Genomic DNA, 57106 nt, shown 5'->3' with positions numbered 1-57106 from the left:
CCGAAGCCGAGCAGCAGCGACATCGCGCCGGGCGCTTGCACGATCCACAGGAAGGTCGGATAGGTCAGCGCGAGCGTAACCAGCTGGGGCCAGATCATCACCGGCTTGCGGCCGAAGCGGTCGGCGAGCCAGCCGCCCAGCAAGGCGCCCGCGATACCCAGCCCATTGCTCACCAGCGACACCGCAAACGCCAGCGTTGGCGCCACATGCAGCGTGTTCTTGGCATAGGTCGTCATGTATTGCGTGACATAGGTCGCAATCGTGCCGCTCGCCAGGATCATCAGGGCGAGTGCGATCACGCGGATGTAGCGGCGCGCCAGTTTTAGATGACCGGAGCTTTGGTTCGTGTCGGCGCCGCGTTCCTCTCGGGTAATCGTCTCCGGCAGGGTCCGGCGCATCCAGAGGCCGAACGGCAGACAGAGCGCCCCGATCAGGAAGGCGATGCGCCAGCCATAGGCGTCGAGCGCCTCGGGCGCCATCGTCTTGCTGAGGATGACGCCGACCAGGGCGCCGGCGGTCGCCGCGATCTGCTGGCTCGCCGGCTGCCATGACACCACCAGCGCCCGCCGCTCCGGCGCGGCGATCTCCATCAGGTAGGCCGTGGTCGGCCCGACTTCGCCGCCCAGCGCAAATCCCTGCGCCATGCGCGCCACGATCACGATAACAGGCGCGGCAACGCCGATCGCGTTATAGGACGGCGTGAGCGAGAGCGCGAGAATCGCAACGCCCATAAGTGCGAAGCTCAACAGCATGGCCGGCCGCCGGCCGACCCGGTCGGAATAGATCCCGAGCACGATGCCGCCAATGGGACGCGTGACAAAACCGGCGCCGAAAGTCGCGAGCGACAGCATCAGGCTGCCGTATTCGCTGTGCGCGGGGAAGAAAGTGTGTCCGATTTCGATCGCGAAAAAGCTGTAGGTGATGAAGTCATAGAACTCCAGCATATTGCCGATGGTGGCGGCAAATGCGGCGCGCTTCACGCTGAACCCTTCGGTGGCTTCAATATCGAGCGACAATTGATGCTGTCCGGGACTCGTTTCGTTGCAACACGATATCTTGCGCCTGCAGTGTTTCACAAGGTATGGGCAGCATTCGCCCTACGCGCTCAGCCCTGCCGCTCGCCGGTGACGCGCCAGATCACGTCGCCGACATCGTCCGCGACCAAAAGAGAGCCGTCGGGACCGAGCGTGACGCCGACCGGCCGTCCATAGGACTCCCGCTCGTCGGGCGCGAGGAAGCCCGACAGAATATCGCGCGGCGGCCCGGAAGGCCGGCCGTTCGCGAATGGCACGAACACGACCTTGTAGCCGCTTAGCGTGCTGCGATTCCAGGAGCCGTGCTGTCCGATCGCCATGCCGTCGGGAAAACCCGGCAGCGTGCCGGCCGGCAGCCAGCACAGGCCGAGCGAAGCGGTATGGCCGCCGAGCGCGTAATCCGGCTTGATCGCCTTTGCGACCATGCTCGCATCCTGCGGCACCCGGTCGTCCACCGTCTGTCCCCAGTAGCAATAGGGCCAGCCGTAGAAGCCGCCGTCGCGGACCGAGGTCAGATAATCCGGAGGGGTCTCGTCGCCGATTCCGTCACGCTCGTTGACCACGGTCCAGAGCACGCCGGTCGATGGCTCCCATGCCATGCCCACCGCGTTGCGCAGGCCGCCGGCAAAGATGCGGCTGTTGCCGCTTGGGAGATCGAACTCGTAGATCGCGGCCCGGCCTTCTTCCACCGCCATGCCGTTCTCGGCGATATTGCTGGACGAGCCGACCCCGGCATAGAGTTTTCGGCCATCGGGGCTCGGCAGCAGGCTCCGCGTCCAATGCCCGGCGGGCTTGAAGGAAACGAGTTTTCGCCCCGGCGCCGTGATGCGATCGGCGCCCGCGACATACGGGAAGGCCACCACGCCGTCGGTGTTGCCGACATAGAACGTGTCGCCCACCAGCGCCATGCCAAACGGCTGGTTCAGTCCCTCCATGAAGATCTCGCGCGTCTCCGCGATGCCGTCGCCATCGCGGTCGCGCAGCAGCGTGATGCGATTGGCGCTGACGCCAAGCGCGCGGGCGCGGCGCATCGTCGCCTGCATCGCGTAGCTGAACACGCTCCTGACGGGACCAGCGACCTGATTCGACTCGGCAATCAGGACGTCGCCGTTGGGCAGCACGTTGATCCAGCGCGGATGTTTCAAGCCGGTCGCGAACGCATTGACCTTGAGCCCGGGCGCCGCCACTGGGAACTGTCCGTCGCTCCAGCCCCTGGCCGTCGGCATCTTCAGCGTCGGCAGGCTGCCCTGCGGCTTCGCTTCAGGCACCACCGGCGCGCTGCCCCAGGCCGGCTCGGGCGTTGCGCCCTGCAACCGGCGCCAACGCAGCGCCACGCCGCCGATCAGTGCGACGATTCGTGCAAAGATGCTGGAAAAGCTCATGTCATTCCCTCATTTGATCGCGCGCACACTATCCGACGCGAAGGCGCGCTGAAACCCCACCAGGGAATGCGCACTTCAGGGCTTTTGCATACCGAGCGTTGCCAGGAATTGGTCTGCTGCTGGCCGCCACCGGTCGGGATAGAGCCGCAGCAGATGGCCGTCGCCGGGAATGCCGTGGATAAGCTCGAGGCGCGCGCTGCCGCCGGCCTGCGTGAAGGCCTGATAATATTCGCGGATCAGGGCTTCGTCGTAGAGCCGGTCGTTGTCGGCATACAGCCAGAGTTGCGGCACCTTGTCGGCCGCGCCGCGGCCGGCATTGGCGTAATACGGTGTGGTCACCGGTCCGTAGGGGTACCAGCCGCCGGAAAAATTCACCACGCCCATCACCTCCCCCGGCTTGAGGCCGGCATAATGCATGGCGAGAAATCCGCCGCGTGACTGGCCGGCGAGCAGCACCGGCCCCGGCCGCACGCCGGGCAGCTTCCGGCCATAGGCAATCGCCGACTCAAGATCCTCGACGGCTTGGGCGACGCCCGCCGAGACATCGACGAGGCCGCCGTCGTGATCGCGTCCAAAATCTTCCTCTCCGTTGATACCCTCGGACCTGCCGCGTCCGCGGCGCATCAGCGCCAGCACGGCAAATCCGTTGTCGCGAAGCCAATGCGCCTCGATCGCGAACGGCCAGCTCCTGAGCTGATTTCGCCCGGCGTCGGATCCGTGGTTGATGATCGCGATCGGCGCCGGCCCGGGACCGACGGGCGGATAGAACGTCGCCTCGAGCATGATCGGCCGTGCACCGTCGGGTGCCCGAACCGTGAGATGCGGTATCGACACACGCTCGCCGGGCCACGGCCATTCGATCGGTCGATCGCCCGCGGCAAGCCGCGCCGCATCGGTGCGGGCGAGAGTCCCGGCGATGACGCTCCCCCATTTGAAGGTCGAGATATGAAACAGCCGGTCCCGACCATCGAACGCGAATTGCAGGGTGCGAAACGACGGCATTTTCAGCGCTTCACCGGTGATGGTCAGCACGCCGTCGGCGATCGTCGCCTCGCTCCGCCACCATTCGCGATACATGCCGTAGAACGCCGAGTCCCCGTGGGCGAAAATCACGTCCGCGTGCCCGTCGGGCCTGACGCGTTCGACCACGAGGATATGCCTGATGTCCTCGGCCCAGGTTCCGACCCAGGCGCCGTGAAAGCGGGCCATTTCAGGCGGCACGTCGGGCGCCGGCGCCTCCATTTCGAACTTGTCCGGGAGCGGGACGATGGACTCCGGATCGACCGTCAGCGGCTGGGCCTGAGCGTCATGCATCAAAATCAGCAACAGCGTCGAGAATATAACCAGGAGTCTAAGCATGTTGCCCTGTCCACCTTGCGCGGCCTGTTACCGCGGCGCGAATTTGTAGCGGAAGGTGCAGCTCGGCGCGCCCTTCATGATGGTCTGGTCGCGCTCGAGAGTGACTTCACCCTCGCCGACGGCGGCGATGTCGAAATCGGCCTCGCAGATCAAAAGCGCGCCGAGATCGGGTTCGCCGAGGGCGCGGAAGAACTCGGCGAAGCGGCAGCGCGTCACGTCGAGGTTCAGCGCCTCCTTGTCCTGGCGCAGGATCTCGAACTCGACCTCCTTGCCCGAAACCTCGCCGAACACGCTCTGGATCGTCGCCCATTTGCGCCGCGGGCTGCCGTCGATGCCATCACCGATCGCGCCGAATAAATTTTTCGACCAGTCGCGCAAGGCCTGCTTGACGATGGCATCGGCCTTTTCCTTCCCGAGTTCGGCCCGCAGCGCGGCAAGCACCGGCAGCAGGACTTGCGCCTGGATCCGCGTCTTATCCAGCAGCGATATCCCGGAATCCACGAGGTAGTCGTCGAGTACGGTGGTCATTGGCTCTTCCCCCATGCGGACATGGTCGCTCTATACCCGTTCGATTCCAGCCCTGGCGATCAGGTCGCGGTCGCGCGGCAGTTCGAGTTCGATCCGTCGACGCAAGCCGTCCGGTCCGTTGCCGATCACCTCGAAGCCGAGCGAGCGCAGCTGTTCATGGAACGCCGGCTGGCGCAGCGTCTCCAGCAACACCGTGGCGAGCCGCTCGACGATGTCTTGCGGCGTCCCGGCCGGGGCAAGCATGGCGTGAAACGTGTCGGAGACGAAATCCTTGTAGCCGAGTTCGATCATCGTCGGCACCTCCGGCAGGTCGAACCAGCGCTGCGAACCCGTGACCGCCAGCGCCCGGACATCGTGGTTCAGGATCAGCGGATGCGCGCCCGGCAGCGAGGCGCAGGCGAGCGGCACCGTGCCGGACAGCACGGCCTGCACTGCCGGTCCGGCGCCGCCAAAGGGCACGTGCGTGATCTTGATGCCGTCGATCGATTTCAGCCATTCAGCGGCGAGATGCGGGGTGGTGCCGATCCCGGCGCTGGCATAGCTCAGCGAGCCCGGCTTCTCCAGGGCGCGCGCCTTCAGCTCCGCCATCGAGGTGATCCCGGAGGCGTTGGTGGCGATGAACACGTTCGGCGAGGTCACGAGTTCGGCGATCGGGGCGAAGTCCTTCACGGGATCGTAGGGTACCTGCTTGTAGAACCCGGGATTCACGACGAAGGCGCTCGACGTCAGCAGCAGCGTGTAACCATCCGGCGTGGCGCGGGCGACCGCCGAAGTGCCGATATTGCTGCCGGCCCCGGGCCGGTTCTCGACATAGAAGAATCCGCCGAGCGCGTCGGCGAGCTTGACGCTCAACAGCCGCGCCAGCGTATCGCTCGGCCCGCCCGCCGCAAACGGTGCGACGATGCGGACCTGCCGCTCCGGATAGGTGGCAGCGCGAGCCTGCTGCGCCAGCACGGCGGTGCCGAGCGTGAGCGCGCTGCTACGCAGCATCGCGCGCCGCGTCAAAAATTCTTGTCCCGCCATCGTGCATCTCCTCGTACTGCCGGCTGCCGCCGGTCTGATTTATCCCGCCCGCAGCGGCAGCGTGACGGCTTGGCCGATCCGCATCGAATGCTCGATCGCCAGCGTCGCCTCCAGCGTGGCGCGGGCGTCCTGCGGCGTCGCCAGCGTGCAGGGGCGGCCCATCGCGAGATGATCGAGCCAGGCCCGGGTTTCATTGGCGATCGGGCCCCAGAATTCGCCGAGTGCCCAGTCGCCGGGTGTTCCGCTCTGCAGGAACACCATGTTGACGGTGTGATCAGGCAGATAGACATGCGGCACGCCGGTCTCGCTGTACATGATCTGGTCGGTGTGATCGTCGTCCAGGATCATGACGCCGCCCATGCCGAGCACCTCGACCCGCGCCGCATGCCCCAGCGCCGGATATTTTTCGGGCAGCGCGTAGCTGACGCCGAGATTGACCACCGCGCCGTCGTCATAGGTCAAGACCGTATAGCTGACGTCGGGGACCTCGTGGCCGGCGGCCTTCAACACGCCGGTCTGTCCGCGGGCGTAGATCTCCACGATCTTGCGGCCCTCGAACAGCCAGTTCATCAGGTCGACATAATAAGTCAGCGCATCCACCACCGGCGTGGCGTGCGGGTTGCGCGACAGCATGGCGAGCGCCTGCGAGCGCGAATTGAACACCCGCGCAGCGCCTCCGGTCAGCCGGCCGAGCCGTCCCTTGACGACCTGCTCCTTGGCGATCTGGTAGCGCTCCTTGTAGCGCCGGCTGTAGCCGACCCGGACATTGCCGCCGAATCTTGCCACTGCGTCGAGCACCTGGTCGGCTTCCCGCACGGTCAGCGCGATCGGCTTTTCCACCAGCACCGGCTTGCCGCGCTGGATCGCCGCCAGCATGGCGGCCATGTGTTCGCCTTCGCTGGTGGAGACGATCACCGCGGTGACGTCGGGGTCCTCGATCACGGCGAGATTGTCCGCGCCATGGCTGCGGCCGCCGACCAGCGCCGCCAGTTGGTCGGCGTTGCCGGGATCGAGATCGGAGACCGCAATCGCCGCGACCGCCGGATGTCCTTGTGCCAGCCGCGCGCGCAAGCCGCCGATCCGCCCGGAGCCGATGATCCCAAGCCCGATTTTATTTCCCAGCATGGACGATCCCGCGCCTCACTTCACCAGCACCGGCATCGGCGCCGGTTCGTCGTTCGGGATAGCGATCCGTCCGCCGATCACGACGGCCGAGACCATGACATAAAAGCCGGTGACCGCGATCAGGTCGATGGTCTGCTGTTCGCCGAGGATCTGTTTGGCCCGGCCGAAAGTGTCGTCCGGCAATTGCCGCCGGTTGAGCAATTCCGTCACCACATCATAGACCACCGCCTCGTCCGGTTGCATCGAGCCGGGACGCTTGCCGTCGCGGATGTCGCCGATGAGGGCGTCCGACAGGCCCGCCTTGCGCGCCAAGGGCTCGTGCGCCCACCATTCGTACTGCGCGTCCCAGATCCGCGCTTCCAGCAGGATCGCCATTTCGTTGAGCCGGTGCGGCAGCGACGTCTTCTGGCGCAGATACTCGGTCATCAGGAGATAGCGCTTCAGAAGTTCGGGACTCTTGATCAGCATGCCGTAGGGGCCGCCTAGTCCTGCGCTCGACTGCTTCAGCACTTCCGCGGCGACCGCCTGTTGCTCTGGGCTCAGCTGCTCCATCGCAGGCTTCGGAAAGCGCGGTTCATCCTGCGCGCGCGCCGGCGCGAGCCCGGCCAGCAGGATCGCGCTGCCGAGAGCGATCGCCGCGCGAAATCGTCGTGCCATTGGCTTCTCCCATTTGTGGTGAAAATATCATCGTCGCCCACCCTTGCGATTCGCTTCGCGACCTTGCCCTGCGGGTTCCTGATCAGGTCGGAAATGATGTTGGTGTCCAGCAAGTAGCGCGTCAAAACAGGCTCTCCGGCGCCGATACTGGGTCGTCGATTTCGGGAAATTCCTCGTCCAGCGGCTTCATGGTCCTGAGCAAGGCGACAAGCCCGCGCTTGCGTACCGGCTCGATCACCAGGCGCTCGCCGTCCCGGTGCATGGTCGCCTCATTGCCCGGCAGTTCGAATTCCACGGGAATGCGGACCGCCTGGTTGCGGCCATTGCGGAATAGTCTGACATTTCGTTTCTCGGGCATGATCGGCTCCAAGGCATATGTCAAAAACATGTGCCAGGCTCCGCGAGATGACAAGGGCTCGCCGGAAACTCTCCTGATCAACCGCCCTCACGCTCCGCGTCGCCGTCGGCAGCCTCTTCGGACTGTCCGCCCGCCGCCGCCGATACGCCGCGCAGCCGGATCACCATGGCGGTAACGTCGACGTCGACCTTGAGCAGGTCGAGATCGCGGGTCATCTCCCGCAACTCCTGGCCCTTGCGCGCCAGTTCTTCCGAGACATCGATGGCCATCTTGCGCTCGGTCACCCCGCCGGTGCTGCCGACGAACATTTTCGCGCGCAGCCATTCCAGCCGCGCCCGCTGCGTGTCCCGCGCGAACTTCTGCTCGACGAACCGGCGGCGGACGTCGACATACGCCGCCAGCAATTGCGCGTCGGACATCTCGTACAAGGCGTCGGCTGAAAGGTTCATGGCAGCGGGCCGAGGCGTATCGAGTTCACCGAACTCGCCGGGAGTGCAGCCCTGCAAGCTCGTTCAGGGCCTTTCCCCAGAATATTGACCGGGCGCCGCTCTACCAAGCGGAATCTCGACCTGTATTCTAGGAGAATCGCGAAGAGGGCGGGAATAGAAGAATACCTCGCGCAAAAAAAAAGCATGCGGCGAGATCGCGAAGGTCTGTCTCAACGTCATTGCGAGCGCAGCGAAGCAATCCATCTCTCCGCTTGCTGGACTATGGATTGCTTCGCTTCGCTCGCAATGACGATCGAGATCATCCACGTCCACTCCGCCTCGGGTTGAACAGGCAGGCGCAACCGTGCGAAGCTGGCCGCCATTCCCATCGAGCCCCAGCCATGTCCGTATCCTCCGTCTCGCCCTCGCAAATCCGCGCCGCACTGCTGCTGCGCGAGGAAATCGCGCTGCTCGATGTCAGGCACGAGGCTGCCTTCGCGACCGGCCATCCGCTGTTTTCCGCCAACATGGCGGCGGATCGGATTGCGCTCGAAGCCGAAACGAGATTGCCCCGCAAGGATGTGCCGATCGTCGTCTGCGACGCCGGCGAAGGCCTCGTTTTACAAGCCGCGGACCGTCTCGCCGCGCTGGGCTACAGCAACGTTGGCCAGCTCGATGGCGGGCTGCAGGCCTGGCAGCGCGCGGGCTACGAGCTCTTCCAGGACGTCAATTCCTACGCCAAGGCGTTCGGCGAACTGGTGGAGTCGCGCCGGCACACGCCCTCGCTGGCCGCGGACGAAGTCGCCGCCCTGATCGCGAACAAGGCCGATATCGCAGTCCTCGATGTCCGCCGCTTCGACGAATATGCGACCATGAACATCCCGGGCTCGGTCAGCGTGCCCGGCGCGGAGCTGGTGCTGCGCGCAGGCCACCTTGCGCCCGATCCCGCAACCACCATCATCGTCAATTGCGCCGGCCGCACCCGCTCGATCATCGGCACCCAGTCGCTGATCAATGCCGGCATCGCCAACAAGGTGGTGGCGCTGCGCAACGGCACGATCGGCTGGACGCTGGCGGGAAAGAATCTCGAGGCCTGTCCGAGGGAGCGAAAGAAAAAGCCCGCGAGGTCGCCTATCGCGCCGGCGTCAGGCACCTCGGCGAGGTGGAAGCGGCGGCGCTCGAAGCCGATACGCACCGCACGCTCTATCGCTTCGACGTCCGCGACGCCGAAGAATATGCGGCCGGTCATCTCAGCGGTTTCCGCCACTATCCGGGCGGCCAGCTGGTGCAGGAGATCGACATCGCAGCACCCGTGCGCGGCGCGCGCATTCTTCTCACCGACGCGAGAAGCGTCCGCGCCGACATGACCGCCTCCTGGCTCGCGCAGATGGGCTGGGAAACTTACGTGCTCGACGGCGGCTATGACCGCGCGCTCGAGCTAGGACCGCCGCAAGTTCTGCCAAGGCCCGATCCGTCGCACCGTTACCGGCGTCCCTATGAGGGCACCAATGTCGACACCGCCGCGATGCAGGCCTATCTCGATTGGGAATACGGCCTGGTCGACCAGCTCCGCCGCGACGCGACGCACGGATTTTATGTGATTTGATGGCGGCGGATATATCAGTCAGCGAGGTCGATCAAATTGTCCTCGCACCATTCGCGCAAGGCCCGCTCGGTGGCCTTGGCTTCGAATTCGTACCAGCGATCGAGAACCCTCCTCCGCGTTATCAGCGCGCGGAAATTTCTGTAGGCGCCGCTCCTGCTGAACATGTCCCTGACGTCATCGAAATCGTCCGGCAAGAACTCGTCCGCAAAATCCAGCGCCAGCGGCTTGCCGAGGCCGAGCTCCCGCTTGCCCGGAATATCGATGTATTTCTCCTTGTCGTCGACGTCCTCTGGCAGTTCGTCGTTGAACTCCTCGAGATCGGAATGTTCGGCATGCTGATAGATCTTGCCCGTCCGCCTGCACAGGATGGCCCGGTTGTAGCCGCCGCCGCCGAGGTCAACGAAGTCGAAGCTTTCACGGATGTCCTTAAATTTGATGGGCATCGTTCACTCCTCGCCGCCGCCCATCCGCGCCAGCGTCTCGGTGCCGTAATTCTCACCGATCGACATCGCGCAGATGCGCGAGATGTGCGTGTAGGGCAGGCCGGTCTCCGCGGCCCATTCGTTGAACTGTGCCTGCACTTTGGCGAGGTCGCGCTTGGAGGTGACTGTCTCCGCCACGTCGAGGCCGGCATCGCGCAGGCAGGCGACCATGTCCTTCGAGGTGACAAAACCGTCCCAGCCGAGGAAGCGCAACAACATCTGGCCGGTATTGCCCCCGAGCCGGCTGCCGCGCCTGGCCAGCAATTCGAGCAATCCGATCTCGTCGGACGACGGCCATTTGGCCAACAGCTTGCCGAAACTGCCGTGCTCTCTGGCGATTTCCCTGACGAAGGCGGCATTGGCGCGTACCGACATGATCTTGGCGCCGTTGCGGACGATGCGGGTGTCCTTGATCAGTTCGTCCCAGAATTCGTCCGGCTGCAGCGACAGCCGGGCGGGATCGAATTTGAGAAACGCCTTCTCGAATCCATCCCATTTCGCCTCGATCACGCTCCAGGCGAAACCGGCCGAAAACGCCCGCCGGGTCATCTCCGCCAGCACGCGATCGTCGCGCAGTTTTGCGAGCGCCTTCGGGTCGGGCTTCGGTGGCAGCAGTTTTGTCAGCGCCTTCGCTCCGCCCTTGCGCTTCTCGGCCCGGGCCCGGATGGTCTTGAACGGGACGGTCATGCACAAATCCTGTGGGACAAAACTTGCGACCAGCATAGCTTCGTCGTGGACGAAAAGCCATCCGGCGCTGTCTTGTGAACGGTCATCCAATGAATCGTGAAATGCCCCCGCCGCGTCTGTGTCCAAAATTGATGTCGTTCGACGTCTTCGGCACGCTGATCAGCGTTCGCGACAGTTCCTACGGTGCCTTCGAACGCATCCTGGCAGACGTCGGTGCGCTGCATCTCGACGTCAAAGCGTTCTGGGAGCATTGGGAGGAGCGGAACATCGCCCATTACTGGGAGCCGTACCGGTCGTATCGCGCGATCTGCGAACTCTCGCTGGCCGAGACCTTCGACCATTTCGGGATTGCCGGCGACAGCCGGCTGATCGATCGTTACTTCGAGGCTTTTTCGCGATTCTTCCTGTACGATGATGTCGTCCGCACGCTGGATCATCTCGCCCGTGACCACCGGCTGGCGGTGGTGTCCAATATCGACGACGATCTGCTGGCGCTGACGCCCTTGCGGCGAGATTTCGACCTGGTATGCACGGCGCAGCGCGCCAGCGGCTACAAGCCCGACGGCACGCTGTTTCGTTACCTGATCGAACATGCGGGTTGCGCCAAGGATGAGATCCTTCATTCCGGGCAATCGCAGTTCACCGATCTTGTCGGCGGCAAGCCGCTGGCACTGACGATCGCCTGGATCAACCGCCGGGGGGTCAGCCTCGACGCATCCGTTCCGCGCCCGGATTTTGTCTTTCCGGACGTTCACTCGCTGATCGGCCTTGTCGAGGGTTAGGGCCGTCATGTGTTGTTGCGGTGGTGCGCTCCCCTCCTCCCACGCGCTCTTCGCGCGTGGCGGGGAGGGGTCGGGGGTGGGGGGTGGTGCAGCAAATTCGCGCACTCGTTCTGCACTGAATTTGCTGCACCACCCCCCACCCCCAACCCCTCCCCACCACTTCGCTGCGCGAAGCGGGGGGAGGGGAGAAAGAAGAATCGTCGCGGTGGGACCGGTGATCACGCTTGGGATGTCTCTGCTCGCTACCGGTCAAATGGCCGGTGCTAACCCGGCCGTCCGGCCGATAGTCTCGTCCCGATGAAAAGCTCAGTTTCGTGCCTATCTTGAAACGATAGGAGTTATCAGTGACCGATCAACCAGACCCTTTAGTCCAATTCTCGAATGCACTCGCCGCGCGCGCGGAAGCCGCGAAAGGCTCAGTCGTCGCGATACGCCTCAAGCACGGCCGGCATCTCACGGGCTGGCTGTGGCGATCCGATATCGTGGTCGCCTCCGAGCAATCGCTGCCGCGCGGCGATGAGTTCGAACTCGTCGCGCCCGGTGGCTCGGTCGTGACCGCAAAGCTCGCCGGTCGCGACCCCTCGACCAACATCGCGATCCTGAGGCTGGCGGCGCCACTGGCCGCGCCGTCGATCGTGGCGGGAGACGCGAAGACCGGCGCGATCGCGCTGGCCATCGGGGCGGACGGCGAGGGTGACGTCAGCGCGCGGCTCGGGCTCGTCAATCTCGCCGGTCCCGAATGGCATTCGAGCCGCGGCGGCCTGATCGACCGGCGCATCGCGCTCGACCTCGGACTTGCGCGGCGCGAGGAGGGCGGACCGGTGTTTGACGCAGCCGGCGGCGCTCTTGGCATGTCGACCTTCGGGCCGCGCGGCCGGGTCATTGTCATACCCACGGCGACCATCGAACGCGTCGTGCCGCAGCTCGAAAGGGACGGCCAGATCGCGCGCGGCTGGCTCGGTGTCGCGCTGCAGCCGGTCGCCGTGCCCGACGCGCTGCGCGAGGCCGCCGGCCAGTCCTCCGGGCTGATGGTGATGTCGGCCGCCGAAGGCGGACCGGCGGCGCAGGCGGGGATCGTCGCCGGCGACATCCTGCTCAGCGTCGACGGCACTTCGACGCATCGGTTGCGAAAGATCGCCAGGCTGTTCGGTGCCGAGAGCATCGGGCGCAAGGCGGAGGTTCGCCTGATCCGGAGCGGCGCCGTCATGACCGTGGAGACCACGATCGCGGAGCGGCGCGCGGCATGAGCGAGGTCGCGGCCAGCCTTTCACCAGCGACGCGGCTGCGGGTTGCCGTTCACGCGGCCGATCCGCGGCGCCGCCATGCGTTGAGCCGGGTGATCGCCGAGGCCGGGCATCTCGTCGTAGGCCTCGAGGACGGAGCCGACCTGGTGCTGGCGGACGGCGGCGCACCTTCAGGCGAAACCCGGCCCGTTGTCGCGCTCGGCGGCGCCGATGACGATGTAGCGGCCGTGCTGTCGCGACAGGCGGATGCAGGCCAGATCGATGTGGCGATTCGCGCGGTCGCCGCCGGCCTGATCGTGCGCTGGCCCGGCGCGGGCGAAGCAGGTTTTGCCGCGCTGCGCGAAACCGACGGTCACGCTCTGCTGACGCCGCGCGAGCTCGATGTGCTGGCGGCGCTGGCCGAGGGCATGACCAACAAGGCGATCGCGCGCCGGCTGAACATCTCGCTGCACACGGTGAAATTCCACGTCGAGTCCCTGTTCCGCAAGCTCGGCGCGCGGACCCGGACGGAAGCCGTCGCAAAAGCCGGTGAACGCCGCCGCCGCGAGACGATCGATCTATGACCTGTCGGTATCAGCCCGCCTTGCGCCTGACATGGCTATGCAATTGCGAGGACAGCAGGCGCCGCCACTCGTTGAACTCGGCGCCGGCGATATCGCGCGGCCGCGGCAGGTCGATGACATATTCATTGTCGATGCGGCCGGGCCCCGGCGACATCACCACGACGCGGTCGGCGAGGAAGATCGCCTCGTCGATGGCGTGGGTGACGAACAGCACGGTGAGGCCGGTGCGCGACCAGATCTCGACCAATTCGTCCTGCAGCCGCTCGCGCGTCATCGCGTCCAGCGCGCCGAACGGTTCGTCCATCAGCACGATCTCGGCATCGTTGGCGAGCACGCGGGCAATGGCGACGCGCTGCTTCATGCCGCCGGAAAGCTGGTGCGGATAGACGTCGGCGAAACGCGGCAGGCCGACGAGGTCGATGAAATGATCGACGGTTTCGCGTGTCTCGGCCTTGCTGCGTCCCCGCGATTTCGGTCCGAAGCCGATATTGTCGCGGACGTTGAGCCAGGGGAACAGCCCGTAATCCTGAAACACCATGCCGCGGCTCGGGCCCGGCCCGGAGATCGGCACGCCCCACATCAAATTGTCGCCGTGGGTCGCCGCCTCGAACCCTGCCGCCAGCCGCAGCAGCGTGGATTTGCCGCAACCGGACGCGCCGATCAGGCAGATGAATTCGCCCTTCTTCACGCGGAGATTGGCGCCGCGCAGCGCCTCGATCGAGCGGCCGTTCTGCGCATAGATCTTGCCGATATTCCTCATTTCCAGGATCGGAATGGTTGCTTCAGCCATGCGATGGACTCCAGGCCAGAAGCCGCCGCCCGATCAGCATCACGAGCTGGTCGGACAGAAAGCCGATGGTGCCGATGACGATCATCCCGGAGATCACGATCTCGGTGCGCGACAGCTGGCGCGCTTCCATGATGATGGCCCCAAGGCCGGTCTGTACGCCGGTCATTTCGCCGACCACGATCACGACCCAGGCGAAGCCGAGACCGAGCCGCATGCCGGTGAAGATCGAGGGCAGCGACGCCGGCAGCACGACCCGGAAAAACTGCGCCGAGCCGCTGCAGCCGAGCATCGAGGCCGCCTCGAACAATCGCGGCTCGACCGAGCGCACCCCGAACACGGTGTTGACCAGGATGGGATAGAACGCGCCGAGAAACACCAGGAAGAACGCCGAGCGCGGTCCGAGCCCGAAGATGATCATCGCCAGCGGCAGCCACGCGGTGACCGGCACGGGCCTGAGAATTTGAAGTGTCGGGTCGACGATTTGGCGGACCAGCGGCACGCGCCCGATCAGCGTGCCGAGCGGCAGCGCAACCGCGAGCGCCAGCGCGAAGCCGCCATAGACGCGGCTCATGGAGGCCAGGAGATGAATGTGCAGGGTCTTGCTGTAGGCATCGTCATTGATGCCGCCAAAGGCGAGGTCGCGCAGCTCGAGCCAGACGTCGTAGGGCGGCGGGATCAGGCTCGCCGGTCGCCCCACCGTGGCGAAATGCCAGATCGCCAGCAATGCGGCGGGAAACGTCACCGCCAGCAGCAACGGCCGCAGCCGGGGCCGCCAGGCCTTCGCCCATGATGTCTTGCCCGCGGAGGCGGTCTCGTCGCCAGTGTCGGTCGCGAGCGTGGTCACGGTCAGGTCGGTTTCACCGCATCGACGAAGCTGGTGTCGATGAAGGTTGCGAAATCGGGCAGGCGCTTGATCTGCTTCAGCGCCAGCATGTGGTCGGCATAGATTTTGGATTGCTCGATCTCCTTGGGGCCGAGCCGCCACGTCAGCTCGACATTGGGGACCGACGCCTCGATCGCTTCCTTCTTCTGTCCGAGCTTCTGGGAAGCCATCGCGACCATGGCGTCCTTGTTGGACGAGGCATAGTCGGTGGCCCGCCGGTGAATGCCGATCATGGTCCGGACCAGGTCCGGCTTTTCGGCGATCACGTCGCGGTGGGTGCCGAACACCATGTTGAGCGATCCCATCGCCGTCGAATAGGGATATTCGACCAGCGTGCCGACGCCGCTCGACAGCGACACGCCGGGTCCGGGTTCGGCGCCGACATAGGCGTCGATGTCGCCGCGCGACAGCGCGATATGCATCTCGCTGAAGGAAACACGCACGGGCTCGACGTCCTTGATCGTCATGCCTTCCATCCGCAGCCGCTCCAGGAAGAAGACTTCCTGCGTGGTGCCCGGAAACACGGCAACCCGCTTGCCCCTGAGGTCCTTGATCGTGGCGATGCCGGAATCCTTCCTGGCGATGATGGCCATGCCGCGATTGCAGGTCGTGGCGATCACCACGACCGGTTCGCCGGCTGCGGCGCCGAGCACGGCGGCGGCGATTCCGAAAGTGCCGAAATCGACCGACCTGGTCACTACCGCGTTCTTGCACTCGGTCGGCGTTTCGAACGGCAGCACCTCGATCTTGTAGCCCGCCGGCACAAACTGATCGTAGAAATAGGGCGCGATGGAATGGATCAGTTTCAGCGTACCGGCGCGGATGATGACCGGCTCGGTTTCGGCACGCACGATCGCAGGGCTTGCGATAAGCCCGGCTCCGAGGCCGGCCACGAATTCACGACGTCGGATCATGGATGTCATCGAACGCATCTCCTGTTTGTTCCGGAAGATGCAACAAACATGCCGATTCAAGGGGTTTGGGAGGCAGGACCGCCTTCACCGTTGCGTGTTGCGGATGTCGCCGCCATGACCCATCGCGTGCCGTCTCGCAGATTGGCATCGCCGCACCGGAAATCAGAGTCGCAAATCCGAATCGAACAGCAGCTTGCGGCCGGTGGACGGAATCCAGATTTCCTGGAAATAGGCCACCTCGTCTTCCGCCGTATGGGCGGTTGCCTCGAGCAGGAGTTGCGGACGCCAACCGAGGTCCTTTTTCGGCGACGCATCGGTCCGGGCGATGGTTTGCACCAGCCGCGAGATCGGCATTCCCAATTCGCGCAGCAGGATGGCCTTGAAATTCGCGGTCTCGACGTTCTTGCGGCCGAGCTTGAGGATCTGCCGCGCGATCGCCGTGGGCGTGAAGAACCGGCTGAAAACGTCGAACTCGTCACCGATGGAGATGATGCGGTCGATCCGCGTCACCTTGACGCCGGCCCCGAACAAGTCGGTCCAGCGTTTCTCCGCGCGCACCTGATGATGGCCGATCAGGCGAGGATAGACCGGAAGCACCGATCCGTCGTCGCCGAGAAAGCGGCAATGCCAGGGTTCGGCCATTTGCCGTTGCAGCGGCGCGATGAAGCTGCCGCGGCCGCGCGAACGAACCACCACGCCGTCCTGCACGAGTTGACCGTAGGCTTTCTGAATCGTTCCGAGGCTGTAGGGTAGCAGTTTGGAAAGCTCGGCCTCGGTCGGCAGACGCATGCCGGGCGTCCACTCTCCGCTGGTAATGGCACCGAGGATCGCATCGCGCAGAATCTGGTATTTCGGGCCGGGACCCGAGCGGGCCGCCGCTACGCGTGCCTGAATGGTTTCCATCATCTCAGTCTACTGGCTCCCCCGGGTGCCGCCTCACTTCAACTCGAGATGGGTGATCGCGACAATCCTGGCATATTTCGCCGCCTCGGCGCGAATGAAGTCGTGAAATTCGGCCGGCGTGTCGCCGACCGGGACCGCCGCCTGGCTTTCCAGGATCTTCTGGACCTGCGGATCCCGCAGCGCCTCGACAGAGGCCTTCTGCAACCGGTCGATGATCTCCTGCGGCGTCCCCGCGCGCGCCAGCAGTCCGAACCAGTTGGTGAAATCGAAATCCTCAAAGCCCTTGATCTCGGCCAGCGCGGGAACGTCGGGGAACAGCGGCGAGCGTTGCTTGCTGGTGACGGCGATTGCCTTCAAGGCATGCGACTGCAGGAACGACACCACCGGCGGCATGCCGGAAATGGTCAGCTTGACCTGTCCGGAAACGGCGTCGGTGACCGCGGGAGCGGCGCCCCGATACGCCACATGCACGAATTTGCCGTGCGCGATGGCGTTGAAGTATTCGCCGGCAAGGTGGTGCGAACTGCCGATCCCCGGCGACGAGAAATCGACCTGTTGGGTCTGCGCCAGCTTGATGAGTTCTTCCGGGGTCGAGGCTGGAAAGCTCGGATGCGCCGCCAGCACCAGCGGCGTCCACGCCAGCAAGGTGATCGGCGCCAGATCGTTGAGCGGGTCGTACGTCATGTTCTTGAAGAGATTCTGATTGAGCGCGACCTCGGCGGGCGAGGCCACCAGCAGCACATAGCCGTCCGGGTTCGACTTGGCGACATCGGCCGCGCCGATCATTCCGCTGGCGCCGGATTTGTTCTCGACCACGAACGACTGGCCGAAGATCTCGCCGAGCTTGCGCCCCAGCACGCGCGCGACGATGTCGGTGCCGCCGCCGGCAGCATAGGGCACGATCAGATGGACCGGGCGCTGTGGCCATTGCTGCGCCAAAGCGGACGCGCAACCGAACCAGAGCAGGAAGCAGAACGACAGCGCCCGCAGCATGGCATTTCCCCAGGTCCGTGAATTTCTTCTCCGCCGTTGGTGCGTCGGCGACGCTCGGGATATACCCGGGTTCGCTTGCGTACTACAGAGTATTATACTATGTAGTAATGCTTGGATAGCCTGATCGGGAGGAACCCGGTGGAACCGAAGAATCTGCTGATTCTGATGTCCGATCAACACACGCGCGCGCTGATGGGCTGTTACGGGCATCCGATCGTGCAGATGCCGAACCTCGACGCCCTGGCGCAGCGCGGCACCCGCTTTACCGATTGCTGGACCCCCTCGCCGGTCTGCGTCCCGGCGCGGGCCTCGTTTGCCACCGGCAAGTACATTCACAGAATCGGATTCTGGGACAACGCCGATCCCTATGACGGCTCGATTCCCAGCTGGCATCACCGCCTGCGCGAGGCCGGCCATCACGTGGTCTCGGTCGGCAAGCTGCATTTCCGCTCCGACGACGATGACAGCGGGTTCTCCGAATCGATCGTTCCGATGCAGGTCATCGACGGCAAGGGCGATCTGATGGGCCTCATTCGCGACGACCTGCCGGTGCGCGGCGCGGCCTACAAGATGGCGCGCATGGCGGGTCCCGGCGAGTCGATGTACACCCAATATGACCGGGACATCGCGGCGCGCGCGCAGATCTGGTTGCGCCAGGAGGCGCCCAAATACCGCGACAAGCCGTGGGTCCTGTTCGTCTCGTTCGTGGCGCCGCATTATCCGCTGACCGCGCCTCCGGAGCATTACTTCCGCTATTTCGACGACCCGAAACTTCCGATGCCGCAATTCTATGAGCGCGACCAGCGGCCGACCCATCCGTTCGTCCGCGACTATGCGGCGTCGTTCAATTTCGACGATTATTTCAAGACCCCGGAGGATATCCGGCGCGCGGTCGCCGGCTATTACGGCCTGTGCAGCTTCATGGATGAGCAGTGCGGCAAGGTGCTCAATGCGCTCGCCGGTGCCGGGCTGACCGGCGATACCCGCATCATCTACACCAGCGACCATGGCGATGCGCTCGGCAAGCGCGGGCTGTGGGGCAAATCCACGCTTTACGAGGAGACCTGCGGCGTGCCGCTGATCGTCGCAGGCCACGGCATTCCGGCGCAGCGCGTGGTCGATACGCCGGCCAGCCTGGTTGACGTCTATCCCTTCATCATCGACTGCGTCGGCGAGGGCGGAGTTGGCATGATCGACGCCGATCACCCCGGGGTTTCGCTGGCACGGCTGGCGAACGGCGAGAGACCGGGCCGCACCATCCTGAGCGAATATCACGGCATGGGATCGACCACCGGCGCGTTCGCGATTCGGTTTGAGAATTTCAAATACGTCCACTATGCGAAGTATCGCCCGCAGCTGTTCGATCTGGCGGCCGATCCCGACGAGGCGAACGACCTCGCCGACGACCCGAAGTTCGCCGAAACGCTGGCGCGCTGCGAAACCAGACTGCGCTCGATGCTTTCTCCGGAGAATGTGGACGCGCGGGCTAAGCAACGTCAGGCGGAGCAATTGCAACGACATGGCGGGCGCGAAGCGATCATCGCGCGCGGTGACCTCGGCTTCTCGCCGCCGCCGGGCGTTCGCGCGGAGTTCCACTGACCTGAATCCATAAAGGGTGATGCCGATGTCGGTGCTTGGCAGACTGCTTGCAACGCTGGTGACGAAGGTGACCGCCTTGGTCGACCGATACAGCACGTCCTACGGCTATCGCGCCGAACGGCATTACATGCGCGGGCCGGGGCCGGCGTGCGAGAGAAAGAAGTCCGGTTCGGCATGACGGGCCAGCCGCGCCCTGCCGGTCGCGCGAATGTGCCCGCATCAAGATGGGCGACGATCTTGCACTGTCGGGCAATAAGCCCTTTATAACCGGACAGCCACCAACGCAGGTCGCAGCGCCATGACCGTCCACGAACGCAATATCTCCGCCTCGATCGACCCGGTAAAACTCGACCGCCTCGCCGAGGTCGCCATCAAGGTCGGGTTGAACCTGCAGGCCGGACAGGACCTGCTATTGACGGCGCCGAGCGCGGCGCTGCCGCTGGTGCGGAAGATCGCCGAGCATGCCTACAAGGCCGGCGCGGGGCTGGTGACGCCGTTCTTCTCCGACGAGGCGGTGACGCTGGCGCGTTACCGGTTCGGCCACGACGAGAGTTTCGATCGCGCCGCGGGCTGGCTCTATGAGGGGATGGCGAAGGCGTTCGCCGCCAACACCGCGCGGCTTGCCATCGTCGGCGACAATCCGATGCTGCTTGCGGGCGAGGATCCCGCAAAGGTCTCGCGCGCCAGCAAGGCCAATTCAATCGCCTATCAGCCGGCGCTGGAACGGATTGTCGGTTTCGACATCAACTGGAATATCATTGCCTATCCGAGCGCGGCCTGGGCGAAGCAGGTATTTCCGGATGACGAAGAAGATGTCGCGGTGGCGAAACTGGCGGACGCGATTTTCGCGGCCTCGCGCGTCGATAACGACAACCCGATCGAGGCGTGGAACAAGCACAACGCCACGCTGCGCAGCCGCACCGAATGGCTGAACGGCCAGCGCTTCAGCGCATTGAAATATTCCGGCCCCGGCACGGACCTGACCATCGGGCTCGCCGATGGCCACGAATGGGAGGGCGGCGCCTCGACGGCGAAGAACGGCGTCATCTGCAACGCCAACATCCCGACCGAGGAAGTCTTCACCACCCCGCACGCGCGGCGGGTGAACGGGCATGTCGTCTCCACAAAACCGCTGTCCTACCAGGGCTCGCTGATCGACGGCATTTCGGTGAAGTTCGAGGAGGGTCGCATCGTCGAGGCCAAGGCCGCGCGCGGCGAGGAAGTGCTGAACAAGGTGCTCGATACCGACGAGGGCGCGCGCCGGCTCGGCGAGGTGGCGCTGGTGCCGCATTCCTCGCCGATCTCCAAAAGCGGGCTATTGTTCTTCAACACCCTGTTCGACGAAAACGCCGCCTGCCACATCGCGCTCGGCCAGTGCTATTCGAAATGTTTTATAAATGGCGACAAGCTGACGCCGGAGCAGATTGCCGCGCAAGGCGGCAACAAAAGCTTCATCCATATCGACTGGATGATCGGCTCAGGCAAGCTCGACATCGACGGCGTTCATGCCGATGGCAGGAGCGTGCCGGTGTTCCGCAAAGGCGAGTGGGCCTGAACGGCCGACAGAGGGATAACGTTCCAAATGCTGGAAAAATTCGAGCGCTATCCGCTCACCTTCGGGCCTACGCCGATCGAGAAGCTTTCGCGCCTCGGCGCCCATCTCGGGGGCAAGGTCGAGATTTACGCCAAGCGCGAGGACTGCAATTCGGGGCTCGCCTTCGGCGGCAACAAGCTGCGCAAGCTCGAATACATCATCCCCGACGCGATCGCCTCCAATGCCGACACGCTGGTCTCGATCGGCGGCGTGCAGTCGAACCACACCCGCATGGTCGCCGCGGTCGCCGCCAAGATCGGCATGAAATGCCGGCTGATCCAGGAAAGCTGGGTGCCGCATGAGGACGCGGTCTATGATCGCGTCGGCAATATCCTGCTGAGCCGGATCATGGGCGCCGATATCGAAATGGTCGACGAAGAATTCGATATCGGCATCCGCCAGAGCTGGGAAGCGGCGATCGCCGACGTCAAGGCCAAGGGCGGCAAGCCCTACGCGATCCCGGCCGGCGCCTCCGTGCACAAATATGGCGGCCTCGGCTATGTCGGCTTCGCCGAGGAGGTGCGTGCGCAGGAAAAGGCGCTCGGCTTTGCCTTCGACTATGTCATCGTCTGCACCGTCACCGGTTCCACCCATGCCGGCATGCTGGTCGGATTCGCCAAAGACGGCCGCGAGCGCAAGGTGATCGGCATCGACGCGTCCTTCACGCCGGCGCAAACCAAAGCGCAGGTGCTGTCGATCGCGCAGAACACGGCAAAGCTCGTCGAACTCGGCCGCGAGATCGTCGCCGACGATGTGGTCCTGATCGAGGATTATGCCCACCCGGCCTACGGGATTCCGTCGAACGAGACCAAGGAGGCGATCCGCCTGTGCGCGCGGCTCGAAGGCATGATCACCGATCCCGTCTATGAGGGCAAATCCATGCAGGGCATGATCGACCTCGTGCAGAAGGGTTTTTTCCCGGCGGGATCGAAGATCCTCTACGCCCATCTCGGCGGCGCGCCGGCGATCAACGGCTACGCCTATACGTTCCGTAACGGCTGAAGCGGGTCCGCGGCTTTACGCTTGCCAACCCCGGCGTTCACAGCCTCCCGCCGTCCACCACATAGTGCTGGCTGGTGATGGCGCCGGCTTCCTCCGAGGCCAAAAACACCACCACCTTGGCGATATCGTCGGGATAGAGCTTGCGCTTGAGGCATTGCGCCTTCATCAGGTCGGCTTCGCCTTGCGGCGTCAGCCATTTCTCGACCTGCCGCTCGGTCATGATCCAGCCGGGAGCAATCGCGTTGACGCGGATATTGTATTGCCCGTAATCGCGAGCGAGCGAGCGCGTCAGCCCGAGGATGGCGGATTTCGCCGCGGTGTAGACCACCATTCCGCCCTGGCCGACCATCCAGGAGACCGAGCCGAAATTGACGATGGCGCCGCCTCCCGCGGCCTGCATATCCGGCAGCACGGCCTGCGTGGCAAAGAACTGGTGCTTCAGATTGACCGCGATGCGGTCGTCCCAATATTCCGGCGTGACGCTTTCAGTCGCGTGCCGGTCATCGTGCGCCGCATTGTTGATCAGGACGCGGATCGGGCCGATGCTGGCGCGGACGCGGTCGATCGCGTCGCGCAGCTCGTCGATTTTCGTCAAGTCGCAATATTCGTAGTGGACCGAAAGGCCCTTTGAGGCGAGTTCGCCGGCCAATTTCGCGGCAGGCTCGCGGGCGATGTCGAGAAGGCCGACCTTTGCCTTCTGGGTTGCGAAGGCGCGCACGATCGATGCGCCAATTCCCGACGCGCCGCCCGTGACCAGCACGGCCTTGCCTTCGAGATCCGGATAGATAGCAGCCATGGGATGATTCTCGGTTGAGGGACCGTCACAATGACATCTTCGCCGATTTTCGCCTACTGCTCCCTCGCCAGCAGCCGCAGGCTGCTCATCACGCATCCGACCGCGGCGAAGGCGGCACCGAGCACCAGCGAGATGGTGGCGCCGTCCCGCCCGGCGAGACCGAAGCAGAGCGCGGCCAGCGCCGCGCCGGTGGTCTGCCCGACCAGGCGCGCGGTTGCCACGATGCCGCTCGCCCCGCCGCTGCGGCCGGCCGGCGCGCTCGACATCAGGGCTTTCATATTCGGCGCCTGGAAGAAGCCGAACCCACATCCGCACAGCGCCATGCGCCAGATGATGTCGGCGATATACGGGTTCGCCGGAAGCATCGCCAGCAGCGCCATTCCGACGCCGAGCAACGCAAGGCCGATACTGCTGAGGATGCCGGCGGGATAGCGGTCCGACAGCCGTCCGGCGATCGGCGCCATGATCGCCACCACCAGCGGCCAGGGCGTGATGAGAAATCCGGTCTCGACCTGCGAGCGGCCAAGGATGTCCTCGAAATAAAATGGCAGCGCGACGAAGGAAAGGCCCTGGACCCCGAACGAGCAGATCGCGGTTGCCGTCGACAGCGCGAACAGCGGCCGGCGAAACAGGTCCATCGGCAATACCGGCGCCGGGTGATCCGCCTGTCTCCGGATCAGAATCCAGCCCAGCAGCACCGCGGCGACAAGCTCGATCACGACAAGGGCGGTCCGTTCGTGATGGGCTGCGCCGCCGACCCCCAGCATGAACAGGCCGAGACAGCCCGCGGCCAGCAGTGCGGCGGGAAAATCGAACGCATGGGTCGCTTTCGGCGTTGTCGGCAGCGTCCTTGCGCCGATCGCCATCGCCGCCAGACCAAAGGGAATGTTGACGGCAAACAGCCACGGCCATGGCCCCACCGCGAGAATGCCGGAGGCAATGGTCGGGCCGAGCGTGAAGGCGGTCGCCACCACCATCGCGTTGTATCCGATACCGCGACCGAGCAGCCGGCCCGGATAGACATATCGAAGCAGCGCCGTATTCACGCTCATGATGCCGCTGGCGCCGAGCCCCTGCAGCGCGCGCGCCGCGAGCAGGCTGGGCAACGACCAGGCACAGGCGCAGGCCAGCGACGCCAGCGTGAACAGCAACAATCCGCCGAGGTAAATCCGGCGGTGACCGACGATTTCGCCGAGCGCCGCCAGCGGCAGCAGCGTCGCCACCACGGCGATCTGATAGACGTTCACCACCCAGATAGCGTCGGCCGGGCCGGCACGCAGATCGGCCGCGATCGCCGGCAGCGCGATGTTGGCGATCGCGGTATCGAGCGAAGCCATGGTGAGCGCGGTGAAGATCGCGGCCACGGCCCATTTCCGGCGTTCCGCCGGCAGGCCATCGGTCGCGGCCGGCCGGTTCGCCGAAATGATCTCCGTCGACATTCGAGAGCGCCTTTCGAGCGAGATGTAGTTCGAATTCGTACCCGCCGACAGGCTGCCGCCTGCATGCCGCATATGCTCCGGCCGGCCGCTGCGATCACGGGCCGCGTTGAGACCTCAGCCGGCGGGCGCCTTCACTCCAGCCCAAAGGGATCGTCGACCGAATGGGCCGGCTGGGTGAACCAGCGGGCGCCGGTCTCGGTGATCACCATGTGATCCTCGAGGCGCACGCCGAATTCGCCGTAGATGCAGATCGTCGGCTCGTTGGAGAACGTCATGCCGGGCCGCAGCACGGTCTTGTCGCCCTTCACGAGATAGGGCCATTCGTGCACGTCCAGGCCGATGCCGTGGCCGGTGCGATGCGGCAGGCCGGGCGTGGCATAGCCGGGGCCGAAGCCTGCGCCATTGATGACGCCGCGGGCGGCGATGTCGATGTCCTCGCAGCGGTTGCCCGGCTTGGCGGCGGCAAAACCCGCGGCCTGCGCCTCCTTCTCCAGGTTCCAGACGTCGCGCTGGCGCTTGGTCGGTTCGCCGAACACGTAGGAGCGGGTGATGTCGGAGAGATAGCCGTCGACCGGCGCGCCGGTGTCGATCAGGATCATGTCGCCGTCCCTCAGCGTTTGCGGATAGGGCACGCCGTGCGGATAGGCCGTCGCCTCGCCGAACAGCACCGCGTTGAACGGCGGATCGCCTTCCGAGCCGAGCTTGCGGTGGGCTGCCGTGATGAAAGCCTGCACCTCGGTCGTGGTGATGCCTTCGCGCATGATGCGCGCGGCGGCCTTGTGGGCTTGCAGCGTGATGTTCTTGGCGGTCTGCATCAGCGCCAGTTCCTGCTCCGACTTGATCATGCGGCAGCCCGCGGTCACGTCGATGGAATTGACGAACGTGTAGGCGTTGCCGGCGCGGCGCAGTCCGTCGAAGGTGAAGAACGGGGTCGCCTCGTCGACCGCAATCGTGCCGCTGGGATAGCCGAGCGCGCGCACGGTCTCGGTGACGGTGGCGGTCGGATCCTCGTCCTCCTCCCACACGGCGATCCTGTCGCCGAACGACAGCATGGTCTTGAGCTTCTCGACCTCGAAGGCCGGCGAGACGTAGACGATCTCGCCTTTGGCCGGCAGCACCGCGCTGTGCATGCGTTCGGTGCGGCGGAATTTCAAGCCGGTGAAATAGGTCATGCTGGAGGAGACATCGAGATAGAGCGCGTCGATGCCCTTCTCGCGCATGATTGCCTGCGCACGGGCGATGCGCTTGAGGCGCTCGTCGACGCCGATCGGCGGCACGTCGCCGCGCATGTTCTTCAAGGCGGCGAGTTCCGCCTCCGCCGTCGAGCCGCCGACACCCACCGTCATCTACAAACCTCTTTCGATTGTCATCGCCGGAACCGGCGCTGGATCAGGATATTGGCCGTTGCCGTCAGCCCGAGCGTCGCGGTCATCAGGATGAACGCAGCCGACGCGCCGAACGGCCAGTTGTTGAGCTGAAACTGTCCGTAGACCAAGGGCCCCATCATCTTGAATTTGGGACCGCCGAGCAGGACGGGGGTCGCATAGGCGTTCATGCCGAGGATAAAAGTAAGAATGGTGCCGGCGAGGATGCCCGGCAGCGCCAGCGGCAGCAGCACGCGGCGGAACATCGTCATCGGCGGGGCGCCGAGGCTGAAGGCGGCCTCCTCGACATTGCGGTTGATGCCCTCGATCACGCTCTGCAAGGTCAGCACCATGTAGGGCAAATTGACGGCAATGATGCCGGCAACGACCGCGCCCTCGGTGAACATGATTTCCAGCGGCTCGTGGATCACGCCGGCTTGCATCAGGGTCACGTTGAGGAAGCCCTTGGAGCCGAAAATCACCATCCAGCCGGCGGCGCGAACGGCGTTGCCGACGAACAGCGGCAGCACCACCAGCATGATCAGCAGGTTCTTGAACCGCGTCTGGGTGCGCGCCAGCACATAAGCGAGCGGCAGCGCCATGACGAGGCAGACGACGGTGCAAAGCGCCGCCACCCGCAACGTCGTCCACAATACACCTGTGTAATAGGGATCGGCGAAGAATTTTACGTAATTGTCGAGCGAGAACGTCTCGATCATCATGCGCCGCGGGTCGAAGCGATTGAAACTGTAGCGCAGCAGGATCGCCAGCGGCACCAGGAGGCCCGCGGCCACGAACACCGTCGCCGGCCCGACCATCATCGAGGCCGAGAGCAATGACGTGCGCGTCTCGTCGGACTGGAACTGCGCAGGAGCGGCCGCGGCCATCGGCTGTAGACGCCGCTTTAGCTCTTCAGCTCCTTGTCCCACCATTCCTTGAAGTCGACGTCGTTCTTGTTCATGTAGTCGTAGTCGAGATCGACGAGCTTCTTGATCTCCTCGGGCGTGAAGCCGATGCGCTTGTTGAGATCGGGGGCGATCACCGCGTTGGTGACGGTCGGATTGTAGCCCATGTCGACGGCAAAGGCCTCCTGCGCGCTCTTCTCCAGCATGGCGTCGAGATAGGCGTAGCCGCCGTCCTTGTCGGGCGCATTCTTCGGAATCACGAAGCCGGAAATGTAGGCGAGCGTGCCTTCAGTAGGCGCAATGGCGGTAACCGGAATGCCCGCATTCTGCCACTGCACGACGCGCGCCTTCCACATCACGCCGATGCCGAATTCCTCCGCCTTCAGGCCCTGCGCGAACGCCTCGTTGGTCGGATAGATGCGCATGCCGGCTTTCTTGCATTCCAGCAGCAATTTCTTGCCGGGCTCGAGATCGCCGACCTTGCCGCCGGCGGCGAGCGCCGCGCAGACCATCGTGTATTGATACTGGATGTCGATGATGCCGAGCTTGTTGCCGTGTTTGGGATCGAACACGTCCTTGTAGCTCACGGGCGCCGTCGGGATCAGTTTTGGATTGAAGACGCCGACCTTGCCGGAATAGATATGGCCGACGCCATAGGGATATTTCATGGACGGCAGCAGGTTTGGGGCGTTCTTCAGCTTGCCGTAGTCGATCGCAAGCACGGTGCCGGCGTCGTGCATCTGGGCCATGTTGAGCGCGGAAAGTCCCTGCACATCCGACGTACCGCGCGGCAGCCGCGCTTCGGCGAGCATTTTTGAGCGCCGCTCGGGATCGCCGGCCTGATCCTGCACCACCTCCCAGCCGTCCTTGATCAGGATCGGCACCTCGATGTTCTTGTTGAGCAGGCGCGCGTAGTCGCCGCCCCAGGTGCCGACGACGATGCGGCCCTTGCCTTCCGCCGATGCCTTGCGCGGCAGGTTAGCTGCGCCGGCAAGCGCTGCCGCGCCGAGCAGGATTTTGCGACGGGATACCGATTGGGTCATGTTGATGCCTCCGAGGCGCCGGTTGGTTGGCTCTGATGTTACGATTGAAATACGCGGCCTGTCGACCTGCTCCAGCCGATAAGGACCTGTTCGCCGATCACCGGCAGCGGCTGTTCCGGCCGGTTCTGGATCTGCACGATGACGCGCTCCTTGGGCGACAGCCGCACGTGCAGGTCGACTTGCGATCCGAGATAGGAGATGAATTCGACGGCTCCCGGAAAACGGTTGTCCGCCGCCGGCGCCGCTTCCGCCATAAGCGCCAGGCGTTCCGGGCGCAGCGCCAGCGAGGCCGTGCCGCTGCCGCTCGCCTCGCAGGCGATGACGAGGCCGCCGGCGGAGACGAAGCGGCCGGGGCCGTCCATCCGGCCGTCGATGAAGCTAGAGCGGCCGACGAAATCCGCGACGAATCTTTCCGCAGGCCGTTCGTAGAGATCCTGCTGCGACCCGATCTGGCGGATGCGGCCCTCGCTCATGACGACGAGGCGATCGGCCATGGTCAGGGCTTCCTCCTGGTCGTGGGTGACCATCACGGTGGTCAATCCGAGTTTTCGTTGCAATTCGCGGATTTCGACCCTCACATCGCCGCGCAGTTTGGCGTCGAGGTTGGACAAGGGTTCATCGAGCAAGAGCACGTCGGGCCGGAATACCAGCGCGCGCGCCAGCGCCACCCGCTGCTGCTGGCCGCCGGAGAGTTGCCGCGGCAGCCGGTCGGCCAGATGATCGAGCCGCACCAGCCGCAGCGCCTCGGTGATTTTCGGCGCCATCTCCGCCTTCGGCATCTTGCGCATCTCGAGGCCGAAGGCGATGTTTTCGGCAACCGTCATGTGCGGGAACAGCGCATAGCTCTGGAACACCAGGCCGGCATTGCGCAGCCAGGGCGGCAGCGTGGTGACGTCGCGTTCGCCGAGCCGCACGGTCCCTGCGGTCGGCTCGACGAAGCCGGCGACGATGCGCAGCGTCGTCGTCTTGCCGCAGCCGGAGGGGCCGAGCAAGACGAGAAACTCGCCATCGGCGATGTCGAGCGAAACATCGTCGACGGCCCTGAACTCGCCGTAGCTCTTAGTGACGCCGGTCAATTGCAGGCGCGCCATCGTCAGACCACGCGGCCGATGTTGACGAAGCGGTCGGTCAACAGCATCGCCGCGCCGATGAACAGGATCTGCAGCACCGATACCGCGGCAATCGTCGGATCGATCTTCCATTCGAGATATTGCAGGATCGCGATCGGCAGCGTGGTGCGGCCGGGACCGACCAGAAAGAGGCTCATCTCGAGGTTACCGAAGGAAGCGATGAAGCCGAACAGCGACGCCGCCACGATCCCCGGCAGGATCGCGGGCAAGGTGACGCGCCGGAACGTGGTCAGGGTGTCGGCGCCGAGGCTTTGGGCGGCTTCCTCGGTGGAGCGGTCCATGCCGACCAGGCTCGCGGTGATCAGCCGCACGGTCCAGGGGATCGTGATCAGCACGTGACCGGCGATCAGGCCGCCGAGCGATCCCAGGATCTCCCAGCCGGTGGCGATCTCGGCTTCGACATGGAACACATAGAGCGCGATGCCGAGCACGATGCCAGGCACGATCAGCGGCAGCAGCAGCAAATTGTTCACCGCCTCGCGCCCCTTGAAGCGCCCGCGCACCAGGCAAACCGCGGCGGGAACGCCGATGGCCAGCCCGATCGAGGTCGCGACCACGGCGACTTCCAGGCTGAGCAGAAATCCCGAGACGAACCTGTCGTTGCCGGGAACGGCGCGGAACCATTTCAGCGAATAGCCTTCCGGGGGAAACGAGGGAATTTCCTGCGCGAAGAAGGCGAGCCAGATCACGAACACCATCGGCAGCAGGATATAGGCCAGCGACACGCCGGCCGCGGCCCGCAGCGCCACGCGGCCGACTTTGCGCGATGAAGTCCACCCCTGTGCGACGGTCAAAATTGTCTCTTCTCACCAACGCCTGCGATCAATTCAGCCGGTTCTTGTGCAAGGCTCCGGCCTTCATGATGAGGGAGAGATGTTTGCCTTGATCGCCCAGCAGCGCAAGATCTTTCAGCGGATCGCCGTCGATGAGGATGGCATCCGCAAAGGCGCCCGGCTGCAAGGTGCCGAGCTTGCCCGGCAGGCGCAGCACCTCGGCGCCTACAGTGGTTGCCGAGCGGATGATCTCGATCGGCGAGACCACTTCCTGGCGGATGACGAATTCCTTCGACTGGTCCCAGTGCAATTCGCCGAGCAGATCGCTGCCATAGGCGACGGGAACGCCGTGGCGCATGCAGATTTCCAGTGATTTCAGTCCGCCCTGCAACACGATTTCATTCTTGGCGAGGCTTTCGCCGATCATGCCGAATTTGGCGGCGCGGTCCTTCATCGCGTAGTAGGTCACGAGATTGGCGACGAGGTACATGCCCTTTGCGGCCATCAGTTTGGCCGATGCGTCGTCGATCAGGTTGCCGTGTTCGATGGTGCGAACGCCGAGCCGGGCGGCACGGGTGATGGATTCGGCGGTGTAGGCATGGGCGCAAACGTAGCGGCCGAAGGCCGTGGCCTCTTCCACCGCAGCACTGACTTCGCCATCGGAGAACTGCATGCTGTCGAGCGGATCGTAGGGCGAGGCGACGCCGCCCGACATCATGATCTTCACATGGTCGGCGCCCTGGCGCATCTGCTCGCGCGCGGTTTTTCGAACTTCATCGGGGCCATCGGCAATCGCCGATTTGAACTGTAGGCCGTTGCAGCAGACGCATTCGCCGCCCTTGTTGGTGCGTCGGCGCGAATCGGAATGCCCGCCGGTCGGGCCGATCGACTGTCCCGCGATATAGAGCCGGGGCCCTGTGATATGCCCGGTTTCAATGGCGGTCTTGATGCCCCAATCGGCGCCGCCGGTGTCGCGCACGGTGGTAAAGCCGCGGTCGAGCATGGCGCGCAACCGCGTCGCCGCGCGCGCGGTCACCAGCGTCAGCGGCAGCATCTCCATGAAGCGGACATTGACCTCGCTGTGGATGGCATGGACGTGGCTGTCGATCAGCCCCGGCATCAAGGTGCGCCTGCCGCAGTCGATGATATCAGCCTCAGTCGCCTTGATCGGCGTCGCGCTGAGCTCCTTGACCGTGTCGCCCTCGATCAGCAGTTCATATCCACCGCGGAGCTCGCCGAACGACGGTTCGAGCAATTCAAAATTCCGGAACAGGAGTTGTTGCGACATCAGTGCAGCCGGTTCTTGTGAAGGCGCCCGCCCTTCATGATCATGGAGAGGTGTTTTCCCTGGCCCTGAAGCAAGGTCAGGTCCTTCAGCGGGTTGCCGTCGACGACGAGCAGGTCGGCAAGAGCGTCCGGCCTGATGCAGCCGAGCTTGCCCTCCATGCGCACGACCTGCGCGCCGATCGTGGTGGCGGAGCGGATGATCTCGATCGGCGACAGCACGCGCGCGCGCAACGTGAATTCTTCCGACTGCGCCACCTGCAACTGGCCGAGCAGGTCGGTGCCGTAGGCGACGGGAACGCCATGGCGCTTGCAGATTTCCAGCGATTTCAGGGCGCCGTCGATGACGAGGTCGTTTTTCGCCAGCATGTCCGAATTCATGCCGTATTCCGCCGCGTGCTTCTTCATCTCGAAATAGGTGACGAGGTTGGCGACCAGCAGCATGCCCTTATCGGCCATCAGCTTGGCAGAGGCATCGTCAATGAGATTGCCGTGTTCGATGGTGCGCACGCCGGCGTTCGCCGCGCGCGTGATCGCTTCGGGCGTATAGGCGTGCGCGCAGACATAGCGGCCGAAGGCGCGCGCCTCCTCCACGGCCGCCTCCACCTCGCCGACCGAGAATTGCAGGCTGTCGAGCGGATCGTAGGGCGAGGCGACGCCGCCGGACATCATGATCTTGACCTGGTCGCAGCCCTGGCGCATTTCCTCGCGCACCGCGCGGTGGACTTCGATGGCGCCGTCGGCGATGCCCATCGCGAACGACAGCGCGTTGCAGCAATGGCAGCGCATGCCGAAATCGGTGCGGCGGCGGCCGTCGCTATGGCCGCCGGTCGGGCCGATCGCGCGCCCGGCGATGAACAGCCGCGGCCCCGGCAGCAGCCATTTGTCGGTCGCCTCCTTCAGGCCCCAGTCGGCGCCGCCGGTGTCGCGCACGCTGGTAAAGCCGCGATCGAGCATGGCGCGCATCAGTTCGGCGGCGCGCGCGCTCATCAGGGTCAGCGGCACGCTTTCGAGGTTGCGGAGCACGACCTCGGACAGCACCACATGCACGTGACTGTCGATCAGGCCCGGCATCAGCGTGCGCCCGCCGCAATCGACGACGTTGGCTTTCGCGAGCTTGATCGGCTTGGCCGAGACTTCCTTGATGCTGTCGCCTTCGACGACCAGTTCATGGCCGCCGCGCAATTCCCCGGCGTCGGGATCGAGCATTTCGAAATTCTTGAAGTGATAGACGTCCATGCCCGATCCGATCCCCGCGCGCTGATTGAATGTCCTATGCTGATTTGGCGGCGTCAATGGGCAGCTGGTGCAGCTCTGCGCGGCTTTTGAATCTTGCCAGCGCGAGTACCATCCTTATATTGAACCTGCTTTCTCCTGCTACCGGAACGAGATCGATCATGACGACGGACACGATTGCCGAACACAAGCCATTTCAGGCCGAGGTCGCCGAGCTGTTGAACCTGATGGTGCACTCGGTCTATTCCGAGACCGATATCTTCCTGCGCGAATTGATCTCGAATGCCTCCGACGCGCTGGACAAGCTGCGCTACGAGGCGATCGCGGCGCCCGAGCTTACAGCCGACGGCGAGCCGGCGAAAATCAGCATCATTCCCGACAAGAAGGCCGGCACGCTTTCGGTGATCGACAACGGCATCGGCATGGACCGGCAGGAACTGATCGACAATCTCGGCACCATCGCGCGCTCCGGCACCAAATCCTTTCTCTCGCGTTTGACCGAGGCCAAGGACGGCGCCGGCCTGATCGGCCAGTTCGGGGTCGGCTTCTACGCCGCTTTCATGGTCGCCGACCGCATCGCCGTCACCAGCCGCCGCGCCGGCGCAAGCGAAATCTGGACCTGGATCTCCACCGGCGGCGACGGATTCGATATCGCCCCGGCGTCCGACGACGACGCAAAGCGCATCGTGCGCGGCACCGAGATCGTGCTGCACCTGAAAGAAGACGCGAAAAAATATCTGGAGACCTACGAGATCGAGCGCATCGTCGGCGCCTATTCCGACAACATCCAGTTTCCGATTCTGCTCCAGCCGGAAGAGGGCGAGCCACGCCAGATCAATTCGGCGAGCGCCTTGTGGCAGCGGTCGAAATCGGAACTGACGCCGGAGGACTACACGCAGGCCTACAAGTCGATCGCCGGCGCCTTCGATGAACCGGCGATGACGCTGCATTATCGCGCCGAGGGCCGGCAGTCCTACGCGGTGCTGCTGTTTGCGCCATCGACAAAGCCGTTCGATCTGTTCGAGCCGGACCGCAAAGGCAAGGTAAAACTCTACGTTCGGCGCGTCTTCATCGCGGACGACGCCGACATCCTGCCCGGCTATCTCCGCTTCATCCGCGGCGTGATCGACAGCGAGGACCTGCCGCTGAACATTTCCCGGGAGATGTTGCAGAACAATCCGCAGCTGACACAAATCCGCAAGGCCGTGACCGGCCGGGTGATCGGCGAACTCGAAAGCCTCGCCGAGAAGGAGCCGGAAACGTTTGCAAAAATCTGGGACGCGTTCGGGCCGGTGATCAAGGAAGGCATCTGGGAAGATTTCGAGCGGCGCGAGAAACTGCTGGCGCTGTCGCGCTTCACCACGACCACGGGCGAGAAGCGCTCGCTGAAACAATATGTCGAAAGCCTGAAACCCAACCAGACCGAGGTCTACTATCTGGTCGGCGACAGCATCGAGCGGCTGAAATCCAACCCGAAGCTGGAATCGGCGACCGCCCGCGGCATCGAGGTGTTGCTCCTGACCGATCCGGTCGACGCCTTCTGGACCTCGGCGCCGCTCGATTTCGGCGGCAAGCCGCTGAAATCGCTGAGCCAGGGCGACGTCGATTTCGGCTTGATCCCGCTGGTCGACGACAACGCGCATGACAAGGACAAGCCGGAGGCCGACGAGGCTGCGACGATTGCTGTCATCAAGGACGCGCTGGGCGAGCGAGTGTCGGACGTGCGCGCCTCGCAGCGGCTCACCACCAGCGCCTCATGCCTGGTGGCGGGCGGCGCGGCTCGGGACCGCGTGCTCGAGCGGATGCTGGCGCAGCAGAACCGGGGCGCGGTGACAAAGCCGATCCTCGAGATCAACATGCGCCATCCGCTGGTTGCCGCCATCACCGGGCAGAAGGACGCCGCGCGCGACCTGTCGCTGCTGCTGCTGGAGCAGGCGCAGATCCTCGACGGCGAATTGCCGGAAGACCCGGCGGCGTTCGCCAGCCGCCTCAACGGACTGGTGCTGCGCGGATTGGCCAACGCTGGCGGCTAAGGGCTCGCCGAACCCGCTTTACTCCATTCCCTGATGCAGCGTATCGGCCTTCTGCAACGCGCGCGTGCATCCCGGGAATCGATAGCCGCGATCTGACGCGCGCGTCTTCGCTCCGATTGCAGCGATGGCCGTAAGGAAAGCTTAAAAGATTGTTATTAGCTTCGGGCCCTGGCCGGGCTGCATCGCCATCTGCACGTTGCAGGCGATTTTGGAATTTTCGCTTGGGGCTTTGTGATGTCGCGTTCGATGATTGAAACGACCAACCTCGTCGTCAACCTGACGCCGCGACCGATCGAGCCGTCCTGGATCATCGAAGGCAATCCGCAGGCGCAGTGGTGCGTGCTGTCGAAGAGCGCCGACGGGCTGGCCTCGACCATGGTCTGGGAGTGCAGCGAGGGCAAGTTCAACTGGTACTATGATTTCGACGAGACCATCCTGATCCTCGAAGGCTCGATCGTGCTTGAAAGCGACACCATGCCGCCGACCCGCTACAGCGCCGGCGACGTCGTGTTCTTCAAGGACGGCGCGCACGCCAGATGGCATGTCGAGGGCCACGTCAGGAAGCTCGCATTCTGCCGCAAGACCCAGCCGGTCCTGGTCGGCTTCGCGCTGCGGGTCTTTTCCAGGATCAAGCGCACCCTGCTGCCGTCAGGCAAGCGCCAGCCCGCGAGCCTGATGGCTTCCGGTTAGTGCACGATGCAAAGTTGAATTGACACAAGGGCGCCGACTTACCTCGCCCCGCTTGCGGGGAGAGGTCGAAATTCGCGTAGCGAATTTCGGGTGAGGGGGACTCTCAACGAGTCGCGCTCGCGGAGAGAGCCCCTCACCCCAACCCTCTAGGAGCGAGCTTCGCTCGTCTCGACCCCGCGAAGAGCGGGGAGAGGGAGAGCGACTGATCGCGTCTGTCTCATTAACCTAACTCTAGCGGCCGATCGCGCCGGCGACCTGCGAAGCGAGCTGCTCCGCGATCATGTGATAGCCTTCCGGGGTCAGATGCTGGCCGTCGGGCTGGTGCGGCATGCCGTGGAATGCGCTGTTCGGCAGCATGATCACCTTGATGCCTTTCGCGCTCAGCCGGCTCTCGATTTCCGCGGTGCGGTCCGGGCCACCTTTGCGTCTGTCGTTGCCGCCGGGCTGCAGGATGACGACGCTGGTTCCGTTCGGCACGGCGCTGTCGAGCCGCCGCAGCATGTTCTCCGTGGGATCGCCACTAATGCCGGCGTTGATGACGCGGCAGTTGATCCCTCTCGCCCGCAAGATCGCTTCGAGCTGCGCCGGAAACGCCTGACTGCGCGCCACGCCCTTGCCATAGGTATTGCTGGCGCCGAGGGCTACGACGGTGGCCGCGCGGGCCGCGCTAATGGCGAGGGGTGACATGGCCAACAGGAGGACGAGGCATGCCGAAACCTTCAGCCGGGGAATCCACGGTTTCATGTGTTGCCTCGTCACTCCGTCGATCAAAGCTTCAGCCGATAGACATCCGCAGCCGTCTTCGAGAACAGCGCCGTCTTCTCGGCCTCGCTATAGGGTGCCGCAATCCGCTTGAAGGCGTTGAAGATGACCTGATAGCTGCACTGGCCCTTGTCCGGCGGAAAGTTGCTCTCGAACATTGCGCGGCTGGGCCCGAACGCCTCGATGCAGGTCTCGATATAGGGGCGCCACGCGGCCGCCGCTTCCTCGGAGGAGGGCGGTTTTGCGCGCTCGTGAAAATCATAGCCCAATAGCCGCATCGCGAGGCCACCGAGCTTCACCGACACGTTGGGGCATTTTGCGACGTCCTGGATCGAGGCCTTCCAGCCCTTGAAGATCTCGTCGCGCCGGTTGGCATAGACGCCGAGGCCGACAGGGCCGCCGCAATGATCGAGCACGATTTTGGTGTCGGGAAAGGCGCGGGCGAGATCGGCGAGTTCGCCGATCTGCGGGTGAAACAGCCAGGCGTCGAAACTCAAGGATAGCGGGGCGAGGCAGGCAAAACCCTTGCGGAAGGTGGTGTCGAGCAACAGGCCCTTCGGCCGGGTCGCATACATGTGGGCGACATTGGGGTCGGCATCCCAGGCGGACGAATGCCGGATGCCGCGGAAGCGGCCGCCTCCAGCGGCGATCTCCGCTTCCAGCACGGCGCGCGCGGCCTCGCCCAGCAACAGATTGGCGTGGCCGACGATACCGGCGCAGATCGCTGCCGGCCCGTAGCCGCCGCTCGCGCTCATCGCCGCCGCGCCATTGGCGAATTCGACCTCGCCGACCGGGCCCATGGCCTCCGGCCCGCCGGCGCGATACATCGAGCGGGCCTCGACATAGACGGTCGCGACAATGTTGTGACCGGAGGCGATGTCGGCGGCGATATCCTCGATCAGATAGCGCTGGCCGCCGCGATCCCAGAGATGATGATGCGGATCGACGATCGGACGCGCCGGATCGAGCACCTGCTCGGTATATTGCGCGAGCCAATCCTCGCGCGGATCGGCATAAAGCCCGCTCCTGGTGGTGGGCAAAGTGCTGGCCATGGATCGTCGCTCCCCTTTTTGACATTTTTCTTATTCGTCATTCCGGGATGGTCCGAAGGACCAGGCCCGGAATCTCGAGATTCCGGGTTCGATGCTTCGCATCGCCCCGGAATGACGGTGGTAAATCAAACCCCGCGCAGGATAATGACCGTCGGCGTATCCGGCAATGTATCCCTTGAAATCGTCAGCGTCCGCTCGGTCCGCACGTCGATCGCAAACTGCTGGCCGACCAAGTGCATGAATTCGTCGAGCGGCGTCATGAAACGGTGCATCGGCAGCACCACCGAGGCGCGCAGGCGGCGGGTGATGTCGGAAATGCCGTCGAGCGACATGGTGTAGGTGCCGTCGATCGGCACCATCACGATGTCGAGCCTTCCGATCGCCGCGAACTGGCTGTCGTCGAGCTTGACATGCAGGTGCCCGAGATGGCCGATGCAGAGGCCAGCGACCTCGAAGATGAAGATCGAGTTGCCGTCCTTGATCATCTCGCCGCTACTATCCTCGCCGAAATAGCGGCGGATATCGGTCGTCACATTGCGGATATAGACGTCGCCGATGCGCTCGGCGATCTTCGCTGGTGCCCCGTCATCGCGCCAGCCATGCAGCACATGGGGAATGCGCGGATCGGGAAACAAAGTGTAGTGCGTCGAATGGGCGCGGTTCATGGTGACGACGTCGGGCAGCCGGCCGGTGGTGTAGGCGCCGCTAAAGTCGGTCGCGATCCTTATTCCGCCCGGCGTGTCGATATAATAGGTCGAATGGCCGGCATAGGTGATGGTGACCTCGCCGGGCTTGGCGTCCGCCAGCCGCAGGCTGACCGGCGTGGCGCGCGGCGGCGCGTTCGCCATCGCCAGACACTCGCTGCGCGGGACATCCTCGGCGAAGGCCGGCGCGATCAGCTGACACAGCAGTGCAAGGACGGCGGAAAAGCATCGCAACATGGCCGGACCCGTCTTAGGATGAGGCCGCTACTGTATCGTGCGATGCCACTTCCGTCATGGCTGCATTTACCCATCGCCGGGATGCAATCGGACGACATCCTTCTCGGAAGATATCAATGCCCGTACCCGCATCCTCTTCGCGACGTCTCGAGCCGCTCCACCATGTCGACGCCGGCGTCCTCAACATTGCCTATTACGAGGCGGGTCCAGCGGACGGGCCGGCCGTGGTATTGCTGCACGGCTTTCCCTACGACATCCACTCCTATGTCGACGTCGCGCCACAGCTTGCGGCTCAGGGCTGCCGCGTCATCGTTCCCTATTTGCGCGGCTACGGTCCGACCTCCTTTCACGACAAGGCGACGCCGCGCTCGGGCGAGCAGGCCGCTGTCGGCGCCGACCTGATCGCGCTGATGGATGCGCTTGCCATCGAGCGCGCAGTGTTCGCCGGCTATGACTGGGGCGGCCGCGCCGCCTGCATCGGCGCTGCGCTGTGGCCGGAACGATGCGCGGGCCTGGTGTCGGTCAACGGCTATCTGATCCAGGACATTGCGCGGGCGATGGTTCCAGCCAGGCCGGAACGCGAGGTGCCGCTGTGGTATCAGTATTATTTCCAGCTCGAGCGCGGACGGGCCGGGCTGGCCGCCAACCGGCGCGGCATCGCGCGAATCCTGTGGCAGCAATGGTCGCCGAACTGGGGGTTCGACGATGCCTGCTTCGAGCGGACGGCGGTCGCCCACGACAATCCCGATTATGTCGATGTCGTGATCCACAGCTACCGCCACCGTTTTGGTCTCGCCGACGGCGATCCGCAATACGCCGAGCTGCAACGCCGGCTGGCGGCGCTGCCGGTCATCACCGTGCCCACGATCACGCTGGACGGCGATGGCGACGGTGTGGCGCCCGCGACCGACGGCAAAGCGCAGGCCGCGAAGTTTTCGGGCCGTCGGGTCCATCGCATCATTCCCGGCGCCGGACATAATCTGCCGCAGGAGGAGCCGGAGGCCTTCGCGGCGGCGGTGATGGAGTTGGTCGGGGTGTGAGAACTGTCGCCCTATGATAGAAGCCGGGCAGATTTACCCTTGGCTTCCATCAACTTTACGGCCCTCTTGTCGAAGGAGACAAAAGTATCCGCGCCGAGCCAGTTTCCCTCATGAGCGATAGCGCCGTCGGCAAAATCTCCACCTGCGTCCAGCATGGCGAGCCCAGCTTCGGCGGTAGATCGGTTCACGACAACGTTTGCACTGTTTATCAGACCGCGAATTGTCTCGGCGATGTCGGCCGGCCGAATCTTGTAACGTTGCAGCACCCAGACCAATTCGCAAAGCGAAGGTATCGTCAGCGCAACGATATCCGCATCGCGGAGGACCGACTTTGCAGCTTTGCTCTGCTCGACATCATCCTCGGTCACCGCCCGCACCAGCACGTTGGTGTCCGCCGTGATCTTCATCGCTTGCCCGCCCATCCTCGGGCGATGACCTCATTCATGTCCTCGATCGATAGCGTCCGGCCCTTTTTCTTCGTTTTCAACGAACCGAAAACATCCGATATGCTTCCGGTCGGCCGGGCCGCCTTCACCTCGATCCGTCCATCGGGGAGTTTGTCCACGTTGATTTTATCGCCGGGATGTACCCCCAGATGATCCAACAGGTCCTTGCGCAAGGTAACTTGGCCTTTGGCGGTAACGGTAAGAGTGCTCATGGCAGCCTCGAAATTTCTAACCTGAAGTGTAAGGCAAAAAGGCCTTACATTCAAGAAGCTTATTCCCGCCTTAGGGCTCCTCTTCCACGAGTAGCCGGAGGCCTTCGCGGCGGCGGTGATGGAGTTGGTTAGAGCGTAACGGCCACGCCCGGAGGGAACCGGCAGGCGGAAATCTCATTGAATATGACGATGAGAATTCCCTTGCGAATGTCAACCTCAATGGCCGCTGGATGAGTCCGTCGCCTTTACGGGTCGGTACCGCCGGCTGGGGCGTACCGTCGCGCTATGTCGCGGAGATACCGCGCATCGGCAGCCATCTCGAGCGGTATGCCAGAGTTCTAAACGCAGTCGAAATCAATACGTCGTTTTACCGCCCACATCGGCTTAAGACGTATGAGCGCTGGGCGGAGTCCACGCCTTCCGGCTTTCGTTTCTCGGTCAAGATGCCGAAGGCGATGACGCATGACCGGCGGCTCTCCGATTGCCGTGCCTTGCTGGACCGCTTCGTGGCGGAAGTAGCCGGACTTGGCGACAAGCTCGGCGTGTTGCTGGTGCAGTTGCCGCCGAAACTGGCGCTGGAACGGCGCGTCGCCGGCCGCTTCTTTCGCGGCCTGCAGCGACGGCTCCCTGTGCCGATCGTTTGCGAGCCAAGGCATGCCAGCTGGTTCGCCCCCGGAGTCGACAAATGGCTCGCCGAGCGCAGTATCGCGCGTGTCGCCGCCGATCCCGCGCCCGTACCCGGCGCTGGCGAACCCGGCGGCTGGAGCGGACTCGCCTATTATCGCTGGCACGGATCGCCGCGAATCTATTATTCCGACTATGAGGACGCCGCGCTGACGGAGCTCGGCAGACGCCTCGACAGCCACCGCAAACGCGACACTCTGACATGGTGCATTTTCGACAATACCGCCGAGGGAGCGGCGCTCGGAAATGCACTTGCGATAGCAGCCCGGGAAGCTGAGGTGCCCGCGCTCACTCCCGCCTTGGGCTCAGCTTCCATGTCGCCGCGAGAATGCCCGAAGTCATCAGCCCGCTGATCGCAGCGCCGATCGGGAACGCCAGCACCAGCGCCGAGGTCGCGGCCCAGCCGATCGAGGAGAAGGCCTCCGCAAACGTCGCCAGCCGCGACGAGGTCTGGCGGCGGCGGAACTGGCTGCGTTTGGCCTGGACGCGGAACCAGAGCTGGATCGAGGTCGCGGACGCCGCCGCGATGAAGACCCCGGCCGCGGTCACCGCCGCCTGCAGCGGTGAGGCCAACATCAGCGCCGCGACCAGCGGCGCGAAGATCGCCGCGATCGCGATCAGCACCACTTCGATCTTGGCGCGGATCACGCGCTGACGGGACAGCGGCGCGGTCGCCACCAGGTCGGCGGCATCTTCGCCCGAGATCGTCAGCCAGGCGAGGCCGCCCGCGAGTTGCCCCGCCGCCATCACGATGACCGGCGTGATCAGCACGATGGCGAGTGAACTGTCGGAAAAGCTTCGCCACAGCATCAGGGCCGGCGGCACCAGATAGAGCAGCTGCATCAGGGTTTGCGAGATCAGCCAGGGGTCGCGGCGCAACAGCAAGAATTCCTTCCGCCGCAGCGCCTGTTGCCGCGAGCCGCCGCGAAACGCCTTGGCGCGGGTTTGCTGGCTCGGCGCGGCATGGGCCGACACGCTGACCGCGGTGTCGGCAAACCGCGGCGAGAAGATCGCCATCACGACGCCGAGCAACAACAGCCCGCCCGCGAGCAGCAGCAACAGCGCCTCGGCATCGCCGAGCGCCGCGCGTGCCGGCCACCAGACGACGCTGTCGCCGTCGGGCGCAAAGGCTGCCGCGGCGTCCGAAGTCAGCACCGCGAAACGCGACAGCGTGCCGTAGGACAGGATCGCCGCGACCTGCAGTGCAATGACAAAGCCGGCGCCGATGATCGCGGCAACGATTTGCGCCACCAGACGGGTACGGGCCGGCCCGATCAGGCGAAACAGCACAATCGTGATGGCGATCGCAACCGCCGCCGCCGACAGCCCGACCGCGACCACGACGCCGTAGGCGGAAAACCATCTGGCGCCGCCGCCGAACACGAGAACGTCGACAAAAGGCGTCGACAACAGCAGCGCCATCGCGGTCACCGACAACGCAATCGCCGCGATGCGCACCGAGAATATGCTTTCCAGCCGGACCGGCGACGACATGATCAGGTCGAGATCGGCGCGCGCGTAAAACACCCGCGTCACCGATTCGATCGCCTGCGACAGCATCAACGCCCAGGCCAGCAGGATGGTCGCGGTCATGACGATGAGCGAGGATTTGTCGAGCGGCAGCTGGAGGTCGGCAAAGCGGCCGATCACGGCATAGGCCGGCAGGTGCATGATCGCGGCGAACACGATCAGGCCGATCACGGCGCGGTTTTTCTTGCGCCGGCCGCCGGTCATCATCGCCAGCCATTCGCGCCATGCCAGCCGGATTTCGTGCCGGGCAAACCAGCTGAGATCGGCCGTCGCGCTCATGCCGCGGCGGCCTCGACATCGACCAGCGCGATGAACAGGTCTTCGAGGCTCTTGTCGCTATGACCGTCCTGCTGGCGCAGTTCGGTGAGCGTGCCTTCGGCCACCAGCCGTCCCGCGGCGATGACGCCGATGCGGTCGGCCATGCGCTCGGCGACTTCCAGAATATGTGTGGTCATGATCACGGTGCAGCCGGAGCGGACGCGATCGCCGAGCAGTCCCTTGACATGACGCGCCGACACCGCATCGAGGCCAGTGAGGGGTTCATCGAGGATGATCAGGCGGGGGTCGTGCACAAGCGCGCCCGCCAGCGCCACCTTCTGGCGCATGCCCTTGGAAAATCCCTCGCAGCGCTCGTGTAGATGCGGCTCGAGCCCGAGCGAGATCAAGAGTTCATGTGCGGCCGGTTCGGATACCGAAGCGTCGACGCCCCAGAGGCCGGCGACGAATTCGAGATATTCCAGCGGCGTCAGCTTGTCGTAGATCATCGGCTCGTCCGACACCCATGCGACCATCTGCTTGGCGGCTGTGGGATCGGCCAGCGCATCGACCCCGAAGACTGTGACCGCGCCGGCATCGGGCCGCAGCAGCCCGGCCACCATGCGCAATGTCGTGGTCTTGCCGGCGCCGTTGGGGCCGACGAGAGCGTAGAATTCGCCTCGCCGGACGGTGAGATCGAGCGCATCGACCGCGAGGCGGTCAAAACGCTTTGTTAACCCTCGCACTTGCAGCGCGGATTCCTGCGGTTTCATGAGGTCGGAACAATCCGTGATTTGCAGCAAGATTCTTGTTTTGACGCGTTTTCTTCACGCGAACCGGTACCCACTTCGCTCGAAAACGCTCTAGCCGAGGAACCATGGACCGAAGAACTTTCGGCACGGTGAATCGCGCGCCCCAAATCGCGCCGATGCGCAGTTGTCAGCTAAAGCGGGATGGGATCAGGCTGGGGCGCGGCGACGGACCATTTTCTCATGCCCGGACGCGAGACAACACCGGGTTTGTAAGTCGGGGTTTTCTACTTTGCATGGGGTTGTTTTGCGGTTTTTTGGTAAGGCCCTGCGGCGCTGCAGCCGGAGCATCGGATCGCTGGCGCTTCGCGCTCACGGCGAATCGACTCAACGCCATCCCATGATGCTCTAAGCCTGGGCCGCCTCGGCCGACTTCTGCTTAATCATGGCAACGACGGCGTCGAGGATGGCGCCGATCGCGGCGCGCCGATAGGCCCAGCGCTCATCGGCATCCGGCTTGGCGATCACCATGGTCGCGTTGGCCTCGAACAACAACAGCTCGCCGTCGCCGCTGAGGCCGAAATCGATTCCGGCATAGTCGAGGCCGAGCGCGTCGCGTATCCCTTCGAGCGCGACCATCGCTTTGTCTCCGAGCGTCGAGCGCATGTCGCAGAGAAAGCGCTGTTCTTCGAGGCGATGGTCCGGCTTGTCGGCCATGTCGGACGTGAAATAATGCACCTTCCAGTTCCCCGAGATCGCCAGGTGCAGCGGATAGATCTCGCCGGCGATCATCATCACGCGGTATTTGCGCGCGTTGCCGTCGTTGCCGCGGGCATCGAGATATTCGATCGCCAGCAGATCGTCGCCGGGAAGGCCGGCCGCGGCAGTCGATAATGCGGCCGGCTCGTCGACCAGGATGAAGTTGCGCCCGGTGTGATAGCCGGGCGAACGCAGCAACAATGGAACCGCCAAGCCGTGTCTGGCAATGGTATCGGCGCCGTCAGGTCCGGCCAGCGCGTCGCGCGGGATCGCGACGGTGCGCGGGGTGATCACGCCGGGTAGCGCGCCGAGCCGCCTCGAATTGGCGATGCGGCCGGTCTTCATCACCGCGCGGGGATCGTTGATGACCGGCGCCGTGGTGCGCGCGATCAGGCGGGTAGCGGCTTCCAGCGCCGGTTCGCAGAGATCGGCGTCGCCAATGGTGTTGAAGACCAGTTGATGCGGCGGCAGTGGCGTCAGCGGATCGAGATGATCGGCGACGACAACCGATGTCATGAAGGTGCAATCGTCCAGGAACGAGGCGGTTGGAATGTTGCCGCCGCCCGACGAAACCAGTTGCAGCAGCGTGATCGGCGGCGCGGTGCCGCGATAGGGCAGAGTCGAAACGGCGTGGCCGCGAAAACCCTTGCTGAAATGATAGGAGGCGCCGGCGCGATCGCCGAGATCGGCGAGCACCGCGCCGAGGCCCTGATGGGCCGCCGCCAGTTCGGGGTCGGCCAGCAATGCCGCTTCGTAGTGGGCGCGGGCCTCGGCATGCCTGTTGGCGCGAAGCAGGAGGTTGGCGAGGTTGACGCGCGCCAGTGGATTGGCCGGGTGGTGGAGGATCGCCTCCGAATAGACCCGGCAGGCCGCGTCGATCGCGCCCATATTGGTCAGCAATGTCCCGAACTCGTTGAGCGCGCTGAAATTTTCCGGCGCCCTGCGCAGGATGTCGACGAAAGCGAGCTGCGCCTCCTGCAACCTGTCGAGCGCGCCCAGCAGGGCGGCACGCTCGATTTCGGTGTTGACGGCATCGGCATCGGCCGGGGCATGGCGGCGCGCCAGGAGTTCGTCGAGTTGCCGCAGCCGCGCCTCCTGCGCCAGCCGCGGCGCCCAGCTTCGATCGGCGCGTTGATCGTCACGCGCGGGCGCGGAGGTCTGCTGTGGTCTTGTCACAATTCGCGCGGTCCGACATCGGAAGTCCCGTGGATACCACGATCAGGCGATTCGCAACCTTATCCAGGCCCCCATCGATCGCCGCGGCGGCGCCGATTATGGCCAAATATTTCCTTATCCCCGCCCTCCGGACATGTCCGGAAGCAAATTTATCGCTTCGACGATTCAAAAAGGCGGCGGCGGCAGGAGTTTGTTTACCAACAATCTTCATCGTCGATTCATTCCAGTGGCAAGAAAGTTCCGGTTCCTGATGGTATCCGCGTTAGCAACTCGTCTCTCCGGCACCGAAACCGCCGATGCGCAGGCCGCGCAAGATTTGCAGACCGGGCTGGCGCACTATGCCGCCGGCAGGATCATTGAGGCCATCGGCGCCTATCGGCACGGGCTCGCCCTATCCGAACTGGAGCCGTCCGGACTGGTCTCCGTCGAGACGCTTGCGAAGCTGCACGCCAATCTCGGCAATGCCTGCATGGTTCGCGGCGATCTCGAATTCGCCGCCGAGAATTACAAGGCAGCCCTGCGGCTATCACCGCATCTGACGGCCTGCTGGTGCAACCTCGGCAATGTGCGTCTCAAGACCGGCAAGGCCGGCGAGGCCATCGCGCTTTATGCCCAGGCACTGACGATCAACCCTGCCCATTGGCCATCGCGCACCAATCTCGCGCAGGCCCTGATGGCCACGCAGCAGCATCTTCTGGCCAGGGCATTGCTGACGGAATTGATCGGCGAACGGCCGCAGGAGGCCCAACTTCACCATCAACTCGGCAAACTGCTGTTCGAACTCAATGAACTGCAAGCCGCGCTGGAAAGCTTTCGGCGGGCCGCGGTGCTCAACCCCGGCGATGCCGATACGATCTACTGGATCGGCGGCATCTGCCAGCAGCTCGGCGAAATCGACGCCGCCGAAGCCGCCTATGCCAGGGCCGCGCAATTGCAGCCACTGATCCGGCGGCCGGCCGCGAAATTTCCGGCAGATTTCCGTATTCTGGCGTTGTATGCCCCCTTCGCCGGTAACCTGCCGACCGGTTATCTCTTCAAGCAAGCCGACTACGACACCGATACGCTCGCGCTGTTCGCCTCCAGCGAAATCGACGTCGAACTCCTGAAACGGGACGTGCAGGTCGTCGTCAATCTGATCTCCGATGCCGACCAAGGGGCCGCATTGCTGCCGCTGGCGGCCGATCTCGCCGCGCGGCTCGGCAAGCCCATCGTCAACGATCCCTTGAAAATCAGGCGGACGACGCGCGATGCGATCGCCGAGCTCCTGCAGGGAATACCGGGCTGCCGGGTGCCGAAGATTTCGCGCCTGAAAGCCGGCACTGACCTTGCCGCAGCATTGCAGGGCGCGTTCGCGGCTTCACCCAGCGTCCTGGTCCGGCCGGCGGGGACCCATGGCGGCGACGATTTCGAGAGAATCGAGGGCGCGGCCGAACTCGAAGCCTTGCTGGCGCAGCGTCCCGGCTGCGACCATTATCTGATCGAATACATCGACTACCGTTCCGCCGACGGCTATTTCCGGAAGTACCGCTTCATCTTCGTCAATGGAGAGATTCTGCCGTACCATTTGGCGATAGCGGACGGCTGGAAGGTGCACCACGACTCGACCGACATGGCCGATCATCCATGGATGCAGCGGGAGGAAGAGGCGTTCCTGGGCGATCCGGCCGGCGTCTTCAACCCTTCGCACTATCTCATCTTGCGGGAAATCCGGCGGCGCATCGGGCTCGACTATTTTGGCATCGACTGCGGATTGGACGTTTGCGGCAACCTCGTCGTGTTCGAAGCCAATGCCTCGATGCTGGTGCATGAGCAGAACGAGGATTTCCCCTACAAGGCCCCGTTCGTGCTGCGCATCAAATCGGCGTTCGACGCCATGCTGCGGAAATTCGCAATGGGCTGACCTTTTCGTTCAGGCGGCCGCCTGCCGGCTGGGCTGACGAACCGGCAATCTGATCCGAACGACCAATCCATGGGGCCGCCGGTCGTTGAGCGACAGCTCGCCGCCATGCGCCAGCACGATGGTGCGTGCGATCGAAAGTCCGAGGCCGAAGCCCGAGGCTTCGTCCATGTTCCGCGCTTCGTCGCCGCGCACGAACGGCTGCAGCATGAAATCCTTGCGCGCATCCGTAATGCCGGGACCGTCGTCTTCGACCTCGACGGTCACGGTATCAGGCGCGACCGTCAGGCGGATCGTGGTCTCGGTGCCGAACTTGACCGCGTTCTCGACCAGGTTGGTGACGCTGCGATGCAGGTCGTCGGGTCGCACGATCGCCATCGCGTGTTCCGGGCCTTCATAGGCCACCTTGTGTCCCATATCGGCGAATTGATCGGTGACGAGCTGCAGCGTGCTGGCGACATCGACCAGCGTCATCGATTCGAGCTTGCGGTCGTTGCGCAGGAAGGACAGCACGGATTCCAGCATCGATCGCATCTGGTCGAGATCCACCAGCATGCGGCTGCGATGGGCGTCGTCCTCGATGAATTCCGAGCGCAGCCGCATCCGGGTGATCGGCGTCCGCAGGTCGTGGCTGATGGCGGCCAGCATCTTGGTGCGGTCGTCGATCAGGGTCGTGATCCGTTCCCGCATCCGGTTCAGCGCCTTGGCGACCGAGCGAATTTCCTCCGGGCCGCGCTCGGGCAACGGCGCCGCGGCGCCGTTCAGGCTGAAGTCTTCGGCCGCCCTGGCGAAGGCCGACAGCGGCGCCGTCAGGGCGCGGGCGGCCCACAGGCTGAGCAGGGTGACGCAGATCACCGCGAACAGCAATGTCGTCATCCACGGCCCGCGCCACAGCGGACGCTGCCACTGGTCCTGCAGAAGCCTTGCGGAGATCAACTCGCCATCCGGCAGCGCGATGCCGAGCTTGCGGCCGTCCCGTCCATTGGCGAGCGCAAAGATCCGGTAACCGTTGCCGAGCCGCCGATGCAGCATGCGCAGGCTGTTGCTCTCCGGCTCGTCCGCCGCGGCAGCGGTGCCCGGCGCCAGGCTTGCGATCTCGAGCTGCGGAAACGTCCGCGCGATATCGGCGAAAAGCTGTGGCCGCCGCGCCGCGGGCGCGGCGCCGAGCAGCTGGACCAGGGCGGCGAGCTGGCTTGGGCTGTGACCGATCGATGGCTCGACCTGATCCGGGCGGTGGATCAGGAAGGTCGCGGTGATGATCAAATGGATGGCGACGATCGAGGCGACCACCAGTGCGGCGATCTGTCCGCTGATGCCCCGCAGATTCAGAAAGCCGAGCAGCCTCATGAGTAATTGTTCGGAGCGATCGTCACCGCTTCGACCTCGGGAGTGAACATGTAGCCGCCGGAACGCACCGTCTTGATCATGGCGGCTTCCTGCGGATCGGTTTCGATCTTGCGCCTGATACGGCTGACCAGCACGTCGATGCTGCGCTCGAACGAACCGGCGTTGCGCCCTTGCGTGAGGTCGAGCAGGCTGTCGCGCGACAGCACGCGACCGGGCCGTTCGCAGAAGGTCCGCAGCAGGTCGAATTCGGCACTGGTCATCGCAACCCGCGCGCCGGCCGGATTGCGCAATTCGCGCAGCCTGAAATCGATCCGCCAGCCCAGGAAGGTCAGCGCGGTGGCGCCATTGATGGCGCTGACCGTCTGCGCCGCCGCCTGCCGGCGCAGCACCGCATTGATGCGGGCCAGCAATTCGCGCGGATTGAACGGCTTGGCAAGATAGTCGTCGGCGCCCATTTCAAGTCCGAGAATGCGATCGACGTCCTCGCCGCGCGCGGTCAGCATGATGATCGGGGTCTGCGATTCGGCGCGCAGCTTGCGGCACAGGCTGAGGCCGTCCTCGCCCGGCAACATCACGTCGAGGATGACGAGATCGACGCGAGAGTCGGCCAGCGCGCGGGCCATCTCGCGTCCGTCGTTTGCCGTGGTCACGTTGCAGGAGTTGGTGCGCAAATATTTCGCGATCAACGTCCGCGTCTCGCGGTCGTCTTCAACGACAAGAATGTTCGGCGGGGCCTGATTGGGCATGACGGTGACCTTGTCTCTCGATTCGAGGCGGTCGGCGAAGTATTTTTATTTCCAGATATTTCCAGAGACTCCGTTGCAACACAGGGCAACATGGCGGCTTGGCGATAACAAGGCCTTGTTAAGATTGTTAACCATACCGTCGGGCCGTTCTTTGCGCGAATCCTGGAAGACGCATGACATCGATCTCCGCGGCCTACAGTAACACCCTTACGCCCCTGCAGCAGCTGCAGGATCAGCTGCAGGCGGAAGTGAATTCCGGCGCGATCAGCTCCTCCGACCAGGGCGCGCTGTCGTCCGCGCTCAACGATATCAACTCGTCGCTTCAGAGCAATCCGCCGGCCGCTCCGGCCAGCGGCACCAGCTCTTCGCCTGCCGACCTGAAGTCGAAGATCGACAGCCTGATCGCGAACGAGGTGTCGAGCGGCAAATTGACCAGCGATCAAGCCACCGAGCTGCAGGGCGTCTTCAAGGCGGCGTTCGCGGCAGGCAGCGCCAGCACCGGGGGCGGTATTTCTGGCAGCACGGCCAGTCCGGGTCCTCCCGCCGGTCCGGATGGATCTGGTGCCGCCGGCCATGCACATCATGGTCATCACGGCGGTGGCCACGGCGGTTCGCCACCCGCCGACAGTTCGTCCTCGACCGACAGCGCCAGCTCCGCCAGCGACATCCTGCAGCAGTTCCTGCAATCGCTGCAGAATTCACAGTCCGGCACGTCATCGACGCCATACGGCGCGACCGGCAGCACCGATCCCGGCAACAGCAGCGCGACTTCATCCGCGCCGCTCCTGATCGACTACCAGACCTGAATTTCGGGCGACGACACACCGAAGGCCTGTGCGCAATCAGTGAAAGCGATGTTCGACACCATCATTCTTCTTGCCGGTGAAGCCGAGCATGTTGCGTTACCCCTGCTGCTGCAGGGGCACAATCCGCAGCTCACGGTGATTTCGGTCGGAACCTCCGCGGATCTGGCCGCCTTGCATTCCGACGTGCTGGCGCGAGCCCGGCTGATCGCCTTCGTGACCCCGGAGATCGTGTCCGGCAGCACGCTCAATCGGCTCGGCTACGGTGCGATCAATTTTCATCCGGGACCGCCGAGCTATCCCGGATGGGCGCCCGCGCATTTTGCGCTTTACGAGCGGGCAAAGGAGTTCGGTGCGACCGCCCATGTCATGGTCGAACGGGTCGATGCCGGCCCGATCATCGACGTCGCGCTGTTTCCGTTCCCATCCGACATTTCCGTGCTCGGCCTGGAGGGGCTGGCCTACGCCCACCTCGCGCAACTGTTCTGGCGCTGCGCCAAATCGCTTGCGACGGATCCCGACCTGCCGGCGGCGCTTCCGGTTCGGTGGGGCAGCAAGAAGTATTCCCGCCGCGCCTATCGGGCGATCTGCGACATTCCGCTCGACATTCCCAAGGACGAACTCGACCGCCGCCTGATGGTGTTCGGCGGCAATCATTTTGGCATCTGCCCGACCATCAACCTGCACGGCATCGAGTTTCGCGCCGTGCTGCCGGCGGCCGGGCCGAGCGCGGCAAAAATCTAGAGCATGATCCGGAAAAGTGGACACCGGTTTTCCGAAAAGATCATGCTCAAAAAGTTAGAGCGGGATGACGATTCGAGGAAAAGTCATCGCGCTCTAAGGCCCCCGCAGCGCGATGCCAGAATCCACCGGCTGCAGCGACGTGGTATTGCAGCGCCAGCCGCTACCGGCCTTCTGGAACGCGAACGCCTTCGCGATCCTCAGGCGGTGCGCCACCGACAAGCTGTCCCGGCTGCCCGGCGCAGCGTTCGCCTTGCCGGACTTCAGGTCCCAGCAGGTGCCGGTGCAGCCGGACGCGATCGGACTGCAGACCGCAAATGGCGACAGCACGATCATTTCGACCTCGGCCGTCACCAGCGCGCTGTCCTCCGCCACCTTGTGGTCGATCTGGGACACACGGCTGACCGCAAGGAAGTTCTCGCACGCATTGGCCGCATGGATTTGCGCGACGCAGAGATCGACGGCGTCGGCATCGGGCAAGGGCGAGGCGAGATGCCGTCCGAAGATTTTTCCGGGATCGCCCCTGGCCGCGGCGACCTCGGCCGTCTTCTCGCTGAAATAATCGCTCAGACAGCCCTCCGACGACGAAAGCTCCTCGAGCGGCACGTTGTCCTTGTCCGCCAGGGCGCATTTCCGGTCGCGCTCCCGGCCCCATCGTTCGTATTCGGAGAGAGCATCTCTCGCGTCGTCCGGCTTCAGCCTGGCGACGAGTTGGAGAACGTGGTCGTTCAGTTCAGTCTTGGCGATGGCCAGCGAGGGTTCGCTGCAGATCAGCGCGCCGGCGGCGCTGTTGGTCGCCAGACAATCAAAATTCGGATCGGTCAGTATCTCCGTCCGCTCCTCGGTTTCCCTCAACAGGCAGGTCCTGATGGGTTGGACGTTGCGGCTCGAAAGCCGCTGGTTGGCGAAAACCCCGCAACTCGAGTTGCGATCCCTGATCCATTCGGCATTTTCCTCGATCGCGAGGCGACGATTGGCAAGCCGGTTCAGCCTGTTCTGGATCGCGATGTTCAGCTTCGCGGCCGCGCCATTGAGATCGGGGTCGCCGCAGAATAACTGCTCGGTAGCGTCCCTGAAGGCCGCGCAATGATTGGGCTCGAACAGCGGCAGCACCTCGTTGATCGGCCGCTCCGAATCGGGTGGATTTTCGGCAAGCGCCGGCAGCGCCAGGCCAAGCTGGATCGCGACGGCAGCCAGCACGATTCCCCGCATCCCGGTCCCCATCAGATGAAAGCCTGCTCGCTTCGGCTGTTGGCGGAATCCATCATCGAGCCGGGCGCGGAGATGTCAATCGCCCTGGGTGTCGCGCCGGCGAGCGCGGCAGTCAGTTGGCGGAAGAAATCAGGGCGGGTTGGGCGGCCGAATTCAGCATCACCGGTGACGGCGCATCGCGATCGGGCAAACGGGCCAATAGCGGCGCGTCCGCATACTGCATGATGCCGTGCTGGTCGATGACGAACAGCGGCCGGTAATTCCTGACATCGGCGTCCTCGACCATCGCCATGCGGCGGTTGTCCAGCGTCAGCCAGTGCCCGTCGAGCCGCGCGGCGGCAACCGCGTGGTCCTCGCCGTGGATGGTGTCGCGCATGATCACGATCCGCAAATCGTCGGGCGAGACGCCGGCCAGCCGCAAGGCTTCGAATTTTGCGATCGCATAGTCTTCGCAGTCTCCGGCGCCGCTGGCGAAAGTCTCGAGCGGCGAACTCCAGACGTCGATTTCGCCCCACTGCGCCAGGTCGCTCATCGGCCGGATCGCCAGATTGATCGCGCGGTTGATCTCGCCGAGACGGGCGCGTCCCTCGCGCGCTCGCGCATCGTCGACGATGGCGAGCAATCGCAGCGCCGCCGGCGACACGCAGTGATCGCGATCGCCGTCGCACAGCGCCAGTTGCACCCTCTCGTCGTCGAGCTTGCGCTCGACCCCAATCCATTTGTCCCGCACCGCCCCGAAGGACAGGTCCCAGGCCGAAAGCCCGAACGGCTCGGTCGATTTCCGGATCAGATCCGCAGCCCCAGGCGTCATCAGGGTCGCCGCGGCAAGTTCCGCCGCCGGGCCGAACCAGGCCATGCCGCAGGCAAGGATGAAGGCACGCCACGCGTACGAGCGACCGAAGATTCCCATTTGACGCCCCAATGCGCCGGCACCGGAGGCCTTGTTGGCCTTCTCGGGTGACCGGATCGTCTCAGGGGGTGATGATGGATCGGGTGGCTTTTGTTCTGCTTAAAGTCGGCCGCAGGCGGCCGAAAAGCACGAAACAGGCTGAAATCCGCCTCGCCGATTTGATGAAAATTTTACGGATCGGGCGCTGCGAGGAGCGAAAGTTCCTCGCAGGAAGCGCGGGGTACATGCAGGAGTTGTATTGCGCGGAATTTCCGCAGGATATGGCTAATTCGCCGCAAAACGCGGGTTTTGTTATCTAGGTCACACTTTTAGCTAAGAAGAGGGCGCAGTATCCTGCAGTGCGATGCAAGGATAAGACCACCTCAGTATCGGCCTTGAAATCTATACGTTCGATTACATCAAGAAGGTCGGTCTATTCTTTCGATGATCGAATTCTTACCAAAGAGAGTGCTCCGAGTACTTCTATGCGTGCAGCTTTGGCAATCGAATTGACCGAGAACCATTCGGCCGGATCAAGAATGACAGGCGTCGCACAAGCAGAAGATGGTTTCGCGATGCACTTTCCAGTGATAAGCAAGCATAGACCTTGAATATTATATAAATATTAACCATTTGCGGTGGCCCATTGAATTACGCCGGCAAATTCGACGCCAAGCACGACGCTGACGGCTCGGGTCTGCACTCGCACGGGCATGCGCATGTCGAGACGGTCACCGCGCACGCGACGCATGTTCCCGCGGACGCCATCATCGTTCCCGACGCGCAGCTGCTGTTCAACGCAGACTTCAAGCGGTCCGGCGTCGACCTGGTGCTTTCCCGGGACGACCATGAACTGGTACTGCACGATTACTTCAAGGGCGAGAAGCGCGCCGCGCTGTCGTCGCCCGATGGCGCCCATCTCACCGGCGAACTCGTCAACGCCCTGACCGGCCACACCGAATACGCGCAGGCCGGCGGCGCGGCCGGCGCCAACGCCGTGATCGGCCACGTCACCAAGCTCGCGGGCAGCGCGACCGCGATCCGCAACGGCGTCTCGATCATCCTGAACCAGGGCGACAACGTCGAAAAAGGCGACGTCGTCCAGTCCGGCTCGGATTCGACGGTCGGCATCACCTTCATCGACGGCACGGTGTTCGGCTTGTCGTCGAACGCCCGGATGGTGCTCAACGAGATGGTCTACGACCCCAACGGGTCGAACAATTCGTCGCTGATTAGCCTGGTCGCCGGCACCATCTCCTTCGTCGCCGGCCAGACCGCCAAGCACGGCGACATGAAGATCGATACCCCGGTCGCCACGATGGGCATCCGCGGCACCGCGGTGCTGTGCGAGATCGACTTCAACGTTTCGACCCCGGGCGTGCCCGACGCCAAGTTCCAGGTGCTGGTCGAACCGGACGGCACCACCGGCTCCTACATCCTGTTCGACAAGAACACCCTGACGCCGATCGCCGAGGTCAACAAGGCCGGCCAGCTGATCCACATCCGGGAGGGCCTGGTCAGCATCTCGAACGCCGGCCTCTCGGATGAGATGCAAAAACTCATCAACGAGGTTTTCGCCGAGAAATACGCCTACGACACCACCCCCAAGACGTTCGATCATCAATTCACCGACTCGATCGTCCCGCTGCCGCTGACGCCGATCATACTGACGAACGGCCAGACCATTACCGGCACGGCTTATATCCTGAACACGTCCGACAAGACAGGACCGTCGGGATCGAGCGGACCTATAAACTCGCTGAGCCACATCGACGGGCCGCCGCATGCGGTGATTGTCAACCTTCTCGGCCAGCCGATCAGCGGCTTCCAGATCACCGAGCTCGCCGGCAAGACCGGCGACAGCGCCGATCTCGACAGTGTCTCCGGCGCCGTCAACTTCGTCGATATCAACGCCGGCGATGCGCCTTCGGTCTCGGCCAAGTTCGGTTCGTTCAGCTACCAGAACGCGGCGCATCAGGATGTGACGGCGGCGCTGAACGCCCAGCAGCTCGCGGACATCGCGGCGGTCGAGGCCAAGCTTGTGCTGACGCCGAACGCCGGCAACAACAATGTCGGCACCACGGCCTTTAGCTATAGCGTGCCGGACAGCGCTCTCGACTTCCTGGCCGCCGGCGAGACCTTGACGCTGACCTACAACATCAAGGTCGACAACAACTATGGGCCGAACGACGAGTCGACCCCGCTTACGCTGACGATCACCATTACCGGCACCAACGACGTTCCCGTCATCACCACGAGCGCGCCGAGCATCGCGTTTTCGGGCGGCACCAGCGTCCCCGGCGGCGATCTGCCGACCAGCGACCCGACCTCGGGAACGCTGGCCTTCACCGACGTCGACCTGACCGACACCCACACGGTCGCGACCGCGCTGACCGGCGCGGTGGGCGTGCTCAACGGGATCACCGTGCTGAACGGGGTCGATGCGCTCCCGCCCGGGCCGCTCGATCTGCTGAAGACGGCGCTGACCGCGTCGATCGCGGCCGGCAATGACAGCACGCTGACGGGTAACGGAACCATCAACTGGAATCTTGCCGAGCTTCCGGTCTATATCGCCGATTTCCTCCCCAAGGGCGAAACGCTCACCCTCACCTATACGGTGACGCTGACGGATTCGCAGGGTGCGACCACCACCCAGGACGTCATCGTCACGATCACCGGCACCGACACGCCCGCCGTGGTCTGGATCGCGACCGCGACACCGGGCTCGCAGCCGGGCGGGCTGTGGAGCGACGGGTCGAACTGGGAAACCGGCACCGTTCCGACCGCGAACGATGACGCCATCATCATCACCAACCAGCTGATCGGCCTGACGCCGTCCTATCCGGTCACGATCGATGCGCCGGCCTTCGCCAAGACGGTGACGCTGAACGACTTCAGCGATCTCGGCAACGCCCATCCGGAACTGAACAACGACAGCACGCTGACGATCGGCGGCGCGTTCACGCTTGGGGTCGACTCGATCGTCGACAATTCCGGAACCATCGGCGTCGGCGGCGCGATGGAAGTGCTGGATGCCAGCATCCTGAATAATTCCGGCACCATCGATCTCGCCCAGGGCGGCGATTTCAAGGACCAAACCAGCATCACCAATGCCGGGAAGATCGACGTCACCGGTGGCACGCTGAATATCCTGGTCGATGTCGCCAATGCCGGCGGAAACCTGGTAATCGAAGGCACGGCTAGGGGAACGCTGAGCGGCGCGGCCATCACCGGCGGTGCTGTCAACAACAGCGGCGAATTCGACCTCTCGGGCGGCCTCCTGACGAGCGGCTCGCTCGACAATGCCGGCACGATCGACGTCAGCAGTATCGGCAACGAGCTGCTTGGCGAGACCGTCACCGCCAACTACGCACTGGAGGTTCTGGCCGGCGGCTCGCTGTCCATCGACCAGGGCTCGACCGTCGCCAATGGCGGCGGCACCGTCACGGTCGACGGCACCGGGACGCTGACGCTGAACGGCGCCAGTCTCGCCGGCGGCACCGTTACCAACAAGAGCGGCGGCGCCATCGATCTGGCCGGCAGCGGCGTGCTGAACACCGGCTCGCTCGACAATGCCGGCAAGATCGACGTCAGCGGCAGCGGCAACGCGCTGAACAGCGAAACCGTCACCGCCAACAACGCGCTGGAGATTCTGGCTGGCGGCGCGCTGTCGATCGACCAGGGCTCGACCGTCGCCAATGGCGGCGGCACCGTCACGGTCGACGGCACCGGGACGCTGACGCTGAACGGCGCCAGTATCGCCGGCGGCACCGTCACCAACAAGAGCGGCGGCGCCATCGATCTGACCGGCAGCGGCGTGCTGAACACCGGCTCGCTCGACAATGCCGGCAAGATCGACGTCAGCGGCAGCGGCAACGCGCTGAACGCCGAAACCGTCACCGCCAACAACGCGCTGGAGATTCTGGCTGGCGGCGCGCTGTCGATCGATCCCACCACGATCGACAACAGCGGCGGCACGGTCACGGTCGATGGCACCGGGACGCTGACGCTGAATGGGGCGACCATCACCGGCGGCACCGTCAACGACAGCGGCGAGATCGACCTTACCGGCAGCGCCGCCGTGAAAACCGGCACGCTCAATTCGTCCGGCACGATCAAGGTCAGCGGCAGCGGCAACGCGCTGGACGGCGAAAACGTGACCAATGGCGGCGGCATCGAGGTTGTCGGCGCCCTGACGCTCGATCAGTCGACTACGGTCGCCAATGGCGGCGGCACGATTACCATCGATAGCACCGGCACGCTGACGCTGAATAATGCGTCCATCAGCAACGGCACGCTGGGCAATTCCGGGTTAGTGGATGCGACCGGGACCAACGGCCTGCACGGCATCGCCATCACCAACGCCTCGGGTGCCACGCTGGAGTCGACCGGCGGGGTGCTGACGATCGACGGCAGCAACACCACGTTCAACAATGTGGGCCTGCTGGAGGCCAATGGCGGCGGGCTCGACCTCAACAACGATACGCTGACCAACACCGGCACGCTGAAGGCGACCGATTCGAGCGTGCTGGAACTGACCTCGACCACGGTGACCAACACCAACGGCACTGTGACGGTCGATGCGCTCTCGACGCTGGACCTGAACGGCGGCGACAGCATCAGCAACGGCACGCTGGGCAATTCCGGGCTGCTGGATGCGACCGGGACCAACGGCCTGCACGACATCGCCATTACCAATGCCTCGGGTGCCACGCTGGAATCGACCGGCGGGGTGCTGACGATCGACGGCAGCAACACCACGTTCAACAATGCGGGCCTGCTGGAGGCCAATGGCGGCGGGCTCGACCTCAACACCGACACGCTGACCAACACCGGCACGCTGAAGGCGACCAACAGCAGCACGCTTGAACTGACCAATACCGGCGTCACCAACACCGGCGGCACGGTGACGGTCGATGCCGGCTCGACGCTGAACCTGAACGGCGGCGACAGTATCACTAACGGTACGCTCTCCAATTCCGGGACGCTCAACTCGATCGGGACCAACAGCATCGGGGCCGCCGTGGGCGGCGGCGGGACGCTGAATGTGGTTGGCGGCACGCTGACGCTGACGGGCGACAACACCTATACTGGAGCGACCACGATCAACGGCGGCACGCTGAAGCTGTCGGGCACCGGCTCGATTTCGGCCTCCAGCGACGTTGTCGACGACGCCACCTTCGATATCTCGGCGACCACCGCGGGCGCCTCGATCGTGACGCTGTCGGGCACCGGC

The 57106-nt window shown here is 64.3% G+C and carries 53 protein-coding genes and 2 pseudogenes (1 of these 55 cut by a window edge); 16 read left to right on the top strand and 39 right to left on the bottom strand.

The window, feature by feature from the left end; genetic code table 11:
* The 10 genes and pseudogenes from VK804_RS15200 to VK804_RS15155 all read right to left on the bottom strand — a co-directional run.
* A protein-coding gene (locus tag VK804_RS15200) for an MFS transporter (protein ID WP_414642789.1) crosses the window boundary here: on the bottom strand, positions 1-944 show its 5' portion. It extends 283 nt beyond the left edge of the window; the window shows 944 of its 1227 coding nt (coding positions 1-944); it begins with the start codon at positions 942-944; its stop codon lies beyond the left edge, outside the window.
* A gap of 161 nt (positions 945-1105) precedes the next feature.
* Positions 1106-2416 carry a sorbosone dehydrogenase family protein gene (locus VK804_RS15195; protein ID WP_325371641.1) on the bottom strand — a complete coding sequence of 437 codons (1311 nt, stop codon included), beginning with the start codon at positions 2414-2416 and terminating at the stop codon, positions 1106-1108.
* A gap of 75 nt (positions 2417-2491) precedes the next feature.
* Positions 2492-3775, bottom strand: a complete 1284-nt coding sequence (locus VK804_RS15190) for a dienelactone hydrolase family protein (RefSeq protein ID WP_325371640.1) — start codon at positions 3773-3775, stop codon at positions 2492-2494.
* 27 nt (positions 3776-3802) lie between these two features.
* Positions 3803-4303 (bottom strand): L-2-amino-thiazoline-4-carboxylic acid hydrolase, encoded by a 501-nt coding sequence (locus VK804_RS15185; protein ID WP_325371639.1) that lies wholly within the window; start codon positions 4301-4303, stop codon positions 3803-3805.
* Between the two features lie 30 nt (positions 4304-4333).
* Positions 4334-5326 carry a tripartite tricarboxylate transporter substrate binding protein gene (locus VK804_RS15180; protein ID WP_325371638.1) on the bottom strand — a complete coding sequence of 331 codons (993 nt, stop codon included), beginning with the start codon at positions 5324-5326 and terminating at the stop codon, positions 4334-4336.
* A gap of 39 nt (positions 5327-5365) precedes the next feature.
* Positions 5366-6451, bottom strand: coding sequence for a Gfo/Idh/MocA family oxidoreductase (locus tag VK804_RS15175; protein ID WP_325371637.1), 1086 nt, complete (start codon positions 6449-6451; stop codon positions 5366-5368).
* 15 nt (positions 6452-6466) lie between these two features.
* Entirely contained in the window at positions 6467-7108 is a 642-nt protein-coding gene (locus tag VK804_RS15170) for a carboxymuconolactone decarboxylase family protein (protein WP_325371636.1), read from the bottom strand.
* 23 nt (positions 7109-7131) lie between these two features.
* A pseudogene (locus tag VK804_RS15165) lies at positions 7132-7233 on the bottom strand (VapC toxin family PIN domain ribonuclease); the annotation flags it as partial.
* Entirely contained in the window at positions 7230-7466 is a 237-nt protein-coding gene (locus VK804_RS15160; protein WP_325371635.1) for an antitoxin, read from the bottom strand. The gene VK804_RS15160 and the pseudogene VK804_RS15165, both read right to left, overlap by 4 nt.
* Positions 7467-7543: 77 nt before the next feature.
* On the bottom strand, positions 7544-7915 hold the full coding sequence (locus VK804_RS15155; protein ID WP_325371634.1) for a hypothetical protein: 372 nt from the start codon (positions 7913-7915) through the stop codon (positions 7544-7546).
* Between the two features lie 380 nt (positions 7916-8295).
* On the opposite strand from VK804_RS15155, the pseudogene VK804_RS15150 reads away from it, so the two are divergent.
* Positions 8296-9500 (top strand): annotated as a pseudogene (locus tag VK804_RS15150) (rhodanese-like domain-containing protein).
* Positions 9501-9514: 14 nt separating this feature from the next.
* On the opposite strand, the gene VK804_RS15145 reads toward VK804_RS15150, so the two are convergent.
* Both VK804_RS15145 and VK804_RS15140 read right to left on the bottom strand, forming a co-directional pair.
* The gene (locus VK804_RS15145; protein WP_325371633.1) at positions 9515-9943 is read right to left on the bottom strand and encodes a hypothetical protein; all 429 of its coding nucleotides are present in this window, start codon (positions 9941-9943) and stop codon (positions 9515-9517) included.
* A gap of 3 nt (positions 9944-9946) precedes the next feature.
* Positions 9947-10669, bottom strand: coding sequence for a DNA-3-methyladenine glycosylase I (locus VK804_RS15140; RefSeq protein WP_325371632.1), 723 nt, complete (start codon positions 10667-10669; stop codon positions 9947-9949).
* 101 nt (positions 10670-10770) lie between these two features.
* Between VK804_RS15140 and VK804_RS15135 the strand changes: the two genes are divergently transcribed.
* The 3 genes from VK804_RS15135 to VK804_RS33010 all read left to right on the top strand — a co-directional run bounded on the left by VK804_RS15135 (position 10771) and on the right by VK804_RS33010 (position 13258).
* Positions 10771-11451 (top strand): HAD hydrolase-like protein, encoded by a 681-nt coding sequence (locus VK804_RS15135; protein WP_325371631.1) that lies wholly within the window; start codon positions 10771-10773, stop codon positions 11449-11451.
* A gap of 344 nt (positions 11452-11795) precedes the next feature.
* Complete coding sequence (locus VK804_RS15130; protein WP_325371630.1) at positions 11796-12698, top strand: S1C family serine protease; 903 nt, start codon at positions 11796-11798, stop codon at positions 12696-12698.
* Positions 12695-13258, top strand: a complete 564-nt coding sequence (locus VK804_RS33010; protein ID WP_414642787.1) for a response regulator transcription factor — start codon at positions 12695-12697, stop codon at positions 13256-13258. The genes VK804_RS15130 and VK804_RS33010 overlap by 4 nt, the downstream gene beginning before the upstream one ends.
* Positions 13259-13268: 10 nt before the next feature.
* On the opposite strand, the gene VK804_RS15120 is transcribed toward VK804_RS33010, so the two are convergent.
* From VK804_RS15120 to VK804_RS15100, 5 genes are all read right to left on the bottom strand, one after another.
* Positions 13269-14048, bottom strand: coding sequence for an ABC transporter ATP-binding protein (locus VK804_RS15120; protein ID WP_325371629.1), 780 nt, complete (start codon positions 14046-14048; stop codon positions 13269-13271).
* Positions 14041-14811: an ABC transporter permease gene (locus VK804_RS15115; RefSeq protein ID WP_325371669.1), complete on the bottom strand. Its 771-nt coding sequence runs from the start codon at positions 14809-14811 to the stop codon at positions 14041-14043. Before VK804_RS15115 ends, VK804_RS15120 begins: the two co-directional genes overlap by 8 nt.
* 83 nt (positions 14812-14894) lie before the next feature.
* Complete coding sequence (locus VK804_RS15110; RefSeq protein ID WP_325371668.1) at positions 14895-15845, bottom strand: NrtA/SsuA/CpmA family ABC transporter substrate-binding protein; 951 nt, start codon at positions 15843-15845, stop codon at positions 14895-14897.
* A 162-nt stretch (positions 15846-16007) separates the two neighbouring features.
* Positions 16008-16751 (bottom strand): GntR family transcriptional regulator, encoded by a 744-nt coding sequence (locus tag VK804_RS15105; RefSeq protein WP_325371628.1) that lies wholly within the window; start codon positions 16749-16751, stop codon positions 16008-16010.
* Between the two features lie 30 nt (positions 16752-16781).
* On the bottom strand, positions 16782-17741 hold the full coding sequence (locus tag VK804_RS15100; protein WP_325371627.1) for a tripartite tricarboxylate transporter substrate binding protein: 960 nt from the start codon (positions 17739-17741) through the stop codon (positions 16782-16784).
* 138 nt (positions 17742-17879) lie between these two features.
* Between VK804_RS15100 and VK804_RS15095 the strand changes: the two genes are divergently transcribed.
* The 3 genes from VK804_RS15095 to VK804_RS15085 all read left to right on the top strand — a co-directional run bounded on the left by VK804_RS15095 (position 17880) and on the right by VK804_RS15085 (position 21936).
* A complete protein-coding gene (locus VK804_RS15095; RefSeq protein ID WP_325371626.1) occupies positions 17880-19340 on the top strand; it encodes a sulfatase-like hydrolase/transferase in 1461 nt (486 codons plus the stop codon).
* Between the two features lie 298 nt (positions 19341-19638).
* Positions 19639-20895 carry an aminopeptidase gene (locus VK804_RS15090; protein WP_325371625.1) on the top strand — a complete coding sequence of 419 codons (1257 nt, stop codon included), beginning with the start codon at positions 19639-19641 and terminating at the stop codon, positions 20893-20895.
* Positions 20896-20922: 27 nt separating this feature from the next.
* Complete coding sequence (locus tag VK804_RS15085) at positions 20923-21936, top strand: 1-aminocyclopropane-1-carboxylate deaminase (RefSeq protein ID WP_325371624.1); 1014 nt, start codon at positions 20923-20925, stop codon at positions 21934-21936.
* 37 nt (positions 21937-21973) lie between these two features.
* Here VK804_RS15085 and VK804_RS15080 read toward each other — a convergent pair whose 3' ends face one another.
* The 9 genes from VK804_RS15080 to VK804_RS15040 all read right to left on the bottom strand — a co-directional run bounded on the left by VK804_RS15080 (position 21974) and on the right by VK804_RS15040 (position 31909).
* A complete protein-coding gene (locus VK804_RS15080) occupies positions 21974-22732 on the bottom strand; it encodes an SDR family oxidoreductase (protein WP_325371623.1) in 759 nt (252 codons plus the stop codon).
* 53 nt (positions 22733-22785) lie between these two features.
* Positions 22786-24171: an MFS transporter gene (locus tag VK804_RS15075; protein ID WP_325371622.1), complete on the bottom strand. Its 1386-nt coding sequence runs from the start codon at positions 24169-24171 to the stop codon at positions 22786-22788.
* 131 nt (positions 24172-24302) lie between these two features.
* On the bottom strand, positions 24303-25517 hold the full coding sequence (locus tag VK804_RS15070) for a Xaa-Pro peptidase family protein (protein WP_325371621.1): 1215 nt from the start codon (positions 25515-25517) through the stop codon (positions 24303-24305).
* Between the two features lie 20 nt (positions 25518-25537).
* On the bottom strand, positions 25538-26422 hold the full coding sequence (locus VK804_RS15065; protein WP_325371620.1) for an ABC transporter permease: 885 nt from the start codon (positions 26420-26422) through the stop codon (positions 25538-25540).
* Positions 26423-26439: 17 nt separating this feature from the next.
* Complete coding sequence (locus VK804_RS15060) at positions 26440-27483, bottom strand: ABC transporter substrate-binding protein (protein WP_325371619.1); 1044 nt, start codon at positions 27481-27483, stop codon at positions 26440-26442.
* Positions 27484-27521: 38 nt separating this feature from the next.
* A complete protein-coding gene (locus VK804_RS15055; RefSeq protein ID WP_325371618.1) occupies positions 27522-28574 on the bottom strand; it encodes an ABC transporter ATP-binding protein in 1053 nt (350 codons plus the stop codon).
* A 2-nt stretch (positions 28575-28576) separates the two neighbouring features.
* Positions 28577-29407 (bottom strand): ABC transporter permease, encoded by an 831-nt coding sequence (locus tag VK804_RS15050; RefSeq protein WP_325371617.1) that lies wholly within the window; start codon positions 29405-29407, stop codon positions 28577-28579.
* A gap of 28 nt (positions 29408-29435) precedes the next feature.
* Entirely contained in the window at positions 29436-30674 is a 1239-nt protein-coding gene (locus VK804_RS15045) for an amidohydrolase family protein (protein ID WP_325371616.1), read from the bottom strand.
* Entirely contained in the window at positions 30674-31909 is a 1236-nt protein-coding gene (locus tag VK804_RS15040; RefSeq protein WP_325371615.1) for an amidohydrolase family protein, read from the bottom strand. The genes VK804_RS15045 and VK804_RS15040 overlap by 1 nt, the downstream gene beginning before the upstream one ends.
* 155 nt (positions 31910-32064) lie before the next feature.
* Here VK804_RS15040 and htpG point away from each other — a divergent pair, with 155 nt between their 5' ends.
* Both htpG and VK804_RS15030 read left to right on the top strand, forming a co-directional pair.
* Positions 32065-33939, top strand: coding sequence for a molecular chaperone HtpG (gene htpG / locus VK804_RS15035; RefSeq protein ID WP_325371667.1), 1875 nt, complete (start codon positions 32065-32067; stop codon positions 33937-33939).
* A gap of 234 nt (positions 33940-34173) precedes the next feature.
* The gene (locus tag VK804_RS15030) at positions 34174-34629 is read left to right on the top strand and encodes a cupin domain-containing protein (protein ID WP_325371614.1); all 456 of its coding nucleotides are present in this window, start codon (positions 34174-34176) and stop codon (positions 34627-34629) included.
* A 231-nt stretch (positions 34630-34860) separates the two neighbouring features.
* Here VK804_RS15030 and VK804_RS15025 read toward each other — a convergent pair whose 3' ends face one another.
* The 3 genes from VK804_RS15025 to VK804_RS15015 form a co-directional block, all read right to left on the bottom strand.
* Entirely contained in the window at positions 34861-35373 is a 513-nt protein-coding gene (locus tag VK804_RS15025; RefSeq protein WP_325371613.1) for a GDSL-type esterase/lipase family protein, read from the bottom strand.
* Positions 35374-35396: 23 nt separating this feature from the next.
* Positions 35397-36443, bottom strand: coding sequence for an amidohydrolase family protein (locus VK804_RS15020; protein WP_325371612.1), 1047 nt, complete (start codon positions 36441-36443; stop codon positions 35397-35399).
* Between the two features lie 125 nt (positions 36444-36568).
* Positions 36569-37384: an MBL fold metallo-hydrolase gene (locus VK804_RS15015; RefSeq protein WP_325371611.1), complete on the bottom strand. Its 816-nt coding sequence runs from the start codon at positions 37382-37384 to the stop codon at positions 36569-36571.
* Between the two features lie 116 nt (positions 37385-37500).
* Here VK804_RS15015 and VK804_RS15010 point away from each other — a divergent pair, with 116 nt between their 5' ends.
* Positions 37501-38424, top strand: a complete 924-nt coding sequence (locus tag VK804_RS15010) for an alpha/beta hydrolase (protein ID WP_325371610.1) — start codon at positions 37501-37503, stop codon at positions 38422-38424.
* 11 nt (positions 38425-38435) lie between these two features.
* On the opposite strand, the gene VK804_RS15005 is transcribed toward VK804_RS15010, so the two are convergent.
* Positions 38436-38831, bottom strand: coding sequence for a type II toxin-antitoxin system VapC family toxin (locus tag VK804_RS15005; RefSeq protein ID WP_325371609.1), 396 nt, complete (start codon positions 38829-38831; stop codon positions 38436-38438).
* Positions 38828-39082, bottom strand: coding sequence for an AbrB/MazE/SpoVT family DNA-binding domain-containing protein (locus VK804_RS15000; RefSeq protein WP_325371608.1), 255 nt, complete (start codon positions 39080-39082; stop codon positions 38828-38830). The genes VK804_RS15005 and VK804_RS15000 overlap by 4 nt, the downstream gene beginning before the upstream one ends.
* Positions 39083-39312: 230 nt before the next feature.
* On the opposite strand from VK804_RS15000, the gene VK804_RS14995 reads away from it, so the two are divergent.
* The gene (locus VK804_RS14995) at positions 39313-40119 is read left to right on the top strand and encodes a DUF72 domain-containing protein (RefSeq protein WP_325371607.1); all 807 of its coding nucleotides are present in this window, start codon (positions 39313-39315) and stop codon (positions 40117-40119) included.
* Here VK804_RS14995 and VK804_RS14990 read toward each other — a convergent pair.
* The 4 genes from VK804_RS14990 to VK804_RS14975 form a co-directional block, all read right to left on the bottom strand.
* The gene (locus VK804_RS14990; RefSeq protein WP_325371606.1) at positions 40055-41575 is read right to left on the bottom strand and encodes a permease; all 1521 of its coding nucleotides are present in this window, start codon (positions 41573-41575) and stop codon (positions 40055-40057) included. The two genes, VK804_RS14995 and VK804_RS14990, sit on opposite strands and share 65 nt — an antisense overlap.
* Positions 41572-42324, bottom strand: coding sequence for an ABC transporter ATP-binding protein (locus VK804_RS14985; protein WP_325371605.1), 753 nt, complete (start codon positions 42322-42324; stop codon positions 41572-41574). Before VK804_RS14985 ends, VK804_RS14990 begins: the two co-directional genes overlap by 4 nt.
* A 384-nt stretch (positions 42325-42708) precedes the next feature.
* A complete protein-coding gene (locus VK804_RS14980) occupies positions 42709-44235 on the bottom strand; it encodes a tetratricopeptide repeat protein (protein ID WP_325371604.1) in 1527 nt (508 codons plus the stop codon).
* The gene (locus VK804_RS14975; RefSeq protein ID WP_325371603.1) at positions 44198-44446 is read right to left on the bottom strand and encodes a hypothetical protein; all 249 of its coding nucleotides are present in this window, start codon (positions 44444-44446) and stop codon (positions 44198-44200) included. Before VK804_RS14975 ends, VK804_RS14980 begins: the two co-directional genes overlap by 38 nt.
* Before the next feature lie 39 nt (positions 44447-44485).
* Here VK804_RS14975 and VK804_RS14970 point away from each other — a divergent pair, with 39 nt between their 5' ends.
* A complete protein-coding gene (locus VK804_RS14970; RefSeq protein WP_325371602.1) occupies positions 44486-46135 on the top strand; it encodes a tetratricopeptide repeat protein in 1650 nt (549 codons plus the stop codon).
* A gap of 9 nt (positions 46136-46144) precedes the next feature.
* On the opposite strand, the gene VK804_RS14965 is transcribed toward VK804_RS14970, so the two are convergent.
* Together VK804_RS14965 and VK804_RS14960 are read right to left on the bottom strand one after the other, a co-directional pair.
* Positions 46145-47479: an ATP-binding protein gene (locus VK804_RS14965; protein ID WP_325371601.1), complete on the bottom strand. Its 1335-nt coding sequence runs from the start codon at positions 47477-47479 to the stop codon at positions 46145-46147.
* Positions 47476-48225 (bottom strand): response regulator, encoded by a 750-nt coding sequence (locus VK804_RS14960; RefSeq protein ID WP_325371600.1) that lies wholly within the window; start codon positions 48223-48225, stop codon positions 47476-47478. The genes VK804_RS14965 and VK804_RS14960 overlap by 4 nt, the downstream gene beginning before the upstream one ends.
* A gap of 173 nt (positions 48226-48398) precedes the next feature.
* On the opposite strand from VK804_RS14960, the gene VK804_RS14955 reads away from it, so the two are divergent.
* Both VK804_RS14955 and VK804_RS14950 read left to right on the top strand, forming a co-directional pair.
* Positions 48399-49031, top strand: a complete 633-nt coding sequence (locus VK804_RS14955) for a hypothetical protein (RefSeq protein ID WP_325371599.1) — start codon at positions 48399-48401, stop codon at positions 49029-49031.
* A gap of 48 nt (positions 49032-49079) precedes the next feature.
* On the top strand, positions 49080-49772 hold the full coding sequence (locus VK804_RS14950; protein ID WP_325371598.1) for a formyltransferase family protein: 693 nt from the start codon (positions 49080-49082) through the stop codon (positions 49770-49772).
* Between the two features lie 93 nt (positions 49773-49865).
* Here the strand turns inward: VK804_RS14950 and VK804_RS14945 are convergent, their stop codons facing one another.
* Together VK804_RS14945 and VK804_RS14940 are read right to left on the bottom strand one after the other, a co-directional pair.
* Positions 49866-50981, bottom strand: a complete 1116-nt coding sequence (locus VK804_RS14945; protein ID WP_325371597.1) for a hypothetical protein — start codon at positions 50979-50981, stop codon at positions 49866-49868.
* A 112-nt stretch (positions 50982-51093) separates the two neighbouring features.
* Positions 51094-51891 carry a transglutaminase-like cysteine peptidase gene (locus VK804_RS14940; RefSeq protein ID WP_325371596.1) on the bottom strand — a complete coding sequence of 266 codons (798 nt, stop codon included), beginning with the start codon at positions 51889-51891 and terminating at the stop codon, positions 51094-51096.
* Positions 51892-51974: 83 nt separating this feature from the next.
* On the opposite strand from VK804_RS14940, the gene VK804_RS14935 reads away from it, so the two are divergent.
* Complete coding sequence (locus VK804_RS14935) at positions 51975-52190, top strand: hypothetical protein (RefSeq protein ID WP_325371595.1); 216 nt, start codon at positions 51975-51977, stop codon at positions 52188-52190.
* A 326-nt stretch (positions 52191-52516) separates the two neighbouring features.
* Positions 52517-57106 (top strand): FecR domain-containing protein (locus VK804_RS14930; RefSeq protein WP_325371594.1); only part of this gene is annotated, 4590 nt, incomplete at its 3' end.

This window comes from Bradyrhizobium sp., from assembly GCF_035484855.1.
Lineage (GTDB): Bacteria > Pseudomonadota > Alphaproteobacteria > Rhizobiales > Xanthobacteraceae > Bradyrhizobium.
Note: the sequence above shows the minus strand (reverse complement) of the source record. Positions and strands in the feature narration are given on the sequence as shown.

Excerpts from the sequence above, each read along its gene's own strand:
- VK804_RS15195 (WP_325371641.1), bottom strand. The coding sequence starts at position 2,416 with ATGAGCTTTTCCAGCATCTTTGCACGAATCGTCGCACTGATCGGCGGC.
- VK804_RS15190 (WP_325371640.1), bottom strand. The coding sequence starts at position 3,775 with ATGCTTAGACTCCTGGTTATATTCTCGACGCTGTTGCTGATTTTGATG.
- VK804_RS15185 (WP_325371639.1), bottom strand. The coding sequence starts at position 4,303 with ATGACCACCGTACTCGACGACTACCTCGTGGATTCCGGGATATCGCTG.
- VK804_RS15180 (WP_325371638.1), bottom strand. The coding sequence starts at position 5,326 with ATGGCGGGACAAGAATTTTTGACGCGGCGCGCGATGCTGCGTAGCAGC.
- VK804_RS15175 (WP_325371637.1), bottom strand. The coding sequence starts at position 6,451 with ATGCTGGGAAATAAAATCGGGCTTGGGATCATCGGCTCCGGGCGGATC.
- VK804_RS15170 (WP_325371636.1), bottom strand. The coding sequence starts at position 7,108 with ATGGCACGACGATTTCGCGCGGCGATCGCTCTCGGCAGCGCGATCCTG.
- VK804_RS15160 (WP_325371635.1), bottom strand. The coding sequence starts at position 7,466 with ATGCCCGAGAAACGAAATGTCAGACTATTCCGCAATGGCCGCAACCAG.
- VK804_RS15155 (WP_325371634.1), bottom strand. The coding sequence starts at position 7,915 with ATGAACCTTTCAGCCGACGCCTTGTACGAGATGTCCGACGCGCAATTG.
- VK804_RS15145 (WP_325371633.1), bottom strand. The coding sequence starts at position 9,943 with ATGCCCATCAAATTTAAGGACATCCGTGAAAGCTTCGACTTCGTTGAC.
- VK804_RS15140 (WP_325371632.1), bottom strand. The coding sequence starts at position 10,669 with ATGACCGTCCCGTTCAAGACCATCCGGGCCCGGGCCGAGAAGCGCAAG.
- VK804_RS15135 (WP_325371631.1), top strand. The coding sequence starts at position 10,771 with ATGCCCCCGCCGCGTCTGTGTCCAAAATTGATGTCGTTCGACGTCTTC.
- VK804_RS33010 (WP_414642787.1), top strand. The coding sequence starts at position 12,695 with ATGAGCGAGGTCGCGGCCAGCCTTTCACCAGCGACGCGGCTGCGGGTT.
- VK804_RS15120 (WP_325371629.1), bottom strand. The coding sequence starts at position 14,048 with ATGGCTGAAGCAACCATTCCGATCCTGGAAATGAGGAATATCGGCAAG.
- VK804_RS15110 (WP_325371668.1), bottom strand. The coding sequence starts at position 15,845 with ATGATCCGACGTCGTGAATTCGTGGCCGGCCTCGGAGCCGGGCTTATC.
- VK804_RS15105 (WP_325371628.1), bottom strand. The coding sequence starts at position 16,751 with ATGATGGAAACCATTCAGGCACGCGTAGCGGCGGCCCGCTCGGGTCCC.
- VK804_RS15100 (WP_325371627.1), bottom strand. The coding sequence starts at position 17,741 with ATGCTGCGGGCGCTGTCGTTCTGCTTCCTGCTCTGGTTCGGTTGCGCG.
- VK804_RS15090 (WP_325371625.1), top strand. The coding sequence starts at position 19,639 with ATGACCGTCCACGAACGCAATATCTCCGCCTCGATCGACCCGGTAAAA.
- VK804_RS15085 (WP_325371624.1), top strand. The coding sequence starts at position 20,923 with ATGCTGGAAAAATTCGAGCGCTATCCGCTCACCTTCGGGCCTACGCCG.
- VK804_RS15080 (WP_325371623.1), bottom strand. The coding sequence starts at position 22,732 with ATGGCTGCTATCTATCCGGATCTCGAAGGCAAGGCCGTGCTGGTCACG.
- VK804_RS15075 (WP_325371622.1), bottom strand. The coding sequence starts at position 24,171 with ATGTCGACGGAGATCATTTCGGCGAACCGGCCGGCCGCGACCGATGGC.
- VK804_RS15070 (WP_325371621.1), bottom strand. The coding sequence starts at position 25,517 with ATGACGGTGGGTGTCGGCGGCTCGACGGCGGAGGCGGAACTCGCCGCC.
- VK804_RS15065 (WP_325371620.1), bottom strand. The coding sequence starts at position 26,422 with ATGGCCGCGGCCGCTCCTGCGCAGTTCCAGTCCGACGAGACGCGCACG.
- VK804_RS15060 (WP_325371619.1), bottom strand. The coding sequence starts at position 27,483 with ATGACCCAATCGGTATCCCGTCGCAAAATCCTGCTCGGCGCGGCAGCG.
- VK804_RS15055 (WP_325371618.1), bottom strand. The coding sequence starts at position 28,574 with ATGGCGCGCCTGCAATTGACCGGCGTCACTAAGAGCTACGGCGAGTTC.
- VK804_RS15045 (WP_325371616.1), bottom strand. The coding sequence starts at position 30,674 with ATGTCGCAACAACTCCTGTTCCGGAATTTTGAATTGCTCGAACCGTCG.
- VK804_RS15040 (WP_325371615.1), bottom strand. The coding sequence starts at position 31,909 with ATGGACGTCTATCACTTCAAGAATTTCGAAATGCTCGATCCCGACGCC.
- VK804_RS15030 (WP_325371614.1), top strand. The coding sequence starts at position 34,174 with ATGTCGCGTTCGATGATTGAAACGACCAACCTCGTCGTCAACCTGACG.
- VK804_RS15025 (WP_325371613.1), bottom strand. The coding sequence starts at position 35,373 with ATGAAACCGTGGATTCCCCGGCTGAAGGTTTCGGCATGCCTCGTCCTC.
- VK804_RS15020 (WP_325371612.1), bottom strand. The coding sequence starts at position 36,443 with ATGGCCAGCACTTTGCCCACCACCAGGAGCGGGCTTTATGCCGATCCG.
- VK804_RS15015 (WP_325371611.1), bottom strand. The coding sequence starts at position 37,384 with ATGTTGCGATGCTTTTCCGCCGTCCTTGCACTGCTGTGTCAGCTGATC.
- VK804_RS15010 (WP_325371610.1), top strand. The coding sequence starts at position 37,501 with ATGCCCGTACCCGCATCCTCTTCGCGACGTCTCGAGCCGCTCCACCAT.
- VK804_RS15005 (WP_325371609.1), bottom strand. The coding sequence starts at position 38,831 with ATGAAGATCACGGCGGACACCAACGTGCTGGTGCGGGCGGTGACCGAG.
- VK804_RS15000 (WP_325371608.1), bottom strand. The coding sequence starts at position 39,082 with ATGAGCACTCTTACCGTTACCGCCAAAGGCCAAGTTACCTTGCGCAAG.
- VK804_RS14995 (WP_325371607.1), top strand. The coding sequence starts at position 39,313 with ATGAGTCCGTCGCCTTTACGGGTCGGTACCGCCGGCTGGGGCGTACCG.
- VK804_RS14990 (WP_325371606.1), bottom strand. The coding sequence starts at position 41,575 with ATGAGCGCGACGGCCGATCTCAGCTGGTTTGCCCGGCACGAAATCCGG.
- VK804_RS14985 (WP_325371605.1), bottom strand. The coding sequence starts at position 42,324 with ATGAAACCGCAGGAATCCGCGCTGCAAGTGCGAGGGTTAACAAAGCGT.
- VK804_RS14975 (WP_325371603.1), bottom strand. The coding sequence starts at position 44,446 with ATGAAGATTGTTGGTAAACAAACTCCTGCCGCCGCCGCCTTTTTGAAT.
- VK804_RS14970 (WP_325371602.1), top strand. The coding sequence starts at position 44,486 with ATGGTATCCGCGTTAGCAACTCGTCTCTCCGGCACCGAAACCGCCGAT.
- VK804_RS14965 (WP_325371601.1), bottom strand. The coding sequence starts at position 47,479 with ATGAGGCTGCTCGGCTTTCTGAATCTGCGGGGCATCAGCGGACAGATC.
- VK804_RS14960 (WP_325371600.1), bottom strand. The coding sequence starts at position 48,225 with ATGCCCAATCAGGCCCCGCCGAACATTCTTGTCGTTGAAGACGACCGC.
- VK804_RS14955 (WP_325371599.1), top strand. The coding sequence starts at position 48,399 with ATGACATCGATCTCCGCGGCCTACAGTAACACCCTTACGCCCCTGCAG.
- VK804_RS14950 (WP_325371598.1), top strand. The coding sequence starts at position 49,080 with ATGTTCGACACCATCATTCTTCTTGCCGGTGAAGCCGAGCATGTTGCG.
- VK804_RS14945 (WP_325371597.1), bottom strand. The coding sequence starts at position 50,981 with ATGCGGGGAATCGTGCTGGCTGCCGTCGCGATCCAGCTTGGCCTGGCG.
- VK804_RS14940 (WP_325371596.1), bottom strand. The coding sequence starts at position 51,891 with ATGGGAATCTTCGGTCGCTCGTACGCGTGGCGTGCCTTCATCCTTGCC.